General features: G+C 66.1%; 48 protein-coding genes and 2 pseudogenes (1 of these 50 running past the window's edge). 30 read left to right on the top strand and 20 right to left on the bottom strand.

Annotated features, from left to right (window positions below; genetic code table 11):
- The 4 genes from EXR94_10440 to EXR94_10425 all read right to left on the bottom strand — a co-directional run.
- Positions 1-825, bottom strand: the 5' portion of a protein-coding gene (locus EXR94_10440; GenBank protein ID MSR03136.1) for an amidohydrolase. It extends 813 nt beyond the left edge of the window; 825 of the gene's 1,638 nt are visible here — the first part of the coding sequence; the start codon lies at positions 823-825; its stop codon lies off the left edge, out of view.
- A gap of 8 nt (positions 826-833) precedes the next feature.
- Positions 834-1,922, bottom strand: coding sequence for a hypothetical protein (locus EXR94_10435; GenBank protein ID MSR03135.1), 1,089 nt, complete (start codon positions 1,920-1,922; stop codon positions 834-836).
- A complete protein-coding gene (locus EXR94_10430; protein ID MSR03134.1) occupies positions 1,919-5,131 on the bottom strand; it encodes a glycosyl hydrolase in 3,213 nt (1,070 codons plus the stop codon). The genes EXR94_10435 and EXR94_10430 overlap by 4 nt, the downstream gene beginning before the upstream one ends.
- 76 nt (positions 5,132-5,207) lie before the next feature.
- Entirely contained in the window at positions 5,208-7,532 is a 2,325-nt protein-coding gene (locus tag EXR94_10425) for a DNA polymerase II (GenBank protein MSR03133.1), read from the bottom strand.
- Positions 7,533-7,680: 148 nt separating this feature from the next.
- On the opposite strand from EXR94_10425, the gene EXR94_10420 reads away from it, so the two are divergent.
- Both EXR94_10420 and EXR94_10415 read left to right on the top strand, forming a co-directional pair.
- Positions 7,681-7,872: a hypothetical protein gene (locus EXR94_10420; GenBank protein ID MSR03132.1), complete on the top strand. Its 192-nt coding sequence runs from the start codon at positions 7,681-7,683 to the stop codon at positions 7,870-7,872.
- Between the two features lie 20 nt (positions 7,873-7,892).
- Positions 7,893-9,413: a fumarate hydratase gene (locus tag EXR94_10415; protein MSR03131.1), complete on the top strand. Its 1,521-nt coding sequence runs from the start codon at positions 7,893-7,895 to the stop codon at positions 9,411-9,413.
- A 26-nt stretch (positions 9,414-9,439) separates the two neighbouring features.
- On the opposite strand, the gene EXR94_10410 is transcribed toward EXR94_10415, so the two are convergent.
- Positions 9,440-9,625 carry a hypothetical protein gene (locus EXR94_10410; protein MSR03130.1) on the bottom strand — a complete coding sequence of 62 codons (186 nt, stop codon included), beginning with the start codon at positions 9,623-9,625 and terminating at the stop codon, positions 9,440-9,442.
- On the opposite strand from EXR94_10410, the gene EXR94_10405 reads away from it, so the two are divergent.
- Together EXR94_10405 and EXR94_10400 are read left to right on the top strand one after the other, a co-directional pair.
- Entirely contained in the window at positions 9,549-10,892 is a 1,344-nt protein-coding gene (locus tag EXR94_10405) for a class A beta-lactamase-related serine hydrolase (protein ID MSR03129.1), read from the top strand. The two genes, EXR94_10410 and EXR94_10405, sit on opposite strands and share 77 nt — an antisense overlap.
- A 47-nt stretch (positions 10,893-10,939) precedes the next feature.
- Positions 10,940-13,294, top strand: coding sequence for an acylase (locus tag EXR94_10400; protein ID MSR03128.1), 2,355 nt, complete (start codon positions 10,940-10,942; stop codon positions 13,292-13,294).
- Positions 13,295-13,304: 10 nt separating this feature from the next.
- On the opposite strand, the gene EXR94_10395 is transcribed toward EXR94_10400, so the two are convergent.
- Both EXR94_10395 and EXR94_10390 read right to left on the bottom strand, forming a co-directional pair.
- On the bottom strand, positions 13,305-13,589 hold the full coding sequence (locus tag EXR94_10395) for a DUF456 family protein (protein MSR03127.1): 285 nt from the start codon (positions 13,587-13,589) through the stop codon (positions 13,305-13,307).
- Complete coding sequence (locus tag EXR94_10390; protein MSR03126.1) at positions 13,580-14,014, bottom strand: acyl-CoA thioesterase; 435 nt, start codon at positions 14,012-14,014, stop codon at positions 13,580-13,582. The genes EXR94_10395 and EXR94_10390 overlap by 10 nt, the downstream gene beginning before the upstream one ends.
- Before the next feature lie 161 nt (positions 14,015-14,175).
- Between EXR94_10390 and EXR94_10385 the strand changes: the two genes are divergently transcribed.
- The 3 genes and pseudogenes from EXR94_10385 to EXR94_10375 all read left to right on the top strand — a co-directional run bounded on the left by EXR94_10385 (position 14,176) and on the right by EXR94_10375 (position 16,577).
- Entirely contained in the window at positions 14,176-14,781 is a 606-nt protein-coding gene (locus tag EXR94_10385) for a hypothetical protein (GenBank protein ID MSR03125.1), read from the top strand.
- A gap of 16 nt (positions 14,782-14,797) precedes the next feature.
- A pseudogene (locus tag EXR94_10380) lies at positions 14,798-15,492 on the top strand (VIT family protein).
- 14 nt (positions 15,493-15,506) lie between these two features.
- Positions 15,507-16,577 carry an SMP-30/gluconolactonase/LRE family protein gene (locus EXR94_10375; GenBank protein ID MSR03124.1) on the top strand — a complete coding sequence of 357 codons (1,071 nt, stop codon included), beginning with the start codon at positions 15,507-15,509 and terminating at the stop codon, positions 16,575-16,577.
- Positions 16,578-16,640: 63 nt separating this feature from the next.
- On the opposite strand, the gene EXR94_10370 is transcribed toward EXR94_10375, so the two are convergent.
- Positions 16,641-17,057, bottom strand: a complete 417-nt coding sequence (locus tag EXR94_10370) for a hypothetical protein (GenBank protein ID MSR03123.1) — start codon at positions 17,055-17,057, stop codon at positions 16,641-16,643.
- On the bottom strand, positions 17,041-17,679 hold the full coding sequence (locus tag EXR94_10365; GenBank protein MSR03122.1) for a hypothetical protein: 639 nt from the start codon (positions 17,677-17,679) through the stop codon (positions 17,041-17,043). The genes EXR94_10370 and EXR94_10365 overlap by 17 nt, the downstream gene beginning before the upstream one ends.
- 63 nt (positions 17,680-17,742) lie before the next feature.
- Between EXR94_10365 and EXR94_10360 the strand changes: the two genes are divergently transcribed.
- From EXR94_10360 to EXR94_10350, 3 genes are read left to right on the top strand one after another with little or no spacing between them, the layout of a single operon-like run.
- A complete protein-coding gene (locus EXR94_10360) occupies positions 17,743-18,741 on the top strand; it encodes a dihydrodipicolinate reductase (GenBank protein MSR03121.1) in 999 nt (332 codons plus the stop codon).
- Positions 18,742-18,769: 28 nt separating this feature from the next.
- Positions 18,770-19,306 (top strand): DinB family protein, encoded by a 537-nt coding sequence (locus EXR94_10355; protein ID MSR03120.1) that lies wholly within the window; start codon positions 18,770-18,772, stop codon positions 19,304-19,306.
- A gap of 1 nt (position 19,307) precedes the next feature.
- Positions 19,308-22,508, top strand: a complete 3,201-nt coding sequence (locus tag EXR94_10350) for an amidohydrolase (protein ID MSR03119.1) — start codon at positions 19,308-19,310, stop codon at positions 22,506-22,508.
- Between the two features lie 64 nt (positions 22,509-22,572).
- Here EXR94_10350 and EXR94_10345 read toward each other — a convergent pair whose 3' ends face one another.
- Positions 22,573-23,337, bottom strand: coding sequence for a HEAT repeat domain-containing protein (locus EXR94_10345; GenBank protein ID MSR03118.1), 765 nt, complete (start codon positions 23,335-23,337; stop codon positions 22,573-22,575).
- A 63-nt stretch (positions 23,338-23,400) separates the two neighbouring features.
- Entirely contained in the window at positions 23,401-24,012 is a 612-nt protein-coding gene (locus EXR94_10340) for a hypothetical protein (protein ID MSR03117.1), read from the bottom strand.
- 140 nt (positions 24,013-24,152) lie between these two features.
- On the opposite strand from EXR94_10340, the gene EXR94_10335 reads away from it, so the two are divergent.
- The 8 genes and pseudogenes from EXR94_10335 (at position 24,153) to EXR94_10300 (ending at position 36,412) form a co-directional block, all read left to right on the top strand.
- Positions 24,153-24,542: a hypothetical protein gene (locus EXR94_10335; GenBank protein MSR03116.1), complete on the top strand. Its 390-nt coding sequence runs from the start codon at positions 24,153-24,155 to the stop codon at positions 24,540-24,542.
- Positions 24,524-26,605 (top strand): CocE/NonD family hydrolase, encoded by a 2,082-nt coding sequence (locus EXR94_10330; GenBank protein ID MSR03115.1) that lies wholly within the window; start codon positions 24,524-24,526, stop codon positions 26,603-26,605. The genes EXR94_10335 and EXR94_10330 overlap by 19 nt, the downstream gene beginning before the upstream one ends.
- 393 nt (positions 26,606-26,998) lie before the next feature.
- Complete coding sequence (locus EXR94_10325; protein MSR03114.1) at positions 26,999-28,315, top strand: TolC family protein; 1,317 nt, start codon at positions 26,999-27,001, stop codon at positions 28,313-28,315.
- Positions 28,312-29,436 (top strand): efflux RND transporter periplasmic adaptor subunit, encoded by a 1,125-nt coding sequence (locus tag EXR94_10320; GenBank protein ID MSR03113.1) that lies wholly within the window; start codon positions 28,312-28,314, stop codon positions 29,434-29,436. The genes EXR94_10325 and EXR94_10320 overlap by 4 nt, the downstream gene beginning before the upstream one ends.
- Positions 29,436-32,492 (top strand): efflux RND transporter permease subunit, encoded by a 3,057-nt coding sequence (locus EXR94_10315; protein ID MSR03112.1) that lies wholly within the window; start codon positions 29,436-29,438, stop codon positions 32,490-32,492. Before EXR94_10320 ends, EXR94_10315 begins: the two co-directional genes overlap by 1 nt.
- Positions 32,489-35,572 (top strand): efflux RND transporter permease subunit, encoded by a 3,084-nt coding sequence (locus tag EXR94_10310; protein ID MSR03111.1) that lies wholly within the window; start codon positions 32,489-32,491, stop codon positions 35,570-35,572. The genes EXR94_10315 and EXR94_10310 overlap by 4 nt, the downstream gene beginning before the upstream one ends.
- 2 nt (positions 35,573-35,574) lie before the next feature.
- On the top strand, positions 35,575-35,979 hold the full coding sequence (locus EXR94_10305) for a DUF3830 family protein (protein MSR03110.1): 405 nt from the start codon (positions 35,575-35,577) through the stop codon (positions 35,977-35,979).
- Between the two features lie 54 nt (positions 35,980-36,033).
- Positions 36,034-36,412 (top strand): annotated as a pseudogene (locus EXR94_10300) (DUF302 domain-containing protein).
- Here EXR94_10300 and EXR94_10295 read toward each other — a convergent pair.
- The 3 genes from EXR94_10295 to EXR94_10285 all read right to left on the bottom strand — a co-directional run bounded on the left by EXR94_10295 (position 36,405) and on the right by EXR94_10285 (position 38,636).
- Positions 36,405-36,980, bottom strand: coding sequence for a hypothetical protein (locus EXR94_10295; GenBank protein ID MSR03109.1), 576 nt, complete (start codon positions 36,978-36,980; stop codon positions 36,405-36,407). The pseudogene EXR94_10300 and the gene EXR94_10295 overlap by 8 nt on opposite strands.
- Before the next feature lie 143 nt (positions 36,981-37,123).
- Positions 37,124-37,450: a hypothetical protein gene (locus EXR94_10290; protein MSR03108.1), complete on the bottom strand. Its 327-nt coding sequence runs from the start codon at positions 37,448-37,450 to the stop codon at positions 37,124-37,126.
- 7 nt (positions 37,451-37,457) lie between these two features.
- Positions 37,458-38,636: an ATP-binding protein gene (locus EXR94_10285; protein ID MSR03107.1), complete on the bottom strand. Its 1,179-nt coding sequence runs from the start codon at positions 38,634-38,636 to the stop codon at positions 37,458-37,460.
- A 279-nt stretch (positions 38,637-38,915) separates the two neighbouring features.
- Between EXR94_10285 and gyrA the strand changes: the two genes are divergently transcribed.
- From gyrA to EXR94_10255, 6 genes are read left to right on the top strand one after another with little or no spacing between them, the layout of a single operon-like run.
- On the top strand, positions 38,916-41,396 hold the full coding sequence (gyrA, locus tag EXR94_10280; GenBank protein MSR03106.1) for a DNA gyrase subunit A: 2,481 nt from the start codon (positions 38,916-38,918) through the stop codon (positions 41,394-41,396).
- Positions 41,393-42,346 (top strand): threonine/serine dehydratase, encoded by a 954-nt coding sequence (locus EXR94_10275; GenBank protein MSR03105.1) that lies wholly within the window; start codon positions 41,393-41,395, stop codon positions 42,344-42,346. Before gyrA ends, EXR94_10275 begins: the two co-directional genes overlap by 4 nt.
- Positions 42,347-42,352: 6 nt before the next feature.
- Positions 42,353-43,780 carry a diguanylate cyclase gene (locus EXR94_10270; protein ID MSR03104.1) on the top strand — a complete coding sequence of 476 codons (1,428 nt, stop codon included), beginning with the start codon at positions 42,353-42,355 and terminating at the stop codon, positions 43,778-43,780.
- The gene (locus tag EXR94_10265) at positions 43,777-44,769 is read left to right on the top strand and encodes a serine/threonine protein kinase (protein MSR03103.1); all 993 of its coding nucleotides are present in this window, start codon (positions 43,777-43,779) and stop codon (positions 44,767-44,769) included. The genes EXR94_10270 and EXR94_10265 overlap by 4 nt, the downstream gene beginning before the upstream one ends.
- A gap of 28 nt (positions 44,770-44,797) precedes the next feature.
- Entirely contained in the window at positions 44,798-45,604 is an 807-nt protein-coding gene (locus tag EXR94_10260; GenBank protein ID MSR03102.1) for a dienelactone hydrolase family protein, read from the top strand.
- A 36-nt stretch (positions 45,605-45,640) separates the two neighbouring features.
- Complete coding sequence (locus EXR94_10255; protein ID MSR03101.1) at positions 45,641-46,378, top strand: hypothetical protein; 738 nt, start codon at positions 45,641-45,643, stop codon at positions 46,376-46,378.
- 5 nt (positions 46,379-46,383) lie between these two features.
- On the opposite strand, the gene EXR94_10250 is transcribed toward EXR94_10255, so the two are convergent.
- Genes EXR94_10250 through EXR94_10240 form a run of 3 tightly spaced genes read right to left on the bottom strand, consistent with a single transcriptional unit; the run spans position 46,384 to position 49,492 of the window.
- Positions 46,384-47,613, bottom strand: coding sequence for an MFS transporter (locus tag EXR94_10250; GenBank protein MSR03100.1), 1,230 nt, complete (start codon positions 47,611-47,613; stop codon positions 46,384-46,386).
- Between the two features lie 26 nt (positions 47,614-47,639).
- Complete coding sequence (locus EXR94_10245) at positions 47,640-48,884, bottom strand: dicarboxylate/amino acid:cation symporter (protein MSR03099.1); 1,245 nt, start codon at positions 48,882-48,884, stop codon at positions 47,640-47,642.
- Positions 48,881-49,492, bottom strand: coding sequence for a TetR/AcrR family transcriptional regulator (locus EXR94_10240; protein ID MSR03098.1), 612 nt, complete (start codon positions 49,490-49,492; stop codon positions 48,881-48,883). The genes EXR94_10245 and EXR94_10240 overlap by 4 nt, the downstream gene beginning before the upstream one ends.
- 110 nt (positions 49,493-49,602) lie before the next feature.
- Between EXR94_10240 and EXR94_10235 the strand changes: the two genes are divergently transcribed.
- Positions 49,603-50,121: a thioredoxin family protein gene (locus EXR94_10235; GenBank protein ID MSR03097.1), complete on the top strand. Its 519-nt coding sequence runs from the start codon at positions 49,603-49,605 to the stop codon at positions 50,119-50,121.
- Here EXR94_10235 and EXR94_10230 read toward each other — a convergent pair.
- Together EXR94_10230 and EXR94_10225 are read right to left on the bottom strand one after the other, a co-directional pair.
- Positions 50,118-51,287: a hypothetical protein gene (locus tag EXR94_10230; GenBank protein MSR03096.1), complete on the bottom strand. Its 1,170-nt coding sequence runs from the start codon at positions 51,285-51,287 to the stop codon at positions 50,118-50,120. The two genes, EXR94_10235 and EXR94_10230, sit on opposite strands and share 4 nt — an antisense overlap.
- Positions 51,284-52,477, bottom strand: a complete 1,194-nt coding sequence (locus EXR94_10225; protein MSR03095.1) for an asparaginase — start codon at positions 52,475-52,477, stop codon at positions 51,284-51,286. Before EXR94_10225 ends, EXR94_10230 begins: the two co-directional genes overlap by 4 nt.
- On the opposite strand from EXR94_10225, the gene EXR94_10220 reads away from it, so the two are divergent.
- From EXR94_10220 to EXR94_10200, 5 genes are all read left to right on the top strand, one after another.
- The gene (locus tag EXR94_10220) at positions 52,433-53,503 is read left to right on the top strand and encodes an alanine--glyoxylate aminotransferase family protein (GenBank protein MSR03094.1); all 1,071 of its coding nucleotides are present in this window, start codon (positions 52,433-52,435) and stop codon (positions 53,501-53,503) included. The two genes, EXR94_10225 and EXR94_10220, sit on opposite strands and share 45 nt — an antisense overlap.
- 44 nt (positions 53,504-53,547) lie before the next feature.
- Positions 53,548-54,180, top strand: coding sequence for a hypothetical protein (locus EXR94_10215; protein MSR03093.1), 633 nt, complete (start codon positions 53,548-53,550; stop codon positions 54,178-54,180).
- 7 nt (positions 54,181-54,187) lie between these two features.
- The gene (locus tag EXR94_10210; protein MSR03092.1) at positions 54,188-54,760 is read left to right on the top strand and encodes a DUF502 domain-containing protein; all 573 of its coding nucleotides are present in this window, start codon (positions 54,188-54,190) and stop codon (positions 54,758-54,760) included.
- Positions 54,761-54,825: 65 nt separating this feature from the next.
- On the top strand, positions 54,826-55,593 hold the full coding sequence (locus EXR94_10205; GenBank protein MSR03091.1) for a hypothetical protein: 768 nt from the start codon (positions 54,826-54,828) through the stop codon (positions 55,591-55,593).
- A 73-nt stretch (positions 55,594-55,666) separates the two neighbouring features.
- Positions 55,667-57,109, top strand: coding sequence for a YdiU family protein (locus tag EXR94_10200; protein ID MSR03090.1), 1,443 nt, complete (start codon positions 55,667-55,669; stop codon positions 57,107-57,109).
- 3 nt (positions 57,110-57,112) lie between these two features.
- Here the strand turns inward: EXR94_10200 and EXR94_10195 are convergent, their stop codons facing one another.
- The gene (locus EXR94_10195; protein ID MSR03089.1) at positions 57,113-57,562 is read right to left on the bottom strand and encodes a hypothetical protein; all 450 of its coding nucleotides are present in this window, start codon (positions 57,560-57,562) and stop codon (positions 57,113-57,115) included.
- Positions 57,563-57,671: the final 109 nt, after the last annotated feature.

Raw genomic sequence — 57,671 nt, 5'->3', positions numbered from 1 at the left:
CCGGAGCCGAATCGGCAGCTCGAGTGAGTCGAGCACCCGGGCCAGCGTCGCGGGATCGAGCCCAGTCGCCATGGACTGGATGGTGGTCGTACCCCACCGCACCGCGGCGGCGGCCCGGAGTTCGAACCCGGCCCGCACCGCGCTCTCGGCGCCGGGAGTGAGCGCCGTGTAGAAGGCGTAGTTGGCATACTCGTTGGCCAGCCCGGTCAGTCTGCCTTGGCTCCGTTCGAGCCACCCGCCAAGGGGGTCCGGGGTCGAGTCGTTGAGGCCGGCCAGGACCAACGCCGCGGAATTCAGGATCACCCCATGCCCGGACCAGGCCTGCAACTCGACCGGGTGATTCGGTGCAATCCGGTCGAGGGCCGCGCGCCGGGCCCGGGGGTCGGTCAAGATCCGCTCGCCGATCGCGGTTCTGAGCCAGGTGCCGGCCGGCTCGCGCGCAACGAGGGCCGCGAGGCTGTCGGCAACCGGGCCGAAGCCCGGGTCGGGAGTTGGACTTGGGCCGGTCGCGAATTCAACCCCCGGCCGGGCCGGATTGATATGGTCGTGGGCGTCGTTGAATCCGGGAACCACCGTCCGGCCGCCGAGGTCGATTGACCGGGTGGCCGGGCCGGCGGCCGCCTTGAGGTCGGCTGTGGAACCGACCCGGATGATCCGTTCACCCTTGATCAGCAGCGCTTCGGCCCAGGGCGTCCCCTCCAGCGCCGCCGTGAAGACCTTGCCGTTATAGAGGAGGATTTCTGATTCGGGGGCCGGAGCGGCGCTACAGCCGGCCCCCACCCAGAGGACCACCAAGAGCCTGGCGGTCGTTTGGACAAGACGCATGGATGAGCCTAACGTGGAGCGGTCGGCGGCGGCGCGGCTGGCAGTTGGATTTCCATCAAGCGGATGCCACCCTTGAACTGCTCGGCCAGGAGCACCGTTTCCCGGCCGGCGGCGATGATCAGGCCGTTGCCGAACGTGGTAAACACCCGGCTGAGAGCCCTGGTGGTGTCGACGAGGTGATACCGGCGGATCGAATCGACGGCCATCTTGGACTTTCGAAGCCAGACGGCCCCATCGACCCCGGGAAACCCGCGCTCGAAGGGAGGCCGGAGGGGTGCAAACGGCAGTTTCTCGGCCATGCTCCGGAGTTCGTCCGGAAACGCCTGAATATACTGTTCGCGGTCGGGGCGTTTGACCTCGAGAACCGGATCGGGGAGCCGCTCCCCGCGGCGCTCTTTCCTGCCCTCGAACACCGACACCTCGTTCCGGCGGACCCGGGCAACCCAGAGCCGGCCATCGGGGCGGATGCCCCACCAGTCGGTGCCGCTGAAGACGATTCGTTCGTACCGCCGGCCCCGCTGCTCGGCGATTTCGGCAATGTCGAGCGGGGCCAGGTTGGCGACGGTATCGAACACCGTGAGGGTCGGATTGCCGCGGACGACGGCAGTGGAGTCCTTCAGACCACTGCCATCGGGACCGGCAATCGGCGGCACTTCGAAATAGTATTGGCCGGCAGCATCGCGGGCCTTGGGCATATTGCCCCGGGTGCCTGCCGGAGCCGGGATCGATCCCACCAGGGTACCGTCGCTGGTCCACAAGGTGGTTCGCTGCATCCCCCAGTCGGCGATGAAGGCGGTATCGCCGATCGAGAAGACCCCGAAGGGCTTGGCGAGTTCCGTCGGTTTCGGGCCCCCGATCCGGGTGGCCGACCGGGTGGCAAAGTCGACGATGGATGCGGCCTCGTGATCGGCGCCGACCACGGCCCAGCGGCGGCCCCCGAGCCAGGCGGCTTCGGGCACGTTGGTCCAGGGCACGACCACGGTGTCCGCCCCGATTGGGAGCGGTTCGACGGCCACCGTTTCCGCCCGGCGCGACGACCCCGGGGTGTCGCACCCGAGGAGCCCCAACCACAAAACGGCCCCGACGCGGCAGATCATTGCGGAAGGTCCGGCCCGGAAATTTCCTCGGTGCTCGGAACCACTTTGTCGAGGCCGAGCCGGGTCAACTCGGCATTGACGCCGTCGAGGCCGGCTCCGAGCAGCACCGTGAGCTTGCCCAATTCGGCATCGAGCGCCGCCGCCAAGATCTTGTAGACCTCGTACGACTGGGCCGTTGGCTTGGCTTCGGTGCTGGCAACGACCCCGGAAAGGGCCGCGATCTGGTTGTTGAGCTTGATCGGGTAGTTGAGCGGATCTTGGCCGCTCTTGTTCTTGACCTGATAAATCTCCGCTTCGACGGCGCTGATTTGCTCGGTCAGGGTGGTGACACTCCGCTGGAGCACGGCCGCGCGTCCCGCGGGCGCGGCTTTGATCCGGGCGGCCAAGTGGGTCTTGAGGTTCCGAATCGTCCGGACCGCGTTGTTCGCCTCGGTGGTCTTGTCGCGGATCTGGATCAGGAACCGGAATTGCTCATCAAGGTCGGCCTGACTCGCGCCGGAGCGCGGATCAATCAGCAGCTTGAACGTTTGGGTGTCGGTTTTGTCGCCCGCGGTGAGCTTGGCGGTGTAGCTGCCCGATGGCGCCTGGGGGCCGAAAATACCGGCGGCCCACATGATCAGCCCCTTGAAGGCAGCCGGCTCGGGATACCGCATATTCCAGGTAAAGCTGTTGGCGCCCATCCGGTTGGGCGCCCGGTTCGAGCCTCCGAAACCAAACCGGCCCCGCCGGCCCCCGGCGGCGTCACCGGTCCGGGCCTCCGCGCTCGCCGGCATCACGCCTAACGTCGCCAGACTGTCGAGCCGGGCCCGTTCGACTTTCTCGGCGGTGGTTTCGGCGGAGTCGGGATCACTGGTGAACTTCTTGATCAACTGGCCTTTGCCGTCCAGGAACTCGAGCGTCACCTTCTGGTCGCCCTTCTTGAGCCAGTACTGGATGGTGGCGCCACCGAACGTCCGGTAAGCGTCGGCCGGCTGGAACAAGTGGGCGTCCTTAGCCATGACCTCGGCCGAGAGCTGACGGAGCGAGGCAATGTCATCCATGATCCAGAAGGCCCGGCCGTGGGTCCCGAGCACGACGTCGGCGTTCTTGATCGCGATGTCGTGCACCGGCACCGGCGGAAGATTCCGGCGGAGGGTCTGCCAGTTGGCCCCGTCATCGAGCGAGACCCACACCCCCCGCTCGGTGCCGGCAAACAGGAGGCCTTTGCGGACCGGATCTTCCCGAATGACCCGGGTGAATTCCGAGGCCGTGATGCCTTTGATGATCTTGGTCCAGGTCTTCCCGTAGTCGGTAGTCTTGTAGAGATACGGCGCAAAATCGTTGAGCTGGAACCGGTTGGCGGCGACGTAGGCGGTGCCTTTGGCGTGGGACGAGGCCTCGATGATCGAGACCCGGGCCCATTGGGGAAGATCCGGCGGGGTGACCCGGTCCCAGCTCTGGCCGCCGTTCTTGGTCACCGCAATGATCCCGTCATCCGACCCGGTCCAGATGACCCCCTTCTCCACCGGCGACTCCGAAATCGTGAAGACGGTCGCGTAGTACTCAACCGAGGTCTGGTCCCGGGTAATCGGGCCGCCGGACGGGCCTAACGTCTTGGGGTCGTTCCGGGTCAAATCCGGACTGATCGGCGTAAAGCTGTTGCCTTCGTCGGTCGACTTGAACACCACGCTCGAGCCGACGTACATGGTGTTCGGATCGTGGGGTGAAATAACGATCGGAAAAGTCCACTGCATCCGGTACTTGGAGTCGACCGCGGAATGGCCCATCGGGTTGAGCGGCCAGGGGTTGATGTCCCGTTCGAATCCGCTCTTGATGTCCTTCCGGGTCAGGTACCCGCCGTAGCTTCCGGCAAAAATGATGTCGGGGTTGTCCGGCCGGGCGGCGATGTAGCCGGACTCGCCGCCGCCCACGTCGTAGAACTCGGCATACTGGGTGCCGCGGGCGCCCTGGCTCGAGCCGCAAAGGGTGCTGTTGTCCTGCTGCGCGCCGCAGACCCGGTAGGGGAAGTGGTTGGTGGTGGCGACGTGATAGAACTGGGCGGTCGGATAGTCGACGTCGGTCCAACTCCGGCCTCCGTTGATGGAGACTTCGGCGCCGCCGTCATCGCCCAAGACCATCCGGTTGGGGTCGTTCGGGGCAATCCAGAGGTCGTGGTTGTCGCCGTGGTGGTTGTTGAACGAGCGCGGGAAGGTCACGCCGCCATCGTCGGAGCGGAACCACTCCACGTTGAGGACGTAGACCGCGTTCTCATTCTTGGGATCGGCAAAGACCCGAGAGTAGTACCAGGCCCGCTGGCGGAGCTTCCGTTCGTCGTTGGTCCGGGTCCACGTCGCCCCGGCATCGTCGGAGCGGAACACCCCGCCGGAGTCGGCCTCGACGACCGCCCAGACCCGCTTGGGGTTGGCCGGTGATACCGCAATCCCGATGTTGCCGATCAGGCCCCTGGGAAGCCCGGGATTCCGGGTCAGTTCCTTCCACGTGGTGCCGCCGTCGGTGGTCTTGAAGATGCCGCTGCCCGGGCCACCACTGTTCATCAACCAGGGTTTCCGGTACGCCTCCCAAAGGCCGGCGTAGAGGACTTCCGGGTCGCTCGGGTCCATCACCAACTCGACGACGCCGGTTGAGTCATTGCCCGGCCGGTTCAAGATCTTCTTCCAGGTCTTGCCGCCGTCGACCGACTTGTAGACGCCGCGGTTCGGGTCCGAGGTGCTGAATACCGGTCCGAGCGCCCCGACGTACACGATGTCGGGGTTCTTAGGATGAATCTTGATCTTGGAAATGTGACGGGTCTCGACCAGGCCGAGATAGCTCCAGGTCCGGCCGCCGTCGGTGGTCTTGTAGACGCCGTCGCCGTGGGAGGTGTTGCCCCGGATCGGGTACTCCCCGCCGCCGACATACACGATATCCGGGTTGGACTCGGCCACCGCAATGGCGCCGATCGTGCCGCCGAAGTACCGGTCGGACATCGGGGCCCAGGTGTCACCCCCGTCGGTGGTCTTGAACACCCCACCGCCCGTGGTGCCCATCCAATACTCCTGGGTCCGCACCGCCGAGCCGGCCACCGCCACCGACCGGCCCCCGCGTTGGGGGCCCAAGTTCCGCCACGACAGCGCGCCGAACGCACTGGTGTCGACCGTCGATTGCGCGGTGAGTGTCGTCGGTAACCCGGTCGCCAAGGCCACCACTGCCATACCTAGAATTCGAGCCATTTCAGTACCCTGTTTCAGGAAAGCTTTGGGGAAGAACAACGATAGATGTTGCCCCGTTCCGGCCTGGATGGCAAGGTCACGGGGGGCTCACGGTCAGAATCGTCCGCATGGACTCGAACGAGGGTGCGACGAGTGGCAATTGGTCGGGGTCCTCGAACAGAGCGGCGCCGTCGCCGGGGCGGAGGGCACGGGCCAGCCGGGCCGCGAAAGTATCCCGGAGGACCCTCAAGTAATGCTCGACATCGTAGTCGCGCCGGTCCGGGAGGTCGGGGTCGCCCACGACGGCGGACCCGGTTTGGGTTCGATAGACCCGAATTCGTTCGCCGGCTTTCCACTCGGTCCGGCCGCTTGCCAACAGGGCTTCGTAGGGGAGTTCGCGCCGCCGGGTTCGGGTCTCGAAATACTTGGCCGGCGTCTTGGTGAGGCGAACCCGCGAGGACACCTCGTGGGTCGAGAGGTCGCGGCGACGGAGGGCGCGGACGGTGTCGAGGAACGCGTCGCGGACCCCGACCAGGTCGCCCGCCAGCAAGCGGCGAATCGAGCGCCGCAAAAACGCCTCGCCGAACGGCTCGGCCCGGCTCGACCGAAAGGCCACTCCACGGAGCACCAGGGTGCCGTCGTATTCGAGGAGGGCATAGTTCTTCGGCTCATGCGAGAGCATGGCTTGGTAACGGCCTTCGAACTCGAGCTGCACCAGCGGTGGCAGGAGCGCGGCCACCTCCGCCACCACCCGCCGCTCGTCGACCTCGGTCCACCCGGCGGGCACGGCGAAGTAGACGCCATCCGTGTCGGCCTCGAGCAGGGTGACGCCGCGGGCCGCGAACTCGCGGCACATCGTTTGGAGCAACTCGCGGCCCCGACGGGTGACCTCGTTGGCCGCCTCGACGTCCGCGAACCGGGTCAGGCCCCCGCCCGCCGCCAAGTATCCATAGGCTGAGTTGACGACCAGCTTCATGGCGGCGGAGGTGGCTTCGTGGGTGTAGCGCTCCGCCGATCCGGGCGGTGCGGCTTTGGCGCTGGCTTTAGCGTCGAGCCGCTGCTCGACCAGCCGGTCGACCATCGAGAGCAACGCGCCGAGGGTGTCGCGCGCCGGCCCAATCCGATAGGCCCGCATCAACGACGGATAGAGGCTCGCGACATCGGCTTTGACCACCCGCTCCGCCACACCCGAGGCGAAGAGGTGCAAGGCGGCGCCGCTATGCTCGATGTCCCGGCCGGGCTGATGGGCTGGTAGGGCCCGACCGGCCCGAAGATAGGCTCGCACCAACAGCGGATCGATGATCCCGGTGGCCGCCCCGGCGTCAGCCAGCCGCTCATACCGCCGGGGCGCCATTCGAGCCAGGGCAAAGGCCGCCCCGCCCAGCATTCGAGCCAACCCGGCGACTTCTTCGACGTCGGCGGTGGCGTACCGGCGGACCCGGTCGGGATCGGTCCGATAGACCTCGGCAATCTGGTCGCCCCGGATCAGTTCGCGGTCTTCTTTGGCGAGCCCTAAATGGCGGGCCACCGCCTTCAGTCCATGCCCGGGCAACTCCCGGGTGGCGAAGTCATACCGCTGCACGGCATCCAGGGTGTCGATCAACTCGCGGCCGGGGACCACCATCCGGACGCGGCGGCGGGGGTCGGATTCATTTTCGACCCCGCGTCGCGCTGCCCGCTGGCGGAGGCCGGGCCCCAGACGGCCGAGCCGAAGCGGAACCCGGAGAATCCGGGCCCGGCGGTCCAGAAAGGGCAGGTCGAATCCGTGGAGATTGTGATTTTCGATGACGTCCGGATCGACGGCCTGCACGACCGAGACCAGCCGGGCAATCAAATCGGCCTCGGCGGCATCGCCGGACCCCTGAACCTCGAGGAGCTCGGTGGTTCCATCGGGGTGGCCCACGGCCACCATGAAGATTCGATGCCGGCGGGCGTCGAGGCCTTCGGTTTCGAGATCGAATTGGAGCCGGCGGAGGTGGTCGAACGGCAGGTCGCGAAAGTAGGTTCGCCCGGTGGCCACCAGGTATTGCTCTTCCGGCGGCACCACCAGCACGGACTCCTGGCCCAGCTCGCGGAGGTGGGTGAGGTTTCGGCCGAGCCGGTGGGAGGCGCCTTGGAGCACGGCGGTGGCCAAGGTCCGGGCATCATCAGCGGTGACCAGATAGCGGAGGGCGCCTTCGCCCTCGAGTTCCTGAATGCCGACCCCGGCGCCAGGCCGGGCCACGTCCTCGGCCCGATCGAGCAGGAGCCACGGCCGGAACCGTTCCTCCTCGCGGACGAGAAGGCCGGTGGCGGGGATCCGGCGCCAGACGACGGCGCGGCCGTCGGGATCGGCCCAGACCGAAACGATCCCCGGCGTGGGGTCCCAGCCCCAGAGCCATTGATCTTGACCAGTCTGACTAGTTTTTCTATCGTCGGCCATGGCCAAGAGCTACTCCTGATACGGGTCACCGCACCTGGCGCCCGCGGATGTCTCGGAATCATATTGGACTGGCTCGGTTGCCCCTACCCCCAGATCCTGACATGCCGGCCTGCTGACGCCGTGATGAAGCGTTGAGGTTTCGCATCCGATGAGCGTTACCGCCGATCCGTTCGAAAACGCGACGCATCTCGACACCTGCGCCGTCTGCGCGCAAGAGTACCGCTTCGAAGGCCGGGTCCTCGAAATAATCCGGGGCAAGCTTGGCAAGATCCAAGTACCGGATCGTCTCCTCCAACGCGTCCGCCACGTCCTCGACGAGGAGCGGAGGAAACCCGGCTAAGAGGGCATTATCTTCCGCCGATGGCGACCATCCGGCAAGACGACTTCATCCAGTCTATCGCTGACGCGCTTCAGCACATCTCGTACTACCATCCGCTCGACTACATCCGCGCCCTCGGCGAGGCGTACGAACGGGAGCAGGGTCCGGCGGCCAAGGATGCGATCGCCCAAATCCTCACCAACTCCCGGATGTGCGCCGAAGGACACCGGCCGATCTGCCAGGATACCGGCATCGTCGTCGTGTTCCTGAAAGTCGGGATGGAGGTTCGGTGGGACGCGACGCTCTCGGTGCAAGAGATGGTGGACGAGGGAGTGCGGCGAGCGTACCTGCTTCCCGAGAACGTGCTCCGGGCTTCGATCGTGGCCGACCCGGCCTTTACCCGCCGGAACACCCGCGACAACACCCCGGCGGTGGTCCACGCCGAGATCGTGCCGGGCGACACGGTCGAGGTGAAGCTTGCGGCCAAAGGCGGCGGATCCGAGAACAAGTCCAAGTTCGCGATGCTCAACCCCAGCGATTCGATCGTGGACTGGGTCATCAAGACGGTCCCGCTGATGGGCGCCGGCTGGTGCCCGCCCGGGATGCTGGGTATCGGCATCGGCGGCTCGGCCGAGAAGGCGATGCTGATGGCGAAGGAGTCGCTGATGGAGCCGATCGACATGGCGCAGCTCAAACAACGCGGGCCCGCCACAAAGATCGAGGAGCTCCGGATCGAACTGCACGACAAGGTCAATGCTCTCGGCATCGGGGCCCAAGGACTGGGCGGGCTGGCCACGGTACTCGACGTCAAGATCTTCGACTATCCGACCCATGCGGCCTCGAAGCCGATCGCCATGATCCCCAACTGCGCCGCCACCCGGCACGCCCACTTCACCCTGGATGGCTCGGGGGTGGCCGCGATGCCGGTGCCGAAGTTGTCCGACTGGCCGGCCGTGACGTGGCGGCCCGACGCCACCGCGAAACGGGTCGATCTCGACACCCTCACTCCGGAGGTCGTGCGCACTTGGCACGCCGGCGACCGGCTGTTGCTGACCGGCAAGCTCCTGACCGGCCGCGACGCGGCCCACAAGCGGATTGCCGACCTGCTCGCGAGCGGCCAGGGGCTTCCGGCCGGGGTGGATTTTACCAACCGGGTGATCTACTACGTCGGGCCGGTCGATCCGGTCCGCGATGAGGCGGTCGGGCCCGCCGGACCGACCACGGCCACGCGGATGGACCAGTTTACGGAGATGATGCTTGCCCGGACTGGACTGATCGCGATGGTCGGTAAAGCCGAGCGCGGGCCGAGCGGACTCGAGGCCATCCGCAAACACCAAGCGGCGTATCTCATGGCAGTAGGCGGCGCGGCGTACCTGGTGTCGAAGGCCATTCGCGCGTCGCGAGTGGTGGCGTTCGAAGACCTCGGCATGGAAGCGATCTACGAGTTCACGGTGGAGGAGATGCCCGTCACGGTGGCCGTCGACGCCGCGGGGAATAACGTACATGAGACGGGCCCACGGGAGTGGCAGGAGAAGATCCGCCGGTTACCTGTCCTGGGGTGACCGATCGGCTCGGCGCTGCTCTCGGCTCAGAGCGAAGCGAGCACCACGCAATCGCCGCCGCGGCTCTTGGCCTCGACCAGCGCCGCTTCGGCGGCGGCCAGGAGTTGGCGGTGGCTGCTCCCTTCCTGCGGCACGATGACGGCCACGCCGACCCCCTTCGTGACCGTGGGGAGTGACTCCGACCCGGTGTGGGCGAGGACCAACTCCGCCACATCGGCCCGGGTTCACCTTGCCGCCGGAGCTCTGGCCGGGATGTCCGTTGCGGTGATTCATCGAGGCGACACTCTCCTCTACCGGAGCTATGGCATGGCGGATCTCGAACACGAGATCCCCGGGTCTGACCGGACGGTCTACGCCATCGGCGCGATGACGAAACAGTTCACCGCCGTGGCCCTGCACCACTTGGCCGACCGGGGCCTGCTCGATCTCGACGCCGATGTCCGGACCTATTTGCCTGATCTCAACACCCACAGCCGGGTCATCCCGGTCTGGCGACTCCTCGATCACACCTCCGGGCTCGCTGAATACACCGGACTCCCGGCCTTTGGCGGGTTGAGCGTCCAGACGCTGCCGCGGGACACCATCCTCAGGCTCGTCAACCGGGAACCACTGGTGTTCGAGCCCGGCTCCCAGATGATCTACAACAACACCGGCTTCTTCCTGGGCGCGATGATCGTCGCGCGGGTGAGCGGCCAGTCGTTCGAGGCCTATCCGAGCGACTCTCTCCTCAAACCGCTCGGCATGGGAGACTCCCGGTATTGCGATGCCGCCGCGTTGATCAAGGAACGGGCTCGGGGCTACCAGCGCCGAAGCGGCCAGATCGTCAACGCCACGGTGATCAACCACCATTGGCCCTACGGCGCCGGATCGATGTGCGCCACCGTCCGGGACCTGATTCGATGGAACCAGGCCCTCCATCATGGCGGGGTCCTGCGCTCCGCGACGTACGCGAAGCTGATCTCCCCCCGCCCCCTCGCCGACGGCACGCCGATCCGTTACAGCGGTGGCCTCGCGGTCCACCGATCGTTCAGTCGCGCCACGATCGAGCACGGCGGCGCGATCGACGGCTTCTTGTCGAACGCCGGGTTCTATCCGGACGCCGATCTGCTCGTGATCGTGCTCCAGAACGACCAAGCCCGGGCGCCGACCCTGTTGACCGACGCGCTGGCGTCGATCGTGCTGGGCCGGGTGTCCGCGGCGCCGAACAACCGGCGACCCGATCTCACCGGGCTGGCCGGGGTCTACCGGGGTCTTCGGCGCGGGGGCATCTTGACCGTAACCGTGGACACCACGAACGGGCTCACGGTTACCGTGCCGGGCGCGGAACCGGTCGTGCCGGTCTATGAATCTGAGTTGACCTGGGTGGCGGGTACGACGCGTTATCTGTTCATACGCCGGCCCGGGTCGGCCGTCGAGATTCGAGTGGAACTCCTGTATCGACCGGGAGAGATTTACAGCCACTACCTGCTCCGAAAATAGCGCCAACGAACCGGCGCGATGCAACGACTAACCAGGTCGGACACCCCATGCGATTTCAATTCAGCCTCCTGCTGCTCACGCTCGCTCCGACCGCGGGGCACGCCCAGACGTCGTTCCAGGCAGAGATCCGGACCACATCCTTCGGCGTGCCCCACGTGCTGGCGTCCGACCTGGCTGGCGCGGGTTTCGGTTTTGGCTATGCGTTCGCCAAGGCCGAAATCTGCACCGTGGCCGACCGGTGGGTGACCGTTCGAGGGGAACGCTCCAAGTATTTCGGCGTCGAGGGGGTCCGGGACGGCCGCCAGACGGCCACCAACCTTCAGAGCGACTTCTATTGGAAACGGATCCTCGACCTCGATGTCGTCGGGAGTGAATTGCGGCAACCGGGGCCCCTTGGACCGACTGCGCTGGTCCGCGACTTGGTCCGCGGGTACGTCGCCGGGTACAACCGGTACCTGGCCGACGTCGGCGTGGGCGGGATTCCAGACCGGCGGTGCCAGGGCAAGCCGTGGGTTAGTCCGATCACCGAACAGGACGTGTACCTCCGGGCGCTCCACTGGAACGCCTACACCAGCACCCGATGGATCGGACCGATGAATGATGCCCTGCCCCCGTCGGCGGGCTGGCGGGGATCGGCGCCGAGCCCGGGATTCGGGGCGCTGGAAGGCGCCCCACCGCAAGTGACGATGAGCAACCTGATCGCACTCGGCAGAGACGCCACCGACAACGGCCGGGGCATGCTGTTCGCCAACCCGCACTGGCGGTGGCATGAGCCGGAACGGTGGTTCGAGGCCCAACTCACGGTTCCAGGTAAGCTCAACGTCTATGGCGCGGTCCTCGAAGGGCTGCCATTCGTGCTGTTCGGATTCAACGAGCACGTGGCCTGGACCCACACCGCGAGCGTCCCGAAGCGCGAGACGGTGTATCAGCTTCGGCTCGCCCCGGGAGCGGCCACGTCCTACGAATACGAGGGCCAGGTCCGGCCGATGACGCCCCGGACGGTAACGGTCGAGGTCAAAGAGACCGACGGGCGGCTCACCACCCGGCGGCACACGTTCTTTGAGACCCACTACGGGCCGGTCATCGCCGACGCCGCCTTCGAGTGGACCCCGGTTGCGGCCTACGCGGTCCGGAGCGTCACCATGAGTTTCCGGTGGCTCAACCAGCAAATGGAGATGATGCTGGCCCGCTCGGCCCAGGAACTCGACGAAGCCGGGAAACGGTACCAGGCCTTGGGCTGGCTCAACACCGCGGCCGCGGATGACTCGGGCCGGGTCGTGTACGGCGACCGATCGGCCGTGCCGAACGTGACCGACGCGAAAATCAAACAATGTGTCACGTCCGAAGCGGGCCAGCGGCTCTGGGCCCAGCAACAACTGGCGGTGCTCGACGGCTGGCGGGCGGACTGTGAATGGGCCACCGACCCGGACGCCGTCGTGCCCGGTATCATGGGCCCCGGCAGCCTCCCGTCGTTGGCCCGGACCGATTACGTCACGAACTCCAACGACAGCCACTGGAGCAACAACCCGGCCCAGCCGCTCGAGGGATTTGCCCGGATCATCGGGGACGAGCGAACGCCCCGAAGTCTCCGGACCCGGAACGGGCTCCTGAAAATCGGGCAACGGCTCGCCGGCTCCGACGGGCACCCCGGCCGGGGCTTCAGCCTCGCACAACTCGAGCAGATCACGATGGACAATCGGGTCCTCTCGGGCGAACTTTGGCGAGACTCGCTGGTGGCGCATTGCCGGCGGATGCCGAACCAAAAGGGCATCCCCGAGGCCTGCGATGTCCTGGCGGGTTGGGACCTGACCGATAATCTCGACAGCCCGGGTGCCGTACTCTGGCGGCGGTTCATGGAGAATCTCGGGAGTAACCCGGCGCCGGACGCCGAGTTGTTCACCGTGCCGTTCGACCCGAAGGAACCGGCCACCACCCCGCGCGGGCTCAATACCGCCAACCCCCGGATCACCCGGGCCTTGACCGCCGCGATTGCCGACCTCCGGGATTCCGGGATCCCGTTAGGCGGAATGCTTCGGGCCTACCAAATCGAAGAGCGGGCCGGGAAACGAATCCCGATTCACGGCGGTCCGCCGCAGACCGGGCAATACAACCTGATGATGTCCCAGTCGGGCTGGGTGCCCGGCAAGGGCTGGGACACTCCGGTCCACGGGTCGAGCTACATCCTGTGGGTGCAGTTTACCGACCGGGGACCGGTGGCCCGTTCGGTGCTGGCGCCGTCGCAATCGGATAACCCAGATTCGCCGAACCACGCGGACCAAACGCTGTTGTTCTCGGACAAGAAATCGAAACCGGTGCTGTTCGAGGAGGCCGCGATCCGGGCCGACCGACAGTTCACGACAAAAAAGCTCTGCTCGGCGCCAAAGGCCGCGGCCTGTCGCTAGCGAAACCGGCTTAGAACGCTCTGACGACGAGGATCACCGCGAAGGCGCCGATGACCGAGCCGACGATCGGAATCGGCACCCCCATGAACGCCCCGGCCAAGCCACCGAACAACGCGCCCCAGCCGGCCCGGGACGAACCGCCGTATTTCTTGGTATAGCGGGCGGTGAGGGTAAGCTCGAGAATCTCGGCGAGGGTGGCGAGACCGGCGGCGAGCATCAGCCAGAGCCCTGGCAACCCGAGCGGCATCAGCAGCAACCCCGCCAGTTGGGCCCCGATCAGGAGCGCTAACGCCATTGCTCGAACAACGCCCGGAACTCGGCCGGCCAAGGCTCCGGCTTCCGCGACTCGTTGCCGACCAGCACTTCCACGAATTCGGCAATCGCGACGCACCGCCCGCTCGCGAACACCGCTTGGCCGATGACCACGGACGTGCCGCCGATCCGCTGGACCCGGGTCCCGACCTTCACTTCGTCGCCGAGCCGGGTTTCGTCGAGATACTGAATGTGGGAATCGACCAACACGATGACCGGACCGCGATAGTCGCTCGACAGCGGCTGGATCGGCAGTTCCAGCGACACCCGGCCGTCTTCGAGCCAGCCGGCCAAGTTCACATTGTTGACATGGCCGAGCAAATCCAGATCCCGAAACCGGATCAGGACTGGCGTCCAGTGTCGGAATGACGCCGGATCTTTGAGGGTTGGATCGAGGCGGTCTGCCATGGCCGCGAAAGGTATCGGGGATTCCCGCAGCTAACAACTCTCATTCCGACAAGCACTTAGCCAAGGCAAGCGGAAGATGAGACCCAGGTGAGACTCCGGTGACCGGTCGGTGTAGTTTGGAACTGTCCTGGACCACCCAAACTTCGACCGGAGTCATCCGAATGCGCCCGGCCCACCTGGTCCTGCTTGCCCTCCTTGTCGCCCCGGCCGTCCAGGCCCAAACCCGGTTGAACTTTGCCCCCCAGGTCGGCTTCTACATCCCGACCGAAAAACTCCAGAGTATTGCCACCACCGGCACCGTCGACTCGCTCGAGGGTGGGTTTTCGTTCGGCGCCCGAATCGGGGCCACCTTCGGGAAGCACCTCGGCGTATCGTTCAGCGGCAACTACGTGCCGACGACCTATCAGATCGGGCCGGGCAGCAGCCTCCAGAAGCGCGACGCCAAGCTGTTTACGGGGGCCGGCCAGCTCGTGGTCTTCATCCTTCCGATCACCAGCCCATTGACCCTCTTCGTCAATGGCGGCCTCGGGATGATCAGCCGGGGCGGGGTGGCCTTCACGAACGCGGCCAAGTCCAGCTATCTCACCGGGATTTTCGGGGCCGGCGCGGGGCTTCGACTCGGCGGCATCGGCTTGAGTGTCGGCGCCGATCTCTACAGCTACAATGCCGACTACCTGGTCACGACCCAAACCAGCAGCAAGCTCAAGCAGAAGGACGTCCACCTCAAGTTCGGTTTTGGAGTACCTTTTGGGGTCAGCTCCCAATGAGCTGGGACGGGGGCGGATGGTCCATCGAGAATTTCATCGGACGGGGCACACATCGGTTGGCTTCGGGCGGCCGTGCTCGGGGCCAATGACGGGCTGATCAGCACCAGCAGTTTGGTGGTGGGCGTTGCGGCGGCGGAGCCGAGCCGAGAGGCGATCCTCCTGACCGCGGTGGCGGGGCTGGTGGCCGGCGCGCTGTCGATGGCGGCGGGCGAATACGTCTCGGTCAGCTCCCAAGCGGACACCGAAACAGCCGACCTGGCCCGGGAAAAGCGCGAACTCACCGAGTCGCCCGCGTTGGAGCACGCCGAGCTGACCCAGATCTACCAAAGCCGGGGTCTCAGCCCCGAGTTGGCCGCTGAGGTCGCCCGGGCATTGGCGGCCCACGACGCACTCGGCGCCCATGCTCGCGACGGATTGGGGATGTCTGAAGGCACCCGGGCTCGCCCGATCGAGGCGGCACTGGCCTCGGCTGGCGCGTTTGCGCTCGGGGCAGCCCCGCCCGCGCTGCTGGCCGCCCTGCTCCCGCCGAGCAGCCTCACGTTGGCATTGGTCGCCACGACGTTGGTCTTGCTGGCCGGCTTAGGTGCGCTCGCCGCCCGGCTCGGCGGCGCTCCGGTGTTGGCGGGCACGGTGCGGGTGGCGTTCTGGGGTGCGGTCGCGATGGGAGTGACCTTGTGGGTGGGCCGGTTGTTCGGAGGCGTGACTGTTTAGCCAGGGAGACTCCGATGAAGCCACTGGGCCGCGGCCTCTCGACGCTGGTTGGCGTCGTACTTCTGTATTTCCTGCTGGCCCCGATCCCGATCGAACCAGCCCCGTGGACCCCTACCCCGAACGCCGGGTTCACCGGCCCGTTCGCGCCTAACTCGCTCCTCACGGCTGCCGATACGCTGCTGATGCCCGCACCTGGGCCCGAGGATCTGACCATCGGACCGGACGGCGGGATCTACACCGGGCTCGCGAACGGGACCGTCGTCCGGATCGACCGAACCACGGGGCGGGTTGACGCGATCGCGAATACCGGAGGGCGGCCGCTTGGGCTCCGGTTTGACCGAACCGGCACGTTGATCGTGGCGGACGCGGTCCGTGGTCTCCTCTCGGTGGCGCCGGGCGGAGTGGTAACGGTGTTGACCGATCGCGGCGGCGGGAGGCGGCTGGTGTTTACGGACGCGCTCGACATCGCGCCGGACGGCATCATCTGGTTTTCGGACGCCTCGCAACGGTGGGGCGTCGCCACCGGCGGACTGCTGGACTTCTGGGAGAGCCGGCCCACCGGCCGACTGTTGCGCTATGACCCGGCGTCGGGCGCTACGACGGTCGCGCTCGACTCGGTTGACTTTGCCAACGGCGTGGCGGTTGGCCCGGGCGGGGAGTGGTTGCTGTTGAATGAGACGATGACGGGGCGAATCCTCCGGTACTGGCTTGCCGGGCCGCGAGCCGGCGAATCGGAGGTGTTCATCGAAGGGCTCCCCGGCGTGCCGGACAATATCGGGTACGACGGCCATGGCACGTTCTGGGTCGGGTTATTCGCGCCCAGGAGCCCGGAAACCACCAAGATTCGAGCGATGTCGCCCTTTTTCCGAAAGATGTTGTATCGAGTGCCGGAGCGGTTCCGGGTCCGGGAGGCCGCGGCCTATGGGATGGTGATCGGGATCGATACCACGGGCCAGGTTCGCTCCAACCTGCAGGACCCGACCGGGAGATTCCACGCGACCACGGGTGCCGTGGCCGCGGGTGACACCCTCTACGTCAGCTCGCTCACGCGGAACGTGGTGGCACGAGTCGTCGTGCCGCGGTAGTTATGGCGCCCCCGCCGGCCAACGCGACGGCGCTGCGATCCACTTTGCCATGGTAGCCCGAGACTATCCGACTCGGCCGAGACGGGCGGCTCCGGCAGGCTGGGCCTCGAGTTGGTCGATCAGTTTTTGGAGCCGGGATGGCTGCGGGTCGAGCGCGGCGGCCGCCTTGAGGTAGGGTAGCGGATCGGCCCCGCCCTCAGGCAGTTCGAGCTTCTGCCCCCGGTGCAGGGTATACGGCTTGCCGTTTTCGATCACCAAACACGCGGGCGGCCCCCCGTAGACCGCCGAAAGGCCGACATCGATCATGATCACCTTGCCCGCGTGCCGGGTCATCACCGTCCCGGCGGTCACGGAGTGGCCGATCACGATGTGCTGGACCCCGAAATTGGCCAACACTTGATCAACGTGGGCCGCGAGCGGCGCTTCCTCGCTGGTGGCCAGGCCGCGATACCAGAGCGGCCCTTCACCGTCTTCGGCCATGCCCGGATCCGTTCCGACCACGAGCCCTTGCCTCACGCCGTTGTTGATGTCGCGAAGGGTCGTCGCCGCGTAGTTCGGTCCGATGCCACCGTGGAGGAAGAGGAACCCGTCGCTCATGACCGCGGCGTTGTTCTGGTGGATCCAGGCGCCGTAGCGACCCTTGCTCTCGAACGCCCGCCGGTGCTCGACCCACCCAAGCGGACGTTCGGAACGCTTCGTACTCTCCCGGTGAGACGTAGCGAAGGTCGCCGAGGACCCTCATCGCTTCGTGGTTCCCAATCAGGGCATGGACCTGTCCGCCGGCTTTTTCGGCCTGCGGCGTGAGCTCCATGAGCAAATCCATCACCTGGCGGGAGTCGGGACCCCGGTCGGGCACGTCGCCGGTCTGAACCAGGTGGGTTTGGCCGCCAGCCCACCGGTTCTTGGCATCGATGACGCCGGCCTGGCGGAGGACGGTGGTGAACTGGGCGAAGTCGCCGTGGACGTCGCCGACGGCCACGATCCGGCTGACCCCGACGACGCTGTCTTGGGCCAGGAGGCCCCCAACCGAACCGGCCACGGACAGCAGGATCGACCCGATGATCGAATTCCGCATGGTTCCAAGATATCCACCGGCCGCCATGGTGGCGAGCGGGGCTCGAAAAGCCTAGTTTCTCCCCGTTCGTTCACTTGCCAGGAGCACGGAATGACCATTCGGGTGATGCACATGGGGCTCGGTCCGATCGGGGCCGCCATCGTTCGCCAGGTCGCGACGCGGCCGGGGTTCAAGATTGTCGCCGCCGTCGATATCGACGACAGCCTGGTCGGAAAAGACTTGGGCACGGTAACCGGGCTCGACCGGAAACTCCGGGTCAAGGTCACCGACGACGTGGCCCAAGCGATCAAGCGAGCCAAGCCGGACGTGGTGGTCCTCTGCACCAGTTCGTCGCTCGAAACCGTCGCGGCCCAACTCGAGACCATCTTCAAACGCCGGGTCCCGGTGGTGTCGACGACCGAAGAGTTGGCGTATCCCTACTGCACGCACCGGAAGTTGGCCAAACGGATCGACGCCATGGCCAAGAAGGCGAAGGTGGCCGTACTCGGAACCGGGGTCAATCCGGGGTTCACGATGGATGCACTGCCGATTGCCCTGACCGCCGTGTGCGAGCGGGTCGATGCGATTCACGTGGACCGGGTTCAGGATGCCGCCCGGCGGCGGTTGCCGTTCCAGCAGAAGATCGGCGCGGGCCTCACACTGGCCGAGTTCCAGGAGCGGGTCGCCGCGGGAACGGTCCGCCACGTCGGACTCACCGAATCGATCGCGATGATCGCCGACGCGATGGGATGGCGCCTCGATCGGATTACCGACGAGATTCTGCCCAAGATGGCCGAGACGGCGGTGTCGAGCGAGTTCCTGACGGTGCCGGCCGGGCGGGTCCGCGGCATCATTCAGGACGGCGTCGGTTTCGTGAACGGCGCACCGGTCATTACCCTCCACATGGAGGCCTATCTTGGCGCGCCGGCGTCCTATGATGCGGTGCGGATCACGGGATCGCCGCCGATCTACTCCCGGATCGAGGGCGGCGTCCACGGCGATGTGGCGACGGCGTCCATTACCGTGAACTCGATCCCCGCGGTGTTGGCCGCCAAGCCGGGCCTCCACACGATGCGGAGTCTCCGGCTGCCGTCCTACTTCGGCGGCTGACCCGTTGAACTCTTTCTCCGAGGTAATCATGCGACGATGGACTGGTATCGTTCTCACCGGATTGGCGCTTTGCAGCGCCCCGGTACTCACAGCGCAAGCAGCCCCCAGCACGGCCGCCGGATTCGCCGCAGAGGCACTCCTCCAGTTCAAAGAGTCGATGCCCAAGTTCATTGCCTTGGCCGAGGCCATGCCGGCGGACAAATACGGGTGGAGCCCGGGCCCCGGCGTGATGACCGTCGCCAAGGTGTACGCCCACGTGGCCCACTACAACTACCTCTATCCCGCCACCAGTCTTGGCGTGCCCGCACCCGGAGGCCGGGACGGAGATGCCACCGAGGACATTGCCGACAAGGCCCGGATCGTAGCCCTGCTCAAGGAATCGGCCGAGCACGTTCGCGCCGTCGTGGCGGGGCTTCGTGACCCGTCAGAGGAGACCATCCAATACGGCCGGGCGGTACCGCAGTGGTCCGTGCTGCTTCAATTGGTGGCCCACATGAACGAACATCTCGGGCAATCGATCGCCTACGCCCGGATGAACGGGATCGTCCCGCCCTGGTCCCGCTGAGATGCGGACACCACTCCTCCTTGCCGCGCTGGCATGCCCCGTTTCTCTCGCCGCACAAGACAGCACCAAAGCCGCCTCGCCCACCATTCCCGCCAAATGGGACGTGCAGGCCAAGCACGGTCCCTCGCGCGAGGTGGCCTTCGAGACGTCCGAGGGCACCTGGATGTCGGTCGACGTTTCGCCCGACGGCCGGACGGTGGTGTTCGATCTGTTAGGCGACATCTACACCCTGCCCACCACCGGCGGCCGAGCCACCGCCATCCTCGGCGGCCCGGCGTACGAGACGATGCCGCGATGGTCGCCGGATGGCGCCCGGATCGCGTTTATGAGCGATCGAGACGGGATCGAAAACATCTGGACGATGGCCGTTGGAGGGGGGGACCTCCGCCAGGTGTCGAAAGAGCGCGAACGGCAGGTGTCGAACCCGGCGTGGACGCCGGACGGCAGGTATCTCGTCGGGCGGAAGCACTTCCGCAACACCCGCTCGCTTGGCGCCGGGGAAATGTGGCTGTTCCACGCAGCCGGCGGCGCCGGGCTCCGGTTGACCGACCGGCGGAACTGGGAGCAAAACGCCACCGAACCGGCCGTGTCGCCGGATGGCCGATATGTCTACTTCTCGGAAGATGTCTCGCCGGGTGGAGGCTTCGACTACAACCGCAACCCGCACGGCACGGTGTACGTCATTCAGCGCCTCGACCGGGAGTCCGGCGAACGGGTAACATGGATCCGAGGTCCCGGCGGTTCGCTCGCCCCGACGCCGTCACCGGACGGCCGGACCATGGCCTTCATTCGCCGGGTCGGGCCGAAGAGTGTCCTCTTTTTGCAGGATATGGAAAGCGGCCGAGAGCGTCCGCTCTGGGACGGCCTCGATCACGATCAACAGGAGGCTTGGTCGCTCTTCGGCACCTACCCCGGCTACGACTGGACGCCCGACCGGAAGAGCCTGGTCATTTGGGCGCAGGGCAAACTCTGGCGGGTGGACGCCGCGACGGGGCAGGCGACCAACATCCCGTTCACCGCGTCGGTCAAACAGACGATTACCGATGCGGTCCGGTTCCCCCAGACGGTGGCGCCCGATCGTTTCGACGTCAAGCTGCTCCGCTGGGTGACCGTCTCGCCCGATCAGCGGCGGGTGGTCTACACCGCGCTCGGCAAACTCTACCTTCGCGACGTGCCGAACGGAACTCCGCGGCGGCTCACCGCCGGCGGCCGGGGTTTGGAACTGTTTCCTTCGTGGTCGCCGGACGGGGCGACGATCGTCTATGCCACCTGGGACGACGACTCGCTCGGCGCCATTCGCACGGTGGGTGTCGACGGCCGGGCCGGCCGCACCTTGACGGCCCGCCTGGGCCACTATGTGACGCCCCGGTATTCGCCCGACGGCAAACAGGTGGTGTTTCGCCGGACCGGAGGCGACGAACTCCGGGGTCCCGGCTCGAGCCGGGACCAAGGGATCTACCGGGTCAGCACCGCCGGCGGTGAACCGGTCCTCGTGACGACGCAGGGCACCGAGCCGACGTTCTCGCGCACCGGTGAGCGGCTCTATTTGACCGCTTCGGACAGCAGCAAGCCGGCGCTCATCAGCGTCAATCTGACCGGCGGCGAACGGCGGGTCCACGTGACCTCCGAGAGCGCGACCCAGTTCGTCATCTCGCCCGACGAGCGGTATGTGGCGTGGGTCGAACGGTTCAATGCTTATCTGGCGCCGTTCACGGCCACCGGACGAGCGGTTCAGCTCGGGTCATCCGCCACCGACGTGCCGGTCAAGCGGGTGTCCCGGGACGCCGGCGAGGACCTCCATTGGTCGGCCGACAGCCGGCGGCTCTACTGGTCCCTCGGACCCGAGTTGTTTCAGCGCGACCTGAACCAGACCTTTGGGTTTGAAGCCGCCGATACCACCAGCCTCAAGCGCGAGCCGGAGGCAACCGGCGTCCCAATTGGCTTCCCAACCGACACTGACCGGCCGAGCGGGAAAATCGCCTTGGTCGGCGGAACGGTCATCACGATGAACGGCGACGAGGTCATCACCAACGGAACGGTCGTGATTGACCGGAATCGGATCGTAGCGGCCGGCCCGTCCGACCAGGTGGCGGTGCCGGCGGACGCCCGGCGGATCGATATCAGCGGCCGGTTCGTCATGCCGGGCCTCGTGGACGCCCATGCTCACGTGGGCACCGGATCGAACGGGATCACGGCGACAACGAATCCTTCATTGCTGCAGAGCCTGGCCTTCGGCGTGACCACGATGCATGACCCGTCGAATTCGACCGAGATGGTGTTCAGCGCCTCGGAGATGATCAAGGCGGGGATGATCACCGCCCCACGGTTGTTCTCGACTGGCACGATTCTGTACGGAGCCGAAGGCGGCGCCAAAGCGATCACCACGTCGTTCGAAGACGCGTTGACCCATCTGCGCCGGATGAAGGCCGTCGGCGCCTTCAGTGTGAAAAGCTACAATCAGCCCCGCCGGGATGCCCGCCAGCAAATCGTCGAGGCGGCGCGCCAACTCGGGATGATGGTGGTGCCCGAGGGAGGCAGCACGTTCTTCTACAACATGACCCATGTGCTCGACGGCCACACCACCGTCGAACACAATATTCCGGTGGCTCCCCTCTACCAGGACGCCCTCAAGGTGTACCAGGCAAGTGCCACCGGATACACTCCGACCTTGATCGTCAATTTCGGAGGGGTGAGCGGCGAGTACTATTGGTACGCCCACTCCGAGGTCTGGAAGAACGAGCGGCTCCGGCGATTCTCGGCGCCTGGGGTGCTCGGGGCCCGGGCCCGCCGGCGGGAACTGGCCGCGGACGACGACTACTCGTACCAAGGCACGGCGCGGGCCGCCAAGGCCCTCGCGGACGGTGGCGTCAAGGTGAACACTGGGGCCCACGGCCAAGTCCAGGGCCTTGGCGTCCATTGGGAAATGTGGATGCTCGAGCAGGGCGGGATGTCACCCCACCAGGCGCTCCGGGCCGGAACGTTGAGCGGCGCGGTGAGTCTCGGCCTCGACCGGGATATCGGATCGCTCGGGGCGGGGAAGCTGGCCGACCTGTTGGTGCTCGACGAGAACCCGCTCACCACCATCCGCAACAGCACCTCGGTCCGGTACGTGATGGTGAACGGACGGTTGTTCGATGCGGAGACGATGGCCGAGATCGGAAACCACCCGGCGCCGGCACCGAAGCTGTGGTGGGACCGGTAGCGCGAGTGGGCAACAAAAAAGGGTGGGAGACAGAGTCTCCTACCCTTTCCAGTTGTTCAATGCGCTAGGCGTTACGATCCAGACACTTGGCGCCGGGATTCTGGAGCTCTTCCTGCGTCGGCACCGGGAAGTTCGGATCAGTTCCGTACACTCCGCCCTTCCGGTAGGGGCCACTCGGAAACACACTCGTTGCGGCGCGGCCGTACTGACGGACCAGGCGACGGAGGTCAGACAACCGCGTTCCGGTTGCAAGGACCCGTTTCAACGGTTCGATGGCGCGGGAGTCCTCGAGCTCGCCTAACGCCCACGCCGCCATGGCCCGGACCCGGGTCTCCCGGTCGGCCAGGGCGTCACCGAGGCCGCCCAGTGACCGGGGGTCTTCGAGCTCGCCGAGGCCAAGGATTCCGGTTTCCCGAAGCCCGGCATCCGCATCCTTGGACATCGCAGTGAAGGTCTGGTACGCCCAGGGCGGCTTGGCGTCCCCCAGTACCCTGGCGGCAATGTGCCGGACGCACCGGCTTGGGTCGCGAAGGCCCACCCGGAAGGCGCCGAGGGCCACGGCGTCGGCCTTCTTGTGCCAGCCGACGCCGTGGATCGACGGATTGACGTGGATCCCGCCGTCAGCAAACGGCATCGGCATCGGCATCGGCATCGGGAGGTCACCGTTGGCGCCCCACCAGCCGCCGAAGTTGGTCAGAGCCCGGCCAGCCAACTCGCACACCGCCGAGTCAGCGCCCCGGAGGGAGGTGAACAGTCGGGCCACGGCCGCGGAATCGCGGGTGAGGGGCGGCTGCATGGCAACGGCGAACGCAAGCACGGCGACGATCATCGAGGCTCTGACGAAGGGGACCCTACTTGGATGAACCAGCACCCCCGAACGTTGGAACCCGTTTCATCCGCCCGTCTCGAAGAAGGACGGCCGGCCGGCTTGGTCTGAACTGACCATGACCCCCCGGCTCGGGAAGGTCCGGGAGGATGAGAGATCAGCCGACGGCGCCTGGGGCTCATCCACCCGGACCAGATGGACCGAACCCGCCCGTCGTAACGGCAATCCAACGAGCGGTTGGGCCAGGTCCGGCAAGGCGGAGAGCCAGCGCCGCTGATCCGCTCCCGGCTCGGCGAACCAAAGCTGAATCCGGACGGCCTGGCCGGCCGCCGGCAACGACAGCCACGTGATCGGCTCCGTCCGGGACGGGGCCTTGGCAATCGGCTCGAGAGCCGCGGCCAGACCGGGCAAGACGATGTCGGGACCCCTCGTCCACCCGGGCCGAAACGGTTTGGGTCGGTGCCAGCGGCTCACGACGCCGCCCATGTCGATCCGCCATCGGCCCGTCGGATACGCGGTGAGTTCCGTCGTCTGGCCGGCAGCGCTGACGGTCACATGGACCTCATCGTCCCGGGTCCAGAGCCGCCACACCAGGGATCGCGGCTGCTCCGGCGTCCCCAGCGCAAACCGGAATCCCTTGGGGGTCGCGGAGGCTCCCGGGACAAACGGCCCGGCCATCAGGTGACCAACACGATCACATCGTTCCTCGTCGAGTAGGGCGGTGAGCTACAGTACCGGAAGGTAGGCTCGGTAATACCGAGACACCACGGATCTGACCCCTTCCCCTGCCTCTCGGGCAACGTTAGCGTAGTGCGGCAATGGTACCGCTGCTCCTCTTCCAACTCACCGTCACCCAGATTGCGCCGCCGAGGCTCGAGGCTACGGCGGTCGTCGACGGCATCCTCGATGACGCGGCGTGGAGCCGGGCCGCTCGACTCGGGAACTTTACCCAATACAGCCCGGTCGATGGCCGGCCCGCGGTCCAAACCACCGAAGTGCTGGTTTGGTATTCCCCGACAGCCCTCCATTTCGGCATCCGGGCCGCCGCCGAGCCCGGCACCGTGGCGTTCGCCGGGTATAGCCTGGCGATCTGGCAGATGTCGATTTGGTATTCCCGCGCCTGGTCGCTGACCCTCAAGGCGACGATGGACGGTCTCATCGACGCCTTGCTGACCGCCGGCGTATTCGGATGGCTCTGGCCGAGATGAAGGCAATCGCGCTTCGATTCCTCCTGGCGATCGGCACGGCAGGGCTGACTCCGTCCATCGCCGCCCAAACCGAGGGTCCCTATCCGAATCTTTCCGAGCCCCGCCACCAAGTCACCACCGAATACGAGGTGAAGGTCCCGATGCGCGACGGGATCCGGCTCGCCGCCAATGTCGTGCGGCCCAATGGCGGGGGCAAGTTTCCGGTCGTAGTCTCGTATTGGCCCTATGGCAAAGATCCGAATCCGTACTTCGCCGCGCGGGGCTACGTCACCGTCTTTGCCGAAGGGCGCGGCACCGGTACCTCCGAGGGCGTGATGCGGGACTACTTCGACGCCCAGTCCTACCGCGACGGCTACGACCTAGTCGAGTGGGCTGCCCGGCAGCCGTGGTCCACGGGCGCGGTCGGAATGTGGGGCATTTCGTACGGCGCCATCAACGCCACGCGGGTGGCCGCACTGAAGCCACCCCACCTCAAGGCGATTTCGGTCAACAGTGCCTACGCCAATTTCTTCGGCGATCACTGGTATCCGGGCGGTGTGCGGAGCAATCACCCCTACGTATGGCACGGCGCGAGCAACGTCCTGGCCACGATGCTTCGGGGACCGGTCTACGACGACGGCAACGGCGGCAAGTACGTCGACCTCGAGATCTGGAAACGCCATCAGGCCGAGAACGGCTGGCAGGGATTTTTCCAGCCTCAATGGGAGCACCCGACCTACGACGCCTATTGGCAGGAGAAAGACCTCCGGAGCAAGTACGCCGACTTCGCCATCCCCACGCTCCAGTTCGGCAACTACTTCGATCATGCCCGGAACCACGACGAGGCCTACCAGAACTACCAGATTCTCAAAGCCAAGCGAGTCCCGCAAAAATTGGTCGTCGGGCCGTGGACCCATGGCGGCTTCGGACCGAGCCACGTGGTCGACTTCCAGCTGACGACCCTGGCTTGGTTCGATCACTTCCTGAAAGGCGTGGACAACGGGATCGACCGCGAGCCCCCGGTGACGGTGTTCGTGATGCGGGAAAATCGGTGGCGCGCCGAGGAGGATTGGCCGATCGCCCGGACCGTTCCCACCCGGTTCTACTTGAGTTCAGCGGGGAACCTGACACCAACGGCTCCCACCAGCGAGCCGGAGCTCACGCCCCGCCGCTTCACCTATCACCCCTGGGTCGGCAGTGCCGCCGGACCCTACGGCACCTGGTTCGATGCCGACTACACCGACTTCCTGGTCCAGCCCGACCAGCGAGTCGACGAGGCCGAGTCGCTCACCTTCACGACCGAGGCGCTGACCGAGGACACCGAAGTCACCGGGATGGCCGAGATCACTTTCTTCGCCACCTCGAGCGCGGCCAACACCGATTTCACGATCAAGCTTTCCGACGTCCTGCTGGACGGCAAATCGGAGCTCGTTACCCGCGGCTGGATCAACTCGTCCTATCGCGAGTCGAACGTGAATCCCCGGCGCCCGACGGATTGGAAGGTCGTCGCCCCAACCCCGATCATGGCCGGCAAGGTGTATCGCTATCAGGTCACCCTCCAGAACATTTCCTACCAGTTCAAGCGAGGGCATCGGATCCGGGTCACCCTTGCCTCGAGCGACTGGCCCTCGAATTGGCCGAATCCGAATCCGGCCCGAAACGAAATCCGGTTCGAGAGCCCGGACGGCAACGAGACCTCGCACCTAACGCTGCCGGTCGTTCCGGTGCGAGCAACCCCGCTCCCCGAGCCGCGATTGGCGCTGGTTCCGCCTCGACCGACAACCCAAGCAGCCGACGACGGCACCGAACGGATCTGGATCGAGAATGATCTCACCGGGCAGGCGGTGGTGTACCGCTCCGAGAGCCGGTCCGAGCGCCCGATCCCCGGCGGGATACTCCGCGACGTGCGCGAGTGGCGGATCGACCTCACCAAGCAGCCGCCGTACCAACAGGTCATCGATTTGGTGACGACCTGGACGTTGCTGCGGGTGGGTCGGCCCGATGTGCGGTTCGTCTATCGGGTCAACACCGACGGAACCGGTCCGCGGGCAACCATTGACTTGAACGAGGGCAAGATCCCCTAGCCGACCAACATGGCCTGACGGTTTTCGGTGTCGGATGGTCAGGGAGAATATCGCCCGCTGAGGGCCGGCGTTAGGCGTCGGGGTGCTAGATTTCAGCGATGCGACCGCACCGCGCCACTCAGACCGACTAGATTTCACTCACGCCAACAGACCGTGGCGCGATGACCGTCCGGCTCGTACCGCTACACAGTCGCGAGGCCAGTGAGGCTTGGGTCGGTGGCTCAGCCACAGAGCGAGTCGCGTTGGTGGCCCGCCTCAGCGACATGCTGTGGACCAGGACCCGCCGCCGACTAACCCCTAACCGTGCATCCTTTTCAGCCCCCAGCGCATCCTAAAGCCAACCCTAAAGTGGCCCTCCTTATCCCCGCTCGGCCTGCCAAGTAGAATTAGGTCATGAATTCACGACAGTTTCCCGGGCTCGGCCTGGTTTTGGTCGCTGCCCTGGCCCCCGCCCACGCCACCGCCCAGCAACGGGCCGTGTCCCTGGCCGAGGCCATTGCGCTGGCCCAAAAGCACGACCCCAACGTGGTCCAAGCCGCGGGCGACGTCCGCTCCGCCGGCGCTGAAACCCGGGCCCGCTACGGGTCGTTCCTCCCCAGCGTGTCCGCCGGAGCCGGCGGCGGGAAAAGCCGGTCGGAATTCCAACGGATCGACCCCCGCACCGGGCAACTGGTCGCCGCCAACAACACCACCACCTCGGTCAATCTCCAACTGAATGCCGGGATCGACCTCTTCACCGGGTTTCGCCGCGGGGCCGAACTCTCCGCCGCCCGCGCCGAGGGCGACCGGACCCAGGCTGCGCTCGACGCCCGCAAGTGGCAAACCGCCTTCAACACCAGCCGCGAATTCTTCAGCGCGCTCCAGAACGGCGAACTGGTCAAGGTTCGGCGCGACGGCATCCGCCGGGCCGAGGAGCAGCTCGCCATCGCGGTGGCCCGGCTCCGGACCCGCGGCGCCACGGTGTCCGACTCGCTCCAGGCCGTGGTCGAAGTGTCCCAAGCCCGGCTCCGGCTCCTCACCGAAGAAAGCCAGTTGGCCCAAGCCGAAGCCAATCTGGCCCGGGCCATCGGCGTGTCGGGGCGAGTATCGGCCATCGACGACTCGAGCATCGCGATTCGGACCATCGCGATCGACACCGCGGCCGTGATGATCGAGGCCCGCGAGCGCTCGCCGGCGGTGATCCAGGCCGAGGCCTCGGTGCGGTCGGCCAAGGCCAGCCTGAACGCGGCCAAGGCGGTGTACTGGCCCCAAGTCCAACTCAACGGCAGCACCAGCTACGGCAGCAACGACCAAGATCCGCTCACCAAGTACAAGCTCTTCAACAACCGGAACCTCGGCCTCAACGTCTCGATTCCGCTATTCAACGGGTTCCAGCGCGAACAGCAGGTCGTGAACCGGTCGGTGGCCCTCGACGTGGCCCGGGCCTGGTCAACCGATGCGGCCCACCACGTCGAAGCCCAGTTGATCGGCGCCCTCGCCTCGCTCCGGACCGCGCAGGAACGGGTCGACGTGGCCCGGAGCAATCTCGACGCCGCCCGGGCCAATGCCCGGGTGCAGCTCGAGCGATACCGGTTAGGCACCATCGAAATCGAACGCCTGGTCCAGGCCCAAGACCGGCTCAGTCAGGCCGAAGAAGGCGCCATCACCGCGCGGTTCGACTACTTGCGATCCAAAGCGCAGATCGAAGCGCTCATTGGGAGGACGCTGTGAACAAACCCACGATCTACGCCTTGGCCTTGATGCTCCTGGCCGGCTGTAAGAAGACGGACGCGGACGGCACCGAGGCCGGTGGCACCAGTGCCGCCGACTCCACCGCCAAGGACGCAGCCACCAGCAACGTGACGCTCCCGGTGGTTGGCCAAGCGGTCCGGGTCGGCGACTTGATCCTCTCGGTGGTGACCACCGCCCAAGTCCGGTCCGACGGCGTGGCCATGCTCAAGAGTGAGACGGTTGGCCCGATTTCGGCCGTGAACGTCCGGCCCGGCCAATCGGTGGCCCGGGGCCAGGTGCTGCTTACGGTCGACCCCCGCGAACTCGACCTCGCCGTCGACCGGGCCCAAGCCGATCTCGAAGACGCCAAACTCAAGCTGCTCGACAACATCGTCCCCGACTCGATCGTCTCCGGCAAAGCCGTGACCGGCGAACGGCTCCGCAGCGCCGAGATCCGGGCCGGGATGGACCGAGCCCGGGCGGCGGTCGAGGAAGCAAAGCTCCGCCGCGAACGCGCCTCGATCACTGCGCCGTTCGATGGCGTAGTGGAAGACATGAAGGTCTCGGTCGGGGAACGGCTGTCCCAAGGACAGGAAGTGGCCATGATCGTCGACCTGAAGAATCTCCGGATCGAAGCCTCGGTCTTGGAACACGACCTCGCCTTCATCAAGATCGGGGGCGATGCCACCATCACCGCCGCCGCCTTCCCCGACAAACCGATCCGGGGCCGAGTGGCCGCCATCCTGCCGCTCGTCGACAGCACCACCCGCGCCGGGCGGGCGGTGATCCGCGCCACCGGGAACGGCGTCCTCCGGCCCGGGATGTACGCCGACGTCCGGCTCGAAGCCACCCGGCTCCCGAACCGCACCATCGTCCCCGCCTCGGCGGTCATCGAACGCGACGGCCGGCCGCTGGTGTTCGTGGTCAAGGGCGGCCGGGCCCAGTGGGTTTACATCTTTCCGGGCCGGACCAACGGCTTCGAAACCGAAGTCTTGGCCGACAGCTCCACCGGGCAGATTCCCGTGGCCGCCGGAGACACGGTGCTGGTCGAGGGCCATCTGACCCTGACCCACGACGCCCCGGTCCGGCTGGTGGCCAAACAGGAACGCGGCACCCCGTAGTGTCGATCGCGTCCCAGGCGCTGAAGCGCCCTGTTACCACCATTTCGGCCGTGGCGGCCTTGGTGCTGCTCGGGTCGGTATCGTTAGGCAAACTGCCGGTGTCGTTGTTGCCGGACATCGAGCTGCCAGTCTTGACGATCCGGACCCTGTACCCCGGAGCCGCGGCGGAAGAAGTATCCCGGTTCATTGCCGAGCCGATCGAAGAGGCGGTCTCGGCCACGCCAGGATTGGTCGACGTGAAGTCGGTGAGCCGGAACGGCGAAGCCACCACGTCGCTCAAGTTTTCCTGGGGCACCAGCATGGCGGCCACGGTGCTCCAGATCCGGGAACGGCTCGACAACGCTCGCGGCGCCCTCCCGGAACGCGCCGAGCGCCCCACCCTGCTCACCAGCGACCCCGGCGAACGGCCCATCGCCGTGCTCGGCCTGACCAGCGATGGCAACCTCCGGAGCATTTCCCGAACGGCCAAGGACGTCCACGCCCGTCGGCTGGAACAGCTGGCCGGGATCTCGAGCGTGGCGGTGGTCGGCGAACCCAAGGACGAAATCCGGGTCGAAGTCGACCCCGACCGGATGCGGGCCTTGGGCCTCACCCCCGACGACATCGCGACCGCGCTCAAATCGGCCAACGCCACCGCGGCCGGCGGTTCGATTCGCCGGGGCCAATTCCGGTTTTCGCTCCGGGCGCTCACCGAGTTCCAGAGCGTGGCCGAGATCGAAAAGACCCCGGTTGGGCCGGCCAAGAGCGGCATCATCTTGGCCGACATCGGCACCGTAACCCTGGCGGTGGCCGACCCAACCACGGTCACCACCCTGGACAGCCGGCCGGCCGTCGGACTCGTCGTATATAAGGACGCGGGTTCCAATACCGTGGCCGTGACGGCCGAGATCTACAAGACGATCGAGCAGCTCAAGACCGAGTTTCCGAAGGTCAAGATCAAGGTCGTAGCGGCCCAGGCCCAGTTCGTCACCGACGCGCTCTCCAATCTGATCCAGGAAATCGTGGTGGGCGGCCTGATGTCGCTCGCGGTCATCCTGCTGTTCCTTCGCGATTGGCGGGCGTCGGTGGCCATCGGCCTGATGGTGCCGCTTTCGGTGTTGGTGGCGCTGACCCTGCTCCAGTTGATGGGTGTCACGATCAATATCCTTTCGCTCGGCGGCTTGGCCTTGGGCGTCGGGTTGTTGGTCGACAACGCCATCGTCGTCGCGGAGGCCGCCAACCGGCATATGGATGCCGGGCTGACGCGGTGGGAAGCGGCACTCAAGGGCACCAATGAAGTGGCCGGACCGCTGACCGCCGGCACCCTGACCACGCTCCTGGTGTTCGGGCCGATCGTGTTCGTCCAAGGCCTCGCGGCAGCCCTGTTCCGGGATCTTTCGCTGAGCGTCGTGATGTCGGTCGGGGCGTCGTTGGTTCTGGCCCTGACCCTGATGCCGGTGATGATGGCCTGGGGCCGAGTCGGCGAGACGTTGGGCAAGCAGACCCTGGCACCCGCCAGTGACGGCCCCCTGCTCCGGCTCGGCCGCCGACTGGAGGCCTGGTATGAGTCGGGAATGCGCTGGTCGTTGGCTCGTCCGGGGCTTTGTGTCCTGATCGCGCTCGGTGTGACGGCGTTTACGGTGGTGATCACGCTCCGGTTGCCCCGGGAAATCCTGCCGCGGGTGGACGAAGGCATTGCGGTGGCCTACCTCAAACTGCCGGAAGGCACCGCGATCGAGGAGACGGCCCGGCAAGCCAAACGGCTCGAAGAAGCGGCCCGGGCGTTAGGCTCGTCGGGGATTTACAGCCGGATCGGCGTCGCCACCGACGAGGAGGTGCTCGCGGGCGCCGACCCCGGCACCTCGGCCAGCGCCCAGCTGCTGGTGCCGGTGCCGGACGACAAGGACGCCGGCGACTTCGCTGAGTCGCTCCGGCTCGCGGTGCCCGACCTGGCCCAAGGGAGCTTGGCCATCGACTTGGCCGGCCAGTCGGAGTTCGGCAGCTTGATCGGCCGCGAGGGGCGGCTGGTGCGGATCGAAGTGGCGGCTCCCAAGCTGACTGAAGCGGCCGAGTGGGCCAATACGATCCGGAAGAGCCTGGACAGTATCACGGACCTCTCCGACGTCCGCGATGCCTTCGCCAGCACTCAACCCACGGTCGAGGTAACCCTCGATCGGAGTCAGATGGCGCGGCTCGGGATCACGTCCGATCAAGTGGCCAACGCGTTGTCGGGTGGCTTGGGGGGCGTTGCGTCTGGTGATTTCCGGGAAACCGACCGGCGGACGCCGATCAAGGTCCGGTTTGCCGGCGCCTTCAATGAAGATCTCAACACCACCCTGGCCACGACCATTAAGGGCGTACCGCTTGGGCAGTTGGTGACCGTCACCGACATCCGGGCGCCGATCGAGGTGGTCCGAATCAATCAACGGCCGGTCAGCGTGGTCGAAGCCGTCGCGGAACGGGGAGGACTGAAGCAGGCCGCCGAGGCCGTTCAGGTGCGGATCACGGCGCTGGCGTTGCCGCCCGGAGTTGAGGTGACCATCGGGGGAGCCCAAGCGGACGAAGCGCGGACGACCCGAGAGCTGGCCCTGGTGGCGGTGCTGTCGGTGGCGTTGGTGTTCCTGGTCTTGGCCGGCGAATTCGCCTCGTTCACGACGCCGCTGCTGGTGATGCTGACGGTGCCGCTGGCCGGCGCCGGCGGCATTCTCTTCCTGTGGATGACCGGCCAGAACCTAAACGCGGTCGCGATGATCGGGATCGTGGTGATGATCGGCATGGCCGACAACGAAGCCGTGGTCAAACTCGATGCGATCCAGCGATTCCGGGAACAAGGGTTACCGATCGTCGACGCGGTCATTGCCGGTGGCCACCAGCGACTCAAGGCCATCGCGATGACTTCGATTACGACGATTACCGGCGTGCTCCCGCTGGTCTTTGGGTGGGGTAGCGGCGGGGAGTTGTATCAACCGCTCGCGGCCGGGGTCATCGGCGGGTCGGTGACGGCGCTGTTGGTGACGTTCTTTCTGCTGCCGACGGCCTATGTGTGGGTGGAATCTCGGCGCTCGGAGGGCCAATGATCAGATGGGCGGCGGGGCGGCCGGCGGTGGTGTGGGCCGCGGGGGCGGCGGTGACGTTGGCGGGGGGGGTGGCGTTTACGAAACTGCCGCTGGCGACGAAGACCCAGGTCGAACTGCCGCGGTTGACGGTGTCGGCGACCTGGTTTGGGTCGGCGCCGGAGTTGGTGGAGACCTATCTCACCTCGCCGTTGGAAGAGGCGATTCAGAGTGTCCGGGGGGTCAAGAAGATCTCGAGCGAATCGGGCGATGGATCGGCGCGGCTGGAAGTGGAGCTGGAGCCGAAGACCGATGTGACCCTGGCCCGGCTCGAGATTCATGAGCGAATCGAGTTGCTCCGGGACCGGTTGCCCCAGGGCGCTGAACCGCCGAGCGTCGAGAACTACACTCCGCAGGAGCTCGATGAGCAGCCGCTCCTGACCTATTCGATCGTCGGTCCATACACGTCGGGGACGCTGACCAAGCTGACCCGGGATCAGGTGTATCCCCGGGTCACGGCCGTGCCAGGTGTGAGTGGCGTGGGGCTCTCGGGGTCAGCGGAACCCGGCGTGGCGGTAACGTACGATCCGGTTCGGCTTCGGCAACTCGGAATCAACCCCGACGTGATTCGGGCGGCCGTGGCCTCGGCCCGGGTGGTCCAGGCCCTTGGTGAGCAGCCGCGCGGCACCAACGTGCTGACCGTGGCGCTTCGGGATCGGCCGAAGGCGCTCGAAGATTTGGGACAGCTCGTCATTCGGGCCCCGAGTGGACGAGTGTTTCGGCTCGACGAGTTGGCGACGATCCGGCCCGACGAAGACAACCGGGGCCGGTTTGCCCGAATCAACGCAGTGCCGGCGGTCACGATGCAGATCAGCCGGATGGCCGGCGCGGATGCGATCCAAACGGCCGAGCGAATCAAGGCCACCATGAACGAGATTCACCGGCTGCTCCCGCCGGGGATCGTCTTCAAAGTGGAGAGCGACGAAAGCAAGGACTTGAAGAAGCAGCTCAACGACCTCCTGATCCGGGGACTGATTGCGTTCGGAGCGGTCATGCTGGTGTTGGCGATTGCGATGCGGAACCTGACCTCGATCTGGCTGGTCATGGGCAGTGCGGCCGTGTCGATTGCCGGCACGGCGCTCGGTCTCTATCTCCTCAAGATTCCCGCCAATCTGTTGACGTTGGCAGGGCTGGGCATGGGAGTCGGGATCTTGGTCCAAAACGGCCTGGTCGTGGTCGAACGGCTCCGCCATGCGCCCGATACGATCGAGGGCCGGGCGGAGGCGGGGGCGCGGATCATGCCCGCGGTCATTGGATCGACGCTGACCACCGCTGTCGTGCTGCTTCCGTTCATGTACCTGCAGGGGAACGCGCGGGCCACCTTCATGCCCTTTGCGGCCGCATTTCTCCTGGCGCTGGGGTGGTCGGTGATCAGTTCGGTGGTGATGATCCCGGCGGTTGGCGGCGGCCACGGCATGACGACCCAAAACTGGCGGGGGCTCCACCGGGCCTACACTCGATCGGTCCTCAGACTGCTCCGATGGCGGTGGGCCACCTTGGTCGTCACCACGGCCTGGTTCGGCGTCCTGACTTGGGGATTCATCAAGAAGGTGCCGAAGTCGTCCTTCGGCGATTGGTACGGCAAACGGTCGGAGCTGTTCGTCACCATCAACTTTCCGCGAGGGTCCGATCCGGCCAGCGTCGATCGGGCCATTTCGGAATTCGAGCGGATCGCCGTTGGCCGGGAGGGCGTTGATCGGGTGGAAGCGCGGGGCTTCCCCGGATTCGGACAACTGCGAGTCACCTTCACCAAGCCCGCGGGGCTCACCGCGATTCCAACCGCCATGCAAGAAGAAATGACCCAGCGGGCGGTGTTCGTCGGCGGGGCATCGATCGGTGTGTTCGGTCGGGGCCAGGGTTTCTTCAATGGCGGCGGCGGCAGTTCGGTGAGTTTCCGGGTCAAGATCCTCGGATACTCCTTCTCAGGCGTCGAGCAGCTGGCCCGGGACCTCAAGACCCGACTCGAGCGGATTCCCCGGGTTCGCGAAGTCAACATCAATGCCGGGAGCTTCTTCCGGTCGGAACGAGCCGTCAGCGTGGCGCTGGCGCCGGACCGGGCCGCGTTAGCTCGGGCCGGCGTCACAGCCCAAGCTTTCTCGCAAGCAGTGGCCCGGGAAATCCGCGGCGCGGTGGGCGGCCAGAAGCTCGAACTCGACGACGAAGAAGTCACCGTCAGCGTCAAAGCCAAGGGGTCTCAGGAGCGGAGCCTCGAGGATCTCCGGGCCTCGTTGGTTCCGAACGAAGGCAACGCGCCGGTCCGAGTCAGTGACCTCGCGGCCGTCACCGAGCGAGAAGGCTTGAGCCAGATCAACCGGGAGGACCAGCAGTACGTTCGGATCTTAAGCTATGACTTCCGGGGGCCCCAGAAGCTGGCCAACCGGACCCACAAAGCCTTCATGGGTTCGATTGCGGTACCGGCCGGCTACACCGTCGGCGATGACCAGTTTGCCTGGCAGGAAGACGACAGCACCAAGGGTCTCTGGTTGGTCTTCGCCATCGGGGTGGTGCTGGTCCTGTTGTCGGTGGCGTTCGTGTTTGATTCACAGTGGGCGGCGGCCATGGTGTTCTTGAGCCTGCCGTTGGCGCTGGCCGGGGTGGCTGCGATCTTTTGGGCCACCGGCACCGGATTCAGCCGGGAGGCCGCCGTCGGCGTCATCCTCGTGGTGGGGCTCGCGGTCAACCAATCGATCTTACTGGTCGACGCCGCGTTGGAACGGCGCCGCCGGGTCGGGGCCTCTGGCCGGGCGTCGCGTCGCCTCACCGCGGCGGATATCGTCTACGCCACCCGCGACCGGGCCGGCATGATCGTGCTGGTGACCCTGACCACGATGGCGAGCCTGATTCCACTGGCCATCGGTACCGAGGCCGACAGTTTGTTCGGGTCGATTGCGCTGGCCACCGCCGGAGGGACGATTGCCGGAACCCTGGGTGCCATGTTCGTCTTGCCTGTGATGCTCCTCGGCCGCCGGGGAGCCAAGCCCCGGAAGCGGACTCCACCGCCACCGCCACCGCCGGCCGGCCTCGCGCCGGCTCTCCCGGGGTAAGCATGATTCGGATCATCTGCGGGAATCTCGTTTTTGAGGCTCGACTCGAGCGCGAGCGGGCGCCGGCCAGTTGCGCCGCCTTGCTCCGGCTCCTCCCGCTCAGCGGGCATCTTTTGCAGGCCCGATGGAGCGGCGAGGCGGCGTGGATGCCGTTAGGCGATCTCGAAGCGGGTGTCGAAGTCGAAAACGCCACCGCCGAGCCGAAGCCAGGCCAGATCCTCTTGTATCCGAAAGCCGTCAGCGAAACCGAGATCCTCTTCCCCTACGGGACCACGGCCTTCGCCAGCAAGTTCGGGCGGCTCGAAGGCAACCATGTCCTGACGATCGTCACCGGGCTCGACCTGCTGCCCGAACTCGGACGACGGGTCGTGTGGGAGGGGGCCCAGCCGTTCCGGATCGAGGTCTGAAGCTTCGTACCCCGTTCATCGGGCCTTCACGGTGGTGGCATTTGGTTTCGGGCCATGCCGACGCTCCCAATTGCCTTCGAGGCCCGCCTTGCCACCACCCAGGACGACGCGATCGAGCGCGTCACCGCCGCCTTGAAAGCCGAGGGATTTGGGGTCCTCACCCGGATCGACACCCACGACGTGTTCAAACAGAAACTGGGGATTGAATTCCGCGCCTACGCTGGCCCACCGCGCCTTGAACCAAAGCGCCATGGTCGGCTTGCTGTTGCCGTGCAACGTGACGGTGGAGGCATCCGGGGAGGGACGCATGGTTCGGATTGCGAACCCCGAGGCGAGGCTCCTCGCCGGAGAAATGGGAAGCGATCCGGCCCTCGTCGAGCTGATGCACGAGGTCCGCGGCCGATTGGCGCGGGTCGCGGCGGCCCTCACCTGACGGCGAGCCGACACCTGGATTCGGGCGACCGGGGCAGCGGCCCGGGCGTTGGCGCCGCCCCGGTGGCCCGTTCGACGATGGTTCGGGCGGGCCAGCGGTATCCGTGCCGGTGAACCCGGTCCCGGAGCCAACCCAACAACCCGGCAAAATCCCCCTTGGCAAACGCCGCGTCGAGCGGCCCGATGTCGAGCTCCGCCTGGGCGAACAACTGGGCGGCGTAGACGTTGCCTAATGTGTGCGTCGGAAAGTAGCCGATCATCCCTTCCGACCAATGGCCGTCCTGCAGACACCCGTCGGCGTCATTCTTCGGCGTCACCCCCAGATACTTTCGGTAGGCATCGTTCCAGGCCCCCGGCAATTCGGCAACCTGGAGATCGCCCGAGAGCGTGGCCTGCTCGAGATCCGAGCGAATGATGATGTGGAGATTGTAGCTGATTTTGTCGGCCCGGCCCCGGTTCGATCCGGGGGTGACCCGGTTGATCGCCGCGACGAACGTCTCGAGCGAAATGTCAAAGTCGCCCTGCCGGTCCAGCAGTATCCGGTGCTCGGCCCCGATGGCCAGGTCCATCAGGCACCGTTTTACGTGGTCATGGGGTTCGTGCCGAGCCGCTATGGGGTTGGATTGGTGGCCCGGGCCTCACAACAGCAAGTGGTGAACGTGGCCCAGCACGGCGGCGAATGCGGCGTGATGGTGAGCGCTTCCGCCGTTCATTAGTCGCCCTGCCGAACCCGGACCAGGTAGCCCCCGTCGTCGAGATCGGGGCCGAACGCCTTGATCATTGGCGCCACGTCGCCCTTGAGGACAGTCTTGACGGCCCCTTTAAGGACCGCGCCGTCCGGTGAATGGCGACCCTTCCCGGTAATGATGTGGATCAACTCGCCGCGCTGTTTCCGATGGGCGCTGGTCACGACGGCAATGACCCGGAGCCGGGCCTCCTCGCGCCGGAAGCCGTGGAGGTCGATCGTGTCCGCAATCGGACCGTCGAGCGGGTCAAAAGGGTCGACGAAGCGAAGGGGAGCGGCACGCCGTCGACTCATCAAACCCCTAGGCCCCCCCAAGCCATTGCGCGGCGGCGGCCGGGCCCATCGCGGTGACTCCGCCGCCTAACGGGAATCGCTCGACGCCGGGATACACCACTACCGCCTCGGCGACGCCGAGGTCCTCACAGCCGATCCGGAAGCCGCGGCTCACGGTCGGGGCCGAGGATCGCTTGATCTCGACCGCGAGCCGCCGGCCGTCGAGGCCCTCAACCACCAAGTCGATCTCGGCCCCCCGGGCGGTCCGATAGAACGACAGCGACCGGTCGCCGGCCCCCGCGATCAGGGTTTCGAGGACGAAGCCTTCCCAGGAACCGCCGACCACCGGATGGCCGAGCAGGTCATCCTGCGTCCCGATGCCGAGCAGCGCGTGGACCAGTCCGCTGTCGCGGACGTACACCTTGGGGCTCTTCACCAAACGCTTCCCGACGTTACCCGACCACGGGGGTAGTCGCCGTACCAGGAGCAGATCAACCATCAGATCGAGGTAGCGGGCCACCGTTTGGCCGCTCACACCCAACCCCGCGGCGAGCCGGGCAGCATTCAACTGCTGCCCTTGGTTGTGCGCCAGCATGGTCCAGAACCGGCGCAGCGTTTCCGAGGGCACCCGGGGCTGGAACATCGGAATGTCCCGTTCGAGGTAGGTCCGGATGAACGCCCGCCGCCACGCCAGACTGGCATCGTCGTCGGAAGCCAAGAGGCTGTCCGGAAACCCGCCCCGGCGCCAGAGTTGATCGAGGTCGGCCGTGGTGTCCGGTACCTCGCCAAGGCCGATCGGGGGGAGCTCGAGCTGACTGATCCGTCCGGCCAACGACTCGGACGACTGGCGGAGCAGATCCATCGAGGCCGAGCCCAAGACGAGGAACTGCCCGAACCGTTCCCCGGCTTCCCGGCGACGGTCCACCACGCCGCGAAGGATCGGGAACAACTCGGGAACCCACTGGATTTCGTCCAGAATGATCAGGCTCCCACGGTGGGCCTCGAAGTACTCGGCCGGGTCGGTGAGCCGGTTTCGATCAGCGGGGAACTCGAGGTCGAGGTACTGGGTCCGGTCGGGGGCCATCGACCGGGCAACCTCCTTGGCCAGAGTGGTTTTTCCAACCTGGCGGGGGCCAAGGAGAGCAACCACAGGGAACCGCGAGAGGGCGATTCTGGCCGCCGCAACGAAGACTGGTCGATCTAACATTGTTGTAAATATACCATGTAATGGAGAAAATACAACACAAAAATTGAACGTACGTCGATTTTATGACATTTCATGGCATGACAACAACCTTCGGCACCGAGGAGGCGACCCGGGACCGGGGCAATTCCGCCCCAAAAATCGCCGACCTAAGTCGTTGTCGGAAAACACTTTGAACCAGAAAAACTAGCTTGATTCCAGCCCCAGGACCCCACTATCATTCTGGCCCAGGGGCCGCCACGCCTGGGGCCGTTTTCCAGATCAAAATAGGTCGAGGGATCCATGACCGCACCCAACTCGCGCGAGCGTATTCTCCCCCGCCCGATCGAAGACGAGATGAAGCAGAGCTTCATCAACTATTCGATGAGCGTGATCGTCTCGCGGGCCCTTCCCGACGTGCGCGACGGCCTGAAGCCGGTCCACCGCCGGATCTTGAACGCGATGAACGAACTCGGCCTGGTGCCCGGCCGGCCCTACAAGAAATCCGCCACCGTCGTCGGCGAAGTGTTAGGCAAGTACCACCCGCACGGCGACTCGCCGGTGTACGAAGCGATGGTCCGGATGGTCCAGGATTTCTCGCTCCGCTATCCGTTGGTCGACGGCCAGGGCAACTTCGGCTCGGTCGACGGCGATCCGGCGGCGGCCTATCGGTACACCGAAGCCCGGCTGACCAAGGTGGCCGTCACGATGCTCGAGGATATCGACAAGAACACGGTCGATTTCCAGCCCAACTACGACGACCGGTTGATGGAGCCGACCGTCCTGCCCTCCAAGATCCCGAACCTCCTCGTCAACGGGTCGAGCGGCATCGCGGTCGGCATGGCCACCAATATTCCGCCCCACAACCTCCGGGAAATCTGCCAAGCCGTCACCGTGCTGATCGATCAACCGGATGCCACCATCCAAGACCTGACCAAGCACGTCAAGGGCCCGGACTTCCCGACCGGCGGCTACATCTACGGAATCCAGGGCATCAGGGAGGCGTACGAAACCGGGCGAGGCAAAGTCGTGATGCGGGCCCGGGCCCAGATTGAAGAGAAGGAATCGTCGGGCAAGTCGGCCATCGTCATTACCGAGCTTCCCTACCAGGTCAACAAGGCCACGCTGGCCAAGGCCATCGCGGACCTGGCCATGGAGAAGAAGGTCGAGGGCATTTCCGCGGTTCGTGACGAGTCGGACCGTGACGGCATGCGGCTCGTCGTCGAGCTCAAGCGCGACACGATTCCCCACGTGGTCCTGAACCAGCTCTACAAGCACACCACGATGCAGTCGACCTTCGGGGTCATCAACTTGGCTTTGGTCAAAGGCCAGCCCCGGGTCATGAACCTGAAGGAGCTGCTCCAGCACTTCATCGAGCACCGCCACGAAATCGTGATCCGGCGGAGCCAGTTCGATCTCGATCAGGCAGCGGCCCGGGAGCACATCCTCGAAGGGCTGAAGATCGCAGTCGACAACATCGACGAAGTCGTCGAGATCATCCGAAAGTCGAAGGATGTCGATGACGCGGACGCCCGGCTTCAGAAACGGTTCAAGCTGTCCGAGAAGCAGAGCGAAGCGATCCTCAACATGCGGCTCGCCAAGCTCACCGGCCTCGAAATCGAGAAACTGGAAGCCGAACTGAAGGAAGTCCGGGACATCATCTCCAAGCTCCGGGCGATCCTGGCGTCCCGCGAGAAGCGGATGCAGATCCTCAAAGACGAGATGGACGAAGTCACCAAGGCCTTCGGGGACGATCGGCGGACCGAGATCATTCCGGACCAGAACGAGTTCTCGGTCGAAGACCTGATCGTCGAAGAAGACATGGTGATCACGATCTCGCACACCGGCTACATCAAGCGGACCCCGGTCTCGACCTACCGGCGGCAGCGCCGCGGCGGCAAGGGCTTGCAGGGGGCCACCACCAAAGAAGACGATTGGATCGAGCATCTCTTCATTGCCTCGACCCACGACTACGTGATGTTCTTCTCGAACCAGGGCCAGGTCTACTGGCTCAAGGTGCACGAAGTGCCGCAAGGCGGCCGGGCCACCCGTGGCAAGCCGATCATCCAGTGCATCGCCGTCCGCCCCGACGAGCACATCACCGCGCTGGTACCGGTTCGGGAATTTTCCGACAACCGCTGGCTGGTGTTTGTGACCCGGAACGGTACCGTGAAGAAGTCGGTGCTGTCCGATTACGGGAACCCCCGGGCCAACGGGATCATCGCCATCAACATCGAGACCGGCGATGAACTGATCGACGTTCAGCTCACCGACGGCAACAACGACATCGTCCTCGCCACCACCGGGGGGATGAGCATTCGGTTCCACGAAAGCGACGTCCGCGAAATGGGTCGCGCCACCGGCGGCGTCAAGGGAATCGAACTCAACGCCGACGACCGGGTTATCGGCATGGTGGTGATCCGCCGCGACGCCACCTTGCTGGTGGTGAGCGAAAAGGGCTTCGGCAAACGATCCGAGATCACCGAGTACCGGGTCCAGAAACGGGGCGGCAAGGGCATCATCACCTTCCATAACACCGACAAGACCGGCCACTGCATGGCCTTGAAGGAAGTGCAGCCCTCGGACGAGTTGATGATGATCACCCGGAGCGGCGTCATTATCCGGGTACCGGTCGACGGCATCCGGGTCATCGGACGGAACACCCAGGGCGTTCGGGTCATGAACCTCGAGGGGACCGATTCGATCGTCGGGGTCGCGCGGGTCGTCAAAGAAGAAGAGGCCGAAGGCGAAGCCGACGAGGCCGAGGTCGAGGAAGCCGAATGACGGTACCCGGCGTATCCCGGGACGATCTCACCCGGACCGCCGAGGCTCTCCGGGGCATCGCGGTCCGGACGCCGCTGGTGGAGTCCGCCGAGCTGAGTCGGCGGTTCGGAACGCCGGTCTGGGTCAAGTGTGAACACCACCAACCGATCGGTGCGTTCAAGATCCGCGGCGCCTACACCGCCATCTCTCGGCTCCCCGCCGAGGTCAGGGCTCGCGGCATCATCACCCACTCGAGCGGCAACCACGGCCAGGCCGTGGCGTACGTTGCCAAGCATTTCGGGGCCCGGGCGGTCATCGTCATGCCGGAAAACGCGCCGGCCATCAAGGTGGCTGGGATCAAGAGTCACGGAGCGGAGATCGTCGTCACCACCAGGAAAGAGCGCGAAGCCAAAGCCGCCGAGCTGATCGCCCAACAGGGGCTGGTGCTGATCGCGCCGTTCGACAACTACGATGTGATCATGGGCCAGGGCACCTGCGCCTACGAAATCCTCGAGGATCAGCCTTCGACCGCCGCGATCATCGCACCGGTCGGCGGCGGCGGCATGATCGCGGGCACTTGTGCCGCGGTCGGCGCCATCAAGCCCGACACCGCCGTCTGGGGCGTCGAGCCGGCCGTCTCGCCCAAACTCACGGCCGCATTGGCGGCGGGTCATCCGGTACCCTTCGAACCGGCCGACACCCTGGCCGACGGCCTGATTCCCCCGGCCCTGGGCTCGATCACCTTCGAGTACATCCGGCCGGTCATCCGGGGCGTCGCCACGCTCACGGAACCGGAGATTGCCGCGGGGGTCCGGTTCCTGTTTCACTCCATGGGCCTCAAGATCGAGCCCTCCGGAGCTACCCCGGTCGCCGCATTGCTGGCCGGCAAGATCGTCCCCACCGGCCCGACCGCGTGTATCCTGACCGGCGGCAACGTCGACCCCGCGATCTTCGCCCGCCTGGTGGGCTAAGGGCGGATGACCCGGGCCCATCTCCTGATCGTCGCCGACGACGAGTCGCTGAATCGTTCGCTGACCTCGATTCGCGACACCGAAGGGTATCGGATTACCAGCCGCTTTTCGGCCGAAGGCCTCACGGAGTTCCTCGACGACAACGTGGTTGACCTGATGATCCTCGACGTCGGGCTTCCCGGCGTCGACGGGCTGTCGGCGCTCGAGTCCCTGAAACGCGATCCCCGCCACCGCGACGTTCCCATCCTCGTTCTGTCCGGCTCGCCACCCGGCGAGGTCTCGGTCGAAGCGTTAGGTCTCGGTGCCGCCGACTTCGTGACGAAGCCGTTCCGTCTCGACGATTTCCTGGCCCGGATCCGGGCCCACCTCGGGAGCGGGCACGAACTCAGCGAAGCCCGGGCCGAAGCGCGGTCGGAGGCCGAAGTAACGGCGCTCCTCAAGGAAGTCACCGCGGCGGCGTCACCGGCCGAAATCTTTCAGATCCTGGTTCGGCGGATGTCGCAGGGGCTCCGGATCGCCCGGTGCTCCATCGTGCTGGATGACGAGAACGGCGAAACGGCCACGGTCGTCGCCGCGGTCGAGAGCCCGAGTCTTCGCCATTTGACCGTCGAGCTTCGCCGGTATCCGGAGCTGCTTGGGCCGATGGTGACTCAGGAGTCGCTGTTGATTCCCGACGTCCGGGACGATCCGATTTTTGCCCCGGTGCGAGAGCTCTGGCGGGTGGAGGGCCGGCTGGTGCCGACCACGTCGGTGGCGGTCGTGCCGTTCAAGGTGAAGTCTAAACGGGCGGCCGCATTCTACCTGCGAAGCGCCGGCGACGACGCCCGCCTCGAACCGGCGGATCTGGCGTTCGCGAGCCGGGTCATCCAGGCCGCCAACGGGGTGCTCGACCGGGGCTACGACTTCGAAGAAGCGCTTCGCCGCCAGGACGGGATGCGCCAGTTGGCGGAAACGGATCCGCTGACTAGTCTGCTCAACCGCCGCGCCCTCCGGGACCGGATGGACCGCGAACTGGCCCGCGCCGAACGGAACACCTCCGTCATGTCGTGCCTGATGCTCGACATCGACCACTTCAAACGCCTCAACGATACCTACGGCCACGAACTGGGCGACCGGGTTCTGGTTCAGTTGGCGGACACTCTCCGCCGCGAGCAGCGGGCCATGGACGTCCTGGCCCGTCTGGGCGGCGAAGGGTTCGTGGTGCTGCTGCCCGAGACCGGGATCCGGGGCGCCCGAATCTACGCCGAGCGGATTCTCCGGAAAATCAGCGCCGCCACCCTCGGGAATGCCGAGTTTCCGGTGCAGATTACGGTGAGCATCGGGGTGGCGACCTACCCTGACGAACGAGTGTCCGATTCTGACTCCCTACTCCGTCTGGCCGACACCAACCTCCTCCGAGCAAAGGCGGACGGCAGCAACCGGTATCGCGATTGAGCAAACTGAAGTGCCCCCGCTGTGGGACGATGTACGACCCTCCGGCCCGATTCTGTATCAAGGACGGTTTTCCGTTGGTCCAGGAAACCAGCGCGGCGGCAGGCCCGGCTGGGGCTTCGGCCGCGAGCGGGCCCAGACCCGACCCCGCGGCGGGACTACAAGGGCGGATCATCGACGGGCGCTACGCGATCGAAAAACGGGTGGGCGAGGGCGGGATGGCGTATGTGTACCGCGCCACCGACCGCGAGACTCGCCAGCCGGTGGCCATCAAGGTCTTGATGTCGCGCCTGGCCAGCGACGCGGAATCGGTGGCCCGCCTCAAACGCGAGGCCCAACTCGCGCTCAAGCTCAACCATCCGAATTGCTGTGGTCTGCTGGCCTACGGCGAGGCCAACGGCCTTCCCTACCTCGTGATGCCATTTCTCGAAGGCGAAACGCTGTCCACCCGGGAGAACCGAGTGGGCCCGATGCCGGTCGCGGACGCGGTGGCCCTCGTCATTCAACTCTGCCGGGGTCTCCAGCACGCCCACGACCAAGGCGTGATGCACCGGGATTTGAAGCCCGAGAACATCATGCTGATCAAGGATGGCGATCGGGACCGGGCGGTGGTGATGGACTTCGGCCTCGCCAAGGAACGGATCGCCGGCCCGGAGAACAACCGCCTCACGGCCACCGGGATCGTCCTCGGAACGCCGGAGTTCATGAGTCCAGAACAGATCCGGGGCAAGCCGGCGGATCCGCGGAGCGACCTCTACTCGTTGGGTGTACTGGCGTTCGAAATGGTCAGCGGCGAACTGCCGTTCGACGGCGCCACGGCGCATGAAACCATGCTGAACCACTTGGCTGGTCGCCCCCGCCGCCTCAAAGCGGTCCGGAAGTCGGTACCCGACCGGCTCGACCAGGCGCTCGACCGGGCCATGAAGATCGATCCGGCCGATCGGTTTCAGACCATGACCGAGTTTGCCGAGGCGTTGGCCCCGATTGCTTGACGTCCGTCACTTTCCAAAGGGTGTGTCCATGAACCAGCACCGCCGTGGTTTCGCTTCCCATCTCGCCGTTGCCGCGCTCGCGACGGTGGCCGGCGCCGGCTTGACCTGGGTCGTCAGCTCTCGCCCGGCACTCGATCCGGTCACCACCCACGGCGAGTGGGTCTATATCAAGAAGCCCGCCGGCGACTCGGTACGGGCGTACGTCGCGTATCCGGAGCGGAGGGACAATGCCCCCGCCATGATCGTGATTCACGAAATCTTCGGCCTGACCGACTGGGAACCCACGGTCGGTGACCGGCTCGCGGCCAAAGGATTTGTGGCGATCGTGCCCGACATGCTGTCATCGCGGTGGGGCGTTACGCCGCCCAATCCCGATTCCGGCCGGAAACTGATGACGCAACTCACGCCGGACGGGATTACCGCCGACCTCGACGCCGCCTTCGGCTACGTCAGCACGCTTCCGAGCGTCAGGAAAGGCAACGTTGGAGTGATGGGGTTCTGTTGGGGCGGCGGCCAAACCTTCCGCTACAGTACCAACAATCCGAAGCTCCAGGCGGCCGTCGTGTGTTACGGCCCGAACCCCGACACGACGACGCTGAACCGGATCAAAACGCCGATTCTTGGTGTCTACGGCGAGAACGACAATCGGATCAACAGCATGCTTCCGACCGTTGGACGAATCATGAAGGACCTGGGCAAGCCATTCGTCGCCGATAGCTATCCCGGCACCGGCCACGGTTTCCTCAAGCCCGGCCGGAAGGGCTCCGACACCGATCAGGTCGAGCGCGCCTGGAGCAACATCGAAAAGTTCCTCCACGACAAGCTGGGCAAGTAAGTGCTGCCGATGATCGAGGTCGACCCGAGTACCGGCATGAGGGCGGCCTGGCTGGCGCTCCTGGCGGGTGGCGCGGGGTGCGGCTTCACGCCGCTCACCAATAAGGTCGGGGTGGGCAGCGAGGCGTTCGTGGTGGTCGTCGGCCAGGGACGGGACGGCGCGGTCGATCTCTTCGCGGCGCCAGCCGAGGGCGGCCGGTTCTACCAATTCACCTTCAATCTGTTGGTGGAGTCGAATCCGACGGTGGGCCCGTCGGGCACCCAACTCGCCTTCCAGCGCCAGGCAACCGGTCAGCCGGCCGAGGTCGTTACCCTCAATTTGCACAACGGTACGGAGCGGGCCCGAGCGCTGCCTCCCGAGGCCGGATCAGTGGAGCGAATCGGCTTTGGATCGACCGACGATTCGGTGGTGGTGGCCACGACGGGCGGCCTCTATCTGGTCAGCACGGCCGGCGTCGAGCCCATCTCAGGCGCCCCGGCGGCGAGGCTCGACAGCCTGACCTACGAACGATTGGGAGACCCCGGGTTCGCCAGCCTCCGGCCCTGCCGCACCGGCACCGGCTGGTGCGTCGCAAAGCCGGACGGCCAGGAGACAGCCCTGGCGGGTGACGCCAGCGATCCGATTCGGTGGGGCGACGCCGCCATGGCCTACCTTCGGAACGGCACCATTGAAATTCGGCCGTTAGGCGGCGGGAGGGTCCGGCAACCGACCTGGTCCCACCAACCGCCCGGCCTCGGGCAACCGAGCCATCATCCCGGCAGTCCTCGCCGGTAGCGGGGTCAGGGCCCGGCGGCGGGTGGTCGGGCTGCGGCCACCGGACTCGGCCTGTTCCACGGCGCGAAAATCGGCAACAGCAGCATTCCAGGAACCGCCGCCACGAGCGTAATCAAAAAGAACACCGGCCACCCGGTCGACTGGGCAATCCCGCCGGCCGGCGCAACCAACAGGTCCCGGCTCACCCCCATCACGCTCGACAACAGCGCATACTGCGTCGCCGAGAACCGGATACTGCAGAGACTCATCAAGAACGCGATGAACCCGGCGGCCACCAAACCGGTACAGAAGTTCTCGACGACGATCGTGGCCACCAGAAACGGATAGTTCTTCCCCGCGAGCGCCAATCCGTAGTAGGCCAGGTTGCTCAGCGCCTGGAGCAGACCGACGACCCAGAGGGCCCGGTTGATCCCGACCCGGGCCACCAACGCCCCGCTCGCCAACGCCCCGACGATCGTGGCGACGATGCCGAGTCCGCCCTGAATGGCGCCGACGTCGGTCTGGGTAAAGCCGACATCGAGCAGGAACGGGGTTGCGATACTCGCGGCCAGATAGTCCGGCAGCTTGTAGAGGACGATGAACAGCAGCACCAGCGCCGCCTGCTTCACACCGGCCCGCCCGATGAACTCCCGGAACGGGAGCACCACCGCATCCGCAAATGTGGCCGGCGCGGGTTCGGTTGGTACCGGTTCCGGCGCCCAAATCGCGGCCGCGATTCCGACGAGCATCAGCGCCGAGAGGACCAGATACACCAACGACCAGGGCATCCAGTCGGCCAGCACGAAGGCGAGCGCGCCGGTGGCCAGCAACGCCACCCGGTAGCCGGTGACCCAAATCGCGGCCCCGGCTCCGGTTTCGCGTTCGGCCAGGACATCGGTCCGGTAGGCGTCGATGACCAGGTCCTGCGATGCGCTGAAGAACGCGATCATCAAGGCATTGACCGCGAGCAACTGAAGACCGAGCCGGGGATCCTGGAGCGACATCGCGGCGATGGCCAGCACGAGGCCGACCTGGGTGATGACCAGCCAGCCGCGCCGCCGGCCCAGAAACGGCGGCACATAGCGGTCGAGTAGCGGCGCCCAGATCCACTTGAGCGAGTACGGCAGAGCCACCAGACTGAACAGTCCGATGGTGGTGAGATCGATCTGCTCGACCCGCATCCAGGCCTGCAGAGTTCGGCTCGTCAAATAGAGCGGCAACCCGGAGGCGAACCCCAGCAGGGCCAGCACCACCATCTTCCGCTGCCCGAACACCGGCGGCTTCACGAGCCGGCGGACCTCTGCTCGGCCTTGGCGACGAGGGCGGCGGCGGCCAAGTCACCCGTCACATTGAGGACCGTCGCCGCCAGGTCCGGAATCACGTCGACCGCAATCAGAATCCCAATTCCTTCGGGCGGCAAGCCGACCGCGACGAACAGCGGCGTCAACATCAGAAACGCCCCCCGCGGCACGCCGGGCGCGCCGAACGCCAGAAACACCCCGGCCACCGCGATCAAGGTGACCGCGGAGAAACTCAGGTCGACCTGATAGAACCACCCGACGAACAGGGCCCCGACGACCCACACCGGCGGCGCGGCGAGCTTGAACGTCGAGACCGCGAGCGGCAACACGAAACCCGACACCCGCTTCGGAATCCCCAATCCCTGCTCAGCCGCTTCGACCAGTGCCGGCAGCGAAGCAATCGAGGAACTCGAGCTGATCCCGATCAGTTGGACGGGAAGCGCCGCCTTCGCAAAGGTCCGGATCGGGATGCCCGCGCCGATCGCGACCACCGGATAGAGAAGCAAGGTGAACGCGAGGCACGTAGCGCAGTAGGCGGCGATATAGAACCCGATCGCGCCGACGGCACTCAAACCGGTCCGGGCCGCGAGGGTGAACATCAGGGCAAAGATCCCCAGCGGCGCCACCGCGATCACCCACCCGACTATGACCAACATCGTCTCGGACAGGGCTCGAAAGAACCGAAGCAAGGTATCGCGGGCCTCGGTTGGCGCCCGCACGATGGCGAGGGCCAGGATGATGGTGAACACTACCAGGGGGACCACCGCGCCATCGGCGGCGGCGGCGAATGGATTGGTCGGCACCAGGGTGGTCAGCCATTGACTGAACGAGACGGCCTGCCCGCCCGCCGCCAACTCCTGCGCGGCCTCGGCGGCGCCGGGCGGCAACGGCGGCGCTTGGTTCGGATCGCGCGGCAATAACTTGAACACTTGAGGAACCACCGGAACGACCAACGCTGCGGTACCGGCCAGCAATCCGAAGAAGGCCAGCAGGGTCCGGCCTCCGATCCGGCCGATCGACCGAGTCTCGGCCGCCGAGGCCACCGCGGTGATCACGAGTGAAATGACCAGGGGCAGGACCGTCATCCGGATCGCATTGATCCAGAGCGTGCCGAGCGGCCCCAGGACGTCGACGCCGCGAAGCAGGGTGGTATTGCCCGATGCCGATGCGGCCGCGCCGATCAGCAAGCCGGCCACGAGGGCGATCAGGACACGAGAGTTTTTCATCCGGGTATCGGGCGGGCGCTGATCGCGTCCCACGCGGCCTCGAGGGTTGAAGTGGCACTAGGGTGATCGGGCGTCCATTCTCGGGCGGCAATCCGTTCCACGGCAAACGCCACGACCGCCAACCAGATCGCAGCCCATAACTCCGCTGACCCGGGGCGAACCGCCCCTTCTTGCTTTCCGGTGGCCACCAGTTGGGTCAGGTGCTCCCGAAGGTCACGGGCCAGCAGATGGGTTTGATCCTCGAGGCTCGGCCCATCGGGCCGGCGGAGCATCATCAGCACGATCGCGGCGTCTTTCGGCACCTGCTCGGCCAGCTGGCGGGCAATCCGGGCCAGCCGTTCCTTGGTCGGCACCCGAACCCCATCGACCGGGCGGATCACGCCCGAGCCCCACTTGAGGGCATGACGGTACGCTTCGTTGAAGAGCGCTTCCTTGCCGGCGAAATGCCGGTAGATCGTGGCCTCGGCGGTTTCGGCCCGGGCGGCGAGGTCGAGGGTGGTGGTACCCCGGTAGCCGGTCGTGGTGAAGAGTTCCAAGGCAGCCCGGACCAGCCGCTCGCGGGTGGCGATGGCGTCTTTCCGGATCGGGGTTCGGGCGGGGACGGTCATGGCCGGACAATTCTACTGCGGCCCAAGCGGGGCCGCTTGGCCGCGGTTAGCTTAGGCGAAAGGGGCCAGCCAATTTCGGGTTGTCTTCGGAGCGAAACTGGCGGGGTGGAATGGAACCGGACTTTCAGGCGCTGTGGCAGGAAGCTCTGCCGTGGAGCGCCTTCTTCAATCAGGGTATGGATCAGCGGACGCTGTGGGACGGGGTCTACCGCCACGTCAAAATCCCCGACTGGGCCATTGCGGCGGCGGCCCAGCAGGACGGCCTTCATCTCTTAGTGATTACCGAAGATTGGTGCGGCGACGCCGCGAACACGGTGCCGGTGCTGGTGGCGCTGGCCGACCGGGTCCCGGGCCTCAAACTTCGGATTCTTCCCCGCGATCAATACCCGGCCCTGATGAACCGGTACCTGACCGACGGATCGCGCTCGATCCCGATCGTCATCGGCCTCGACCAGGACTTCCGGGAGTTGGGGCATTGGGGCCCCCGCCCTGCCGAACTCCAGGCGTGGGTCATGGCCCACAAGGCCACGATTCCAACGGATCAGCGGTATGCGGAAGCCCGCCGGTGGTACGCCCGGGACAAGGGCGAGTCGACCCTTCGTGAAGTCCTCGCCGCCATCGAATCTTAGAAGGCCCAGCCGGTTCCCATTGAAAAATTGAAACCGTGCGGGCCCCCGGCAAAATTCATGGCGAGCACGGCCGATCGAAGAATCCGGACCGCCAGCCCGCCGCCGCCGCCGAACTGAGTCGTCCGGCCCTTCAGGATCGAGCGGGGATCTTCCGCGCCGGCATAGTCGACGAACCCGAGCACGGTCACGGCGCCCAAGTCTCCGGCGTTCAGGAGATCGTGGCGAATCTCGGCACTGAACAAGGCCACGTCGGTGCCGGTCAGGGCCCCGGCCGGAAAACTTCGGTGACCGTCCGCCCCGGCCAGGTTGAACTCTCGCTCCCATCCGGGCACCACGCTCAAGGCGCTGAGCGGCGCCCGCCCCTCCCGGGTGATGACCAGACCCCGGCCCGCCAGCACAGTACCCTCCCGAAGGGAGACGTAGCCCCGCACCTGGGCGTAGGCAAAGCCGTGCCACGATTGGTCGTCGGTCACGCCTAACGTTTGTTCCCGGCCGCTCCCGGCGCCTGCGCCAACTTCGGCCAGGATTCCGTTCGAGGGGGTAAACTCCCGATCCCGGGTGTCGAAAACCAGGGCCGGCCTGAGCGTGAAGTTGGTCCGGCCAACCGGCGCGGCAAACCGGGTCCTGAAAAGCGTGGTGCCGTCCAGTGCACTGAAGCGGGTGTGATCCAAGAACGCCCCGAACGCCAACCGGAGCGGCCCCGTGAGCGTGCGGGTTACCTCGGCGCGGGCCAGGTATCGGCTCCGATGAACCCGGAACTGCTCGGCATTGGGATCGGCGGAATTCGCGGCGGATTCGAGATCCCGCCCAACCCCAAAGTACCCAAATCGGCCGGTCCGCTCGGCGCCGACGTCGGCCTGGAAGCGCCACCCGGGCTTGAGTCCAGGCAGCCGGAGTTCGATCCGGCCCAGCCGGCCGCCTAACGTTCCGATCCCGGCCTCCACCGACACCGCGCCCCGGAAGGTGAGCGGGTTGATCACGTCCACTTGGTCGCTCTTGCTCAGGAAATACGGGGCGTTCTGGGTCCACTGCAACCGGCCCACGAACATGACTCCGTCACCGGGATTCCCCATGAGGTAGGGGAAATTGCTCGCTTTCCACGGTTCCTGGGCCAGAGCCGGCTGGGCCACCAGCATCAGCAGAACCGCCCACCCCAGTGGCCTCATGCGCGATCGAACAGCGAAGCCGAATCGTACAGCTTGGCCTCCCGGGCATCGGCGGCGGCGTATTGGGACGGGTAGAGCGAGGCCCCGCCGAAATCGCCCGCCTTGGTGACGGCGTAGAAGTTGAGCTGATACCGGGGCCGGCCCCGCTCGGTGAGCAGCCGCGGCGGGGTCAACGCCACCACCCGTTTCAGCGCCGCCAGCGCGGCATCGGCCGGCTTCAAACCCTGACGCATGAATTCGACCACCAGAAACCCCCCGCAGCTCATGATGTTCGCCTCACCGAGACCGGTGGAGCCGGCCGCCCCGATCAGGTTATCGGTGTATTGTCCCGCGCCGATGATCGGCGAGTCACCGGCGCGTCCCGGAATCTTGAAGGCCAGGCCGCTGGTGGTGGTGATCGACGAGACATCGCCCCGTTCGTTGACCAGGTTCATGTTGATGGTCCCGGTCGGCCGGTTCCCGACCGGCTCGTTTGCAGCCACATCGACATAGTCGTCGGCCTGGCCCCGGTTGGCCCGCCACCGAAGCCAGATCTCCCGCGAGGCCGGCGTCAGCAGATCCTCTTCCTTGAAACCATAGGACAAGGCAAACCGCTTGGCGCCCTCGCCGACCAGGAGAATATGGTTGGTGTATTTCATGACCAGACGGGCCACTTCGCTCGGGGTCTTGATCCCCTCGAGGCAGGCCACCGCTCCGGCCCGCTTGGTGGGCCCGTGCATGCAACTCGCGTCGAGTTGGACCACGCCCTCTTCGTTGGGCAGGCCGCCGTACCCGACCGAATTGTCGTTGGGATCGAGTTCCTGGATCTTGACCCCTTCCACCCCGGCGTCGAGGGTATCGACGCCCTGTTTCATCAGCTCGATGGCCCGGGCCACCCCCCGGATCCCATTGGCCGACGACACCGCCGCCAACTTCGAGGCGGTGGACCGGAGGATGGCCGGCGCCGGAAAGGCCGACTGAGACTCGAACGTCGGCACGGCCACCGCCGCGGCGGCAACGCCCAGAAAGGTGCGGCGGTTGAGGGAATCGGTCACTGGACGCTCCGCGAGGCGAGAATGGGTCGGCGGTCCGGCAGAGGAATGTGGTCGATCACCGGCCCCGGTTAAACTTGCCCCGTTGGAAGCGGATGCGATAGGTTCCGACCCATGACTTTGGGGAAGAACTTCTTGCCGGGCCCTACCGGCGTCCATCCGGACCTGCTCCAGGCCATGGTGGCGCCGATGTTTGCCCACTACGGGCCCCGAATGCGCCCGTTTCTTGAGGAAATCCAACCCCAGCTGCGGGCGATGTTCGGGACCAGCCAACCGGTCTTCACGGTTACCTGTTCCGGAAGCGGGCTGCTCGAGGCTGCGATCCGGAACGCGGTGCGGGAACGGGTCTTAGTCGTCGTGACCGGGTATTTCGGCGAATACTGGGCCCAAATCGCCGAGCGGTGCGGTAAGGAGGTCACCCGGGTTCACATCCCGATCGGCGGAACCCTGGAAGCCGCCCAACTGACCGCATTTCTCGACGGCCCCGCGGTCGACGCCGTGGCGGTGGTTCATTCGGAATCGACCTCCGGCGCTCTGGCCCCACTGGCCGAGTTGGCAGCGGCCGTCAGGCAGCGGCCCAACGTGCATTTTCTGGTGGATGGCGTCAGTTCAGCCGGCGGAGTTCCGATCGAGATGGACCGGATCGGGATCGACTTCATGGTGACCGGCTCCCAAAAGGCGCTGGGCCTTCCTCCCGGCTTGGCGTTCGGGGCGGTCAGCCGGCGGTTGGCCGAACGGGCGGCTTCGATGGACGACGCCGGCTTCTATTTCAGCGTGACCCGGTGGGTCAAGATGGCCGCTAACTACCAACTGGCCGAGACGCCGGCCCTCCCGCTCTTCATGGCACTGGTGGCTCAGCTTCGGCGGATCGAGGCGGCGGGCGGGTGGGCGCCGCGGTGGGAGCGCCATCGGCTCCTGTCCGCTCGGTTCAGCTCCTGGGCCGCGGAGCGGGGTCTCGACCTCCTGGCTCGGCCCGAGAGACGGACCCCGACGGTGTCGGTCTTTCGGCCCCCGGCGGGGCGCGCCGCAGCCCCGATCGCCGCGGCGCTCGAAGTCCAGGGCTTTCTGGTGGGACAAGGGATCTCGGCCGACCAAGGCCAGATGATCAGAATCGGCCACATGGGCGATATCGAGATCGAACACTTGGATGCCCTGCTGGCGACCCTTGAACCCTTGATCTCGTAAGGCCGGGACGGTGATCATTCCCGGTTTCCGCGACGGAGACGCTCATGCATAGTTCCCTGAAACCCACCATCCTGGTACTCCTCGGCCTGGCCGTGCTGGTCTGCCCGGCGGCGGCCCAAAAACGCCGCCGGATCGAGTTTACCCCATTCGTCGGCGGCTTGATCCCAACCGGCCAACTCGGGGCCATCCGGGTTCCGGGGCTCGGGTCCACTCCAATTCAGGTCACCGGGGAGATGTTGACCGGCGGCGGGTTCGGCGGCCGGGCCACGGTGTATGGCACCGGGCGGCTCGGGGTCGAGGGGACCTATTTCAGGTCCGGCAACGACATGCGGATTGCGGTGGGGCCGTTCAACCGGACCTTCGACGCCAACGTGCAGGGCGGCTCGCTCAAGGCGGTCTTCGAGGCCACCACCGGCGGCACCGGAACCGACTTGGTCCTGAGCGGCGGCCTGAGCGGCATCAAGCACGGCGGCACGGTGTTCGACTTGGCCTCGGACCAGCTCGACATCGGCGGCGTGGTCGGCGGGGGTCTTCATATCGCGATGTCGTCGATGGTTACCCTCCGGTTCGACGGTGATCTCTACGTCTACCGGTGGAGCGCCGGCCCCGGCTTTGGGCCGCAGACCCAGTCCGACTTCATGATGACGGCCGGCCTCGGCGTCCGTTTGGGACGTTAGGCACTCAATGCGGCTGCTGGCCAATTATTTCCTCCGCGGGCTCCTGATCACGGCGCCGGCGGCGCTCACCTTCTACCTCTGTTGGCTCGCGATCCGGTGGGCCGATTCCCTCGTAGGCACCACCATCCCGGGCGTCGGCATCGTCAGTGCCTTGGCCGCCGTCACCCTGATCGGCGCCCTGGCCTCGAACCTCGTCACCAAGGCCCTGCTCGGCACCACCGACCGGTTGCTCGCCAAGCTCCCGTTCGTCCGCCTCCTGTACACCAGCATCAAGGATTTGCTCAACGCGTTCGTCGGCGAGCAACGGCGGTTCAACCGGCCGGTCCGGGCCCGGATCGGTGACGGCGCCGCTGAAGTCTACCTGCTCGGCTTCCTGACCTCCGAATCGTTAGGCCATCTCGGGTTGGCCGAGCAGGTGGCGGTGTACGTCCCCTTTTCCTACAGCATGGCCGGCCACATTCTGATCCTGCCTGCCGATCGAGTCACCCCGCTCGCGGTGGACTCCGCCGACGCCATGGCCTTCATCGTCTCCGGCGGGGTTACCCGGTCGGCGCCGAAAGCTGCAGCGCCCCCGGCTTAACGGACCTCCGCGGGCTGCGTCCAACCGGGTGAAGCAACTCAACCAAGAACCCGAAGGAGTTCCCAGTGAAGACGCTAACTCGTTATGGCACGATCGGTTTGCTGGTGACCCTGGCGGCCTGCAACTCGGAAAGCACCGGCCCCGGATTGACCCCGATCGCCGATCTGGCCATTACCCGGGACGTCGCCGCCCAGTCGGCCGACGCGACCGCCGAAGACGTCGAGCTGATGGGCGGCCCCACCGGCCAGCTAGGGTTCGGGTTTGCCGCCGGCCTCGCGGCCGAAGATGACGCCCCGTTCCGCTGCGGGACTCACACCCGCCATCTCTTGACCATCGTTCGCACCTGCACCTTCAAAGACGCCGCCGGTGCCACCCAGAGCAACTACCATCCACTCACCACCGCCGCCGCCGCCATTCATGCGGAGATCACCGGGAAGGTCGAGCGGGAGAACTGGAGCGCGGAGGTGGAGCGGATTCGGGACCTCACGGTGACGGGGCTTGCCGGCGTGGAAACCAGCCGCACCTGGAACGGCACCGGCACCGGCAAGTCGACTCGGTCGAAGCACACCGAGAACGGTGAGAACCGAACCTACGACGTGTCCTGCTCGAGCACCCGGACCAACGTCGTGGTGAACCTGCCGCGAACCGAAAACCGCTGGCCGGCCTCGGGCACCATCAGCCGGAATTGCACCATCAAGATCACCGGGGGGCCGAATGACGGGAAAACGGTCAGCCGCGTCGTGGTCATCACGTTCAACGGAACCCAGTTGGTGCCGATCACGGTGAACGGGAAGCCGTTTATGCTGGATCTCAAGACCCGGAAGATTGGGTAGGGCTCGGCGCTCGGCGCTCGGCACTCGGCACTCGGGGGGGGCGGGCTTGGGCCCGCCCTTCTATTTTATCTGGATGCGGTCACTCACTACGCTGGACTTCGACAATACGTTTGCTCGGTTGCATCCGGCATTCTATGAAGTGGTGGATCCGACGCCGCTTTCGGAACCCCACGTTGTGGCGTTCAATTCGGACGCGGCGGGGCTGATCGACCTGGACCCGGGGGCGGCGGGCGACCCGGAGGCGGCGCGGTATCTGTCCGGGGGGCGGCGGTTGCCGGGGGCGGAGCCGGTGGCGGCGCTTTACGCCGGACACCAGTTCGGGGTGTGGGTTCCCCAGCTCGGCGACGGGCGGGCCATCCTGCTCGGCGAGGTCCGCAACCGCCGGGGCGAACGGTGGGATCTTCAGCTCAAGGGATCGGGGCAGACCAAGTTCTCGCGGATGGGCGATGGGCGGGCGGTCCTTCGGTCCACCATCCGGGAGTATCTGGCCTGCGAGGCCATGCACGGGTTGGGAATCCCGACCACCCGGGCGCTGGCCATCGTCGGGAGCCCGGACCCGGTGTACCGCGAAACGGTCGAAACCGCGGCGACCGTAATCCGGATGGCGCCGACCCATATCCGATTCGGCAGTTTCCAGGTCCTCGCGGCCCGCGGACTGACCGAGCGGATCACCGAACTGGCCGACTATGTCATCAACCATCACCATCCCGAGTTGGCCGGCCTGCCCGACCGGTATCCGCGGTGGCTCGAGATCGTCGTGACCCGGACCGCCGAGTTGATGGCGGATTGGATGGCGGCCGGCTTTGCGCACGGCGTCATGAACACCGACAACATGTCCGTCCTCGGCCTCACGCTCGACTACGGGCCGTACGGATTCCTCGAGGAGACCGATCCCGGATTCATCTGCAACCACAGCGACCATGAAGGACGGTACGCCTTCGGCCAGCAGCCGGCGGTGGGGTTGTGGAACCTGGCCCGGTTTGCCGAGGCTTTGTTGGACCTGGTCTCAGCCGATGACGCCAACGCGGCGTTGACCCGCTATGCCGGCGTGTTCGAGGCCGGCTACGGCCGGCGGATGCGGGAGAAGATCGGCCTTCAGGCTGAACAACCGGATGATCCAGCCCTGATCGCGGAGATGCTCGGGTTGATGGCCGCGAATCGGGTCGACTACAGCCGGTGGTTCCGCCGGCTGTCGGAACCTGCCACGCTCCGGACCGAAATCCATGGCCTGGAACGATTCGACGCCTGGGCAGCCCGGTACACTGCTCGCCTCACGGCAGAGGATTCCAACCCGACCGAGCGCCGGGCCCGAATGAACCGGCGAAACCCGGCGTTTGTGTTGCGGAACTACTTGGCGCAGCGGACCATCGAACGGGCTGAGCAGGGTGACTTCTCCGAGATCGCAAAGCTCCACGGCATCCTTCGAAATCCGTTTGTCGACCGCGCCGAGGATGCCGCCTACGCCGAACCGGCGCCCCCGGGTGATCGAGGGATCGTCGTCAGCTGCTCGTCCTGAGGCTCACCGCGAGCCGAAGGTGTCGCAATCTTCGACCCGCCCCGACTTGAAGCCGCGGATGAACCACCGGGCGCGCTGCTCCGAGGATCCGTGGGTAAAGCTTTCGGGATTCACGTACCCCTGCGCCTGCTTCTGAATCCGATCGTCGCCGACGGCTGACCCCGCGGCGAGTCCTTCGTCCACATCACCCGGTTCGAGAATGCCCATGGCGGCGGTCTCTTGTCCCCAGACACCCGCCAGGCAATCGGCCCACAAATCCATCGAGACCTGGGCCTGGTTGGCAGCGCCCGGATCTGACTGTTGGAGCTGGCGAACCTTGCCCTCGACGCCAAGCAACGTCTGCACGTGATGGCCGATCTCATGGGCCAGATCGTTGCGCCGGAGCGGGTCATCCGAGAGTGGAACTTGCCAGGGCTCGACCAGGCTCACCGAGATCAGGGCCGTGAGGCCCATTCAAGCCGCCGATCACGGCCGGCTTGGGCCACCCGGGGCCCAATTCGAGAATGACCCATACGAGGGCGGTCAGGGCGACCACAATCGCCAGCCCGGCCAATTCGAGGCG

The sequence above is a fragment of the Gemmatimonadota bacterium genome, assembly GCA_009692115.1.
Taxonomy (GTDB): Bacteria; Gemmatimonadota; Gemmatimonadetes; order Gemmatimonadales; family GWC2-71-9; genus SHZU01.
Note: the sequence above shows the minus strand (reverse complement) of the source record. Positions and strands in the feature narration are given on the sequence as shown.

What these genes read in the sequence shown, in the direction of transcription:
- EXR94_10435 (MSR03135.1), bottom strand. Translation starts at nt 1,922, where the DNA reads ATGATCTGCCGCGTCGGGGCCGTTTTGTGGTTGGGGCTCCTCGGGTGC.
- EXR94_10430 (MSR03134.1), bottom strand. Translation starts at nt 5,131, where the DNA reads ATGGCTCGAATTCTAGGTATGGCAGTGGTGGCCTTGGCGACCGGGTTA.
- EXR94_10425 (MSR03133.1), bottom strand. Translation starts at nt 7,532, where the DNA reads ATGGCCGACGATAGAAAAACTAGTCAGACTGGTCAAGATCAATGGCTC.
- EXR94_10420 (MSR03132.1), top strand. Translation starts at nt 7,681, where the DNA reads ATGAGCGTTACCGCCGATCCGTTCGAAAACGCGACGCATCTCGACACC.
- EXR94_10415 (MSR03131.1), top strand. Translation starts at nt 7,893, where the DNA reads ATGGCGACCATCCGGCAAGACGACTTCATCCAGTCTATCGCTGACGCG.
- EXR94_10405 (MSR03129.1), top strand. Translation starts at nt 9,549, where the DNA reads ATGACGGCCACGCCGACCCCCTTCGTGACCGTGGGGAGTGACTCCGAC.
- EXR94_10400 (MSR03128.1), top strand. Translation starts at nt 10,940, where the DNA reads ATGCGATTTCAATTCAGCCTCCTGCTGCTCACGCTCGCTCCGACCGCG.
- EXR94_10395 (MSR03127.1), bottom strand. Translation starts at nt 13,589, where the DNA reads ATGGCGTTAGCGCTCCTGATCGGGGCCCAACTGGCGGGGTTGCTGCTG.
- EXR94_10390 (MSR03126.1), bottom strand. Translation starts at nt 14,014, where the DNA reads ATGGCAGACCGCCTCGATCCAACCCTCAAAGATCCGGCGTCATTCCGA.
- EXR94_10385 (MSR03125.1), top strand. Translation starts at nt 14,176, where the DNA reads ATGCGCCCGGCCCACCTGGTCCTGCTTGCCCTCCTTGTCGCCCCGGCC.
- EXR94_10375 (MSR03124.1), top strand. Translation starts at nt 15,507, where the DNA reads ATGAAGCCACTGGGCCGCGGCCTCTCGACGCTGGTTGGCGTCGTACTT.
- EXR94_10370 (MSR03123.1), bottom strand. Translation starts at nt 17,057, where the DNA reads ATGGCCGAAGACGGTGAAGGGCCGCTCTGGTATCGCGGCCTGGCCACC.
- EXR94_10365 (MSR03122.1), bottom strand. Translation starts at nt 17,679, where the DNA reads ATGGCGGCCGGTGGATATCTTGGAACCATGCGGAATTCGATCATCGGG.
- EXR94_10360 (MSR03121.1), top strand. Translation starts at nt 17,743, where the DNA reads ATGACCATTCGGGTGATGCACATGGGGCTCGGTCCGATCGGGGCCGCC.
- EXR94_10355 (MSR03120.1), top strand. Translation starts at nt 18,770, where the DNA reads ATGCGACGATGGACTGGTATCGTTCTCACCGGATTGGCGCTTTGCAGC.
- EXR94_10350 (MSR03119.1), top strand. Translation starts at nt 19,308, where the DNA reads ATGCGGACACCACTCCTCCTTGCCGCGCTGGCATGCCCCGTTTCTCTC.
- EXR94_10345 (MSR03118.1), bottom strand. Translation starts at nt 23,337, where the DNA reads ATGATCGTCGCCGTGCTTGCGTTCGCCGTTGCCATGCAGCCGCCCCTC.
- EXR94_10340 (MSR03117.1), bottom strand. Translation starts at nt 24,012, where the DNA reads ATGGCCGGGCCGTTTGTCCCGGGAGCCTCCGCGACCCCCAAGGGATTC.
- EXR94_10335 (MSR03116.1), top strand. Translation starts at nt 24,153, where the DNA reads ATGGTACCGCTGCTCCTCTTCCAACTCACCGTCACCCAGATTGCGCCG.
- EXR94_10330 (MSR03115.1), top strand. Translation starts at nt 24,524, where the DNA reads ATGGCTCTGGCCGAGATGAAGGCAATCGCGCTTCGATTCCTCCTGGCG.
- EXR94_10325 (MSR03114.1), top strand. Translation starts at nt 26,999, where the DNA reads ATGAATTCACGACAGTTTCCCGGGCTCGGCCTGGTTTTGGTCGCTGCC.
- EXR94_10310 (MSR03111.1), top strand. Translation starts at nt 32,489, where the DNA reads ATGATCAGATGGGCGGCGGGGCGGCCGGCGGTGGTGTGGGCCGCGGGG.
- EXR94_10305 (MSR03110.1), top strand. Translation starts at nt 35,575, where the DNA reads ATGATTCGGATCATCTGCGGGAATCTCGTTTTTGAGGCTCGACTCGAG.
- EXR94_10295 (MSR03109.1), bottom strand. Translation starts at nt 36,980, where the DNA reads ATGGACCTGGCCATCGGGGCCGAGCACCGGATACTGCTGGACCGGCAG.
- EXR94_10290 (MSR03108.1), bottom strand. Translation starts at nt 37,450, where the DNA reads ATGAGTCGACGGCGTGCCGCTCCCCTTCGCTTCGTCGACCCTTTTGAC.
- EXR94_10285 (MSR03107.1), bottom strand. Translation starts at nt 38,636, where the DNA reads ATGTTAGATCGACCAGTCTTCGTTGCGGCGGCCAGAATCGCCCTCTCG.
- gyrA (MSR03106.1), top strand. Translation starts at nt 38,916, where the DNA reads ATGACCGCACCCAACTCGCGCGAGCGTATTCTCCCCCGCCCGATCGAA.
- EXR94_10275 (MSR03105.1), top strand. Translation starts at nt 41,393, where the DNA reads ATGACGGTACCCGGCGTATCCCGGGACGATCTCACCCGGACCGCCGAG.
- EXR94_10270 (MSR03104.1), top strand. Translation starts at nt 42,353, where the DNA reads ATGACCCGGGCCCATCTCCTGATCGTCGCCGACGACGAGTCGCTGAAT.
- EXR94_10260 (MSR03102.1), top strand. Translation starts at nt 44,798, where the DNA reads ATGAACCAGCACCGCCGTGGTTTCGCTTCCCATCTCGCCGTTGCCGCG.
- EXR94_10255 (MSR03101.1), top strand. Translation starts at nt 45,641, where the DNA reads ATGAGGGCGGCCTGGCTGGCGCTCCTGGCGGGTGGCGCGGGGTGCGGC.
- EXR94_10250 (MSR03100.1), bottom strand. Translation starts at nt 47,613, where the DNA reads ATGGTGGTGCTGGCCCTGCTGGGGTTCGCCTCCGGGTTGCCGCTCTAT.
- EXR94_10245 (MSR03099.1), bottom strand. Translation starts at nt 48,884, where the DNA reads ATGAAAAACTCTCGTGTCCTGATCGCCCTCGTGGCCGGCTTGCTGATC.
- EXR94_10240 (MSR03098.1), bottom strand. Translation starts at nt 49,492, where the DNA reads ATGACCGTCCCCGCCCGAACCCCGATCCGGAAAGACGCCATCGCCACC.
- EXR94_10235 (MSR03097.1), top strand. Translation starts at nt 49,603, where the DNA reads ATGGAACCGGACTTTCAGGCGCTGTGGCAGGAAGCTCTGCCGTGGAGC.
- EXR94_10230 (MSR03096.1), bottom strand. Translation starts at nt 51,287, where the DNA reads ATGAGGCCACTGGGGTGGGCGGTTCTGCTGATGCTGGTGGCCCAGCCG.
- EXR94_10220 (MSR03094.1), top strand. Translation starts at nt 52,433, where the DNA reads ATGACTTTGGGGAAGAACTTCTTGCCGGGCCCTACCGGCGTCCATCCG.
- EXR94_10225 (MSR03095.1), bottom strand. Translation starts at nt 52,477, where the DNA reads ATGGACGCCGGTAGGGCCCGGCAAGAAGTTCTTCCCCAAAGTCATGGG.
- EXR94_10215 (MSR03093.1), top strand. Translation starts at nt 53,548, where the DNA reads ATGCATAGTTCCCTGAAACCCACCATCCTGGTACTCCTCGGCCTGGCC.
- EXR94_10210 (MSR03092.1), top strand. Translation starts at nt 54,188, where the DNA reads ATGCGGCTGCTGGCCAATTATTTCCTCCGCGGGCTCCTGATCACGGCG.
- EXR94_10200 (MSR03090.1), top strand. Translation starts at nt 55,667, where the DNA reads ATGCGGTCACTCACTACGCTGGACTTCGACAATACGTTTGCTCGGTTG.
- EXR94_10195 (MSR03089.1), bottom strand. Translation starts at nt 57,562, where the DNA reads ATGGGCCTCACGGCCCTGATCTCGGTGAGCCTGGTCGAGCCCTGGCAA.